This window comes from Pseudomonas sp. PDM21 (assembly GCF_014852505.2).
Lineage (GTDB): Bacteria > Pseudomonadota > Gammaproteobacteria > Pseudomonadales > Pseudomonadaceae > Pseudomonas.
This window is the reverse complement of the sequence record NZ_CM181223.1, coordinates 5094525-5149246: the sequence shown is the minus strand read 5'-3', so window position 1 is coordinate 5149246 and position 54722 is coordinate 5094525. Positions and strand designations below refer to the sequence as shown.

General features: G+C 65.3%; 53 protein-coding genes (2 of these 53 cut by a window edge). 30 read left to right on the top strand and 23 right to left on the bottom strand.

The window, feature by feature from the left end:
- Window positions 1-650: the 5' portion of a M15 family metallopeptidase gene (locus IB275_RS23755; protein ID WP_192291533.1), read on the bottom strand. 106 nt of this gene lie to the left of the window's left edge; 650 of the gene's 756 nt are visible here — the first part of the coding sequence; the start codon lies at window positions 648-650; the stop codon falls past the left edge of the window.
- A 6-nt stretch (window positions 651-656) separates the two neighbouring features.
- Complete coding sequence (gene xseA / locus IB275_RS23750; RefSeq protein ID WP_192291531.1) at window positions 657-2036, bottom strand: exodeoxyribonuclease VII large subunit; 1380 nt, start codon at window positions 2034-2036, stop codon at window positions 657-659.
- Window positions 2037-2184: 148 nt separating this feature from the next.
- Between xseA and guaB the strand changes: the two genes are divergently transcribed.
- The 4 genes from guaB (at window position 2185) to tadA (ending at window position 7466) form a co-directional block, all read left to right on the top strand.
- Entirely contained in the window at window positions 2185-3654 is a 1470-nt protein-coding gene (gene guaB, locus IB275_RS23745) for an IMP dehydrogenase (RefSeq protein WP_081515933.1), read from the top strand.
- A gap of 82 nt (window positions 3655-3736) precedes the next feature.
- Window positions 3737-5314 (top strand): glutamine-hydrolyzing GMP synthase, encoded by a 1578-nt coding sequence (gene guaA / locus IB275_RS23740; protein WP_192291529.1) that lies wholly within the window; start codon window positions 3737-3739, stop codon window positions 5312-5314.
- Window positions 5315-5556: 242 nt separating this feature from the next.
- Window positions 5557-6960, top strand: a complete 1404-nt coding sequence (locus IB275_RS23735; protein WP_192291527.1) for a multicopper oxidase family protein — start codon at window positions 5557-5559, stop codon at window positions 6958-6960.
- Window positions 6948-7466: a tRNA adenosine(34) deaminase TadA gene (gene tadA / locus IB275_RS23730; protein ID WP_225601580.1), complete on the top strand. Its 519-nt coding sequence runs from the start codon at window positions 6948-6950 to the stop codon at window positions 7464-7466. Before IB275_RS23735 ends, tadA begins: the two co-directional genes overlap by 13 nt.
- A gap of 85 nt (window positions 7467-7551) precedes the next feature.
- Here the strand turns inward: tadA and mltF are convergent, their stop codons facing one another.
- Entirely contained in the window at window positions 7552-9030 is a 1479-nt protein-coding gene (gene mltF / locus IB275_RS23725) for a membrane-bound lytic murein transglycosylase MltF (protein WP_138215416.1), read from the bottom strand.
- A gap of 290 nt (window positions 9031-9320) precedes the next feature.
- Between mltF and purL the strand changes: the two genes are divergently transcribed.
- The 3 genes from purL (at window position 9321) to IB275_RS23710 (ending at window position 14059) form a co-directional block, all read left to right on the top strand.
- Entirely contained in the window at window positions 9321-13217 is a 3897-nt protein-coding gene (gene purL / locus IB275_RS23720) for a phosphoribosylformylglycinamidine synthase (protein WP_192291525.1), read from the top strand.
- Window positions 13218-13297: 80 nt separating this feature from the next.
- Window positions 13298-13558 carry a CDGSH iron-sulfur domain-containing protein gene (locus IB275_RS23715; RefSeq protein ID WP_192291522.1) on the top strand — a complete coding sequence of 87 codons (261 nt, stop codon included), beginning with the start codon at window positions 13298-13300 and terminating at the stop codon, window positions 13556-13558.
- A gap of 183 nt (window positions 13559-13741) precedes the next feature.
- Window positions 13742-14059 carry a YqfO family protein gene (locus tag IB275_RS23710; RefSeq protein ID WP_045210478.1) on the top strand — a complete coding sequence of 106 codons (318 nt, stop codon included), beginning with the start codon at window positions 13742-13744 and terminating at the stop codon, window positions 14057-14059.
- 49 nt (window positions 14060-14108) lie between these two features.
- Here IB275_RS23710 and IB275_RS23705 read toward each other — a convergent pair whose 3' ends face one another.
- Both IB275_RS23705 and IB275_RS23700 read right to left on the bottom strand, forming a co-directional pair.
- Complete coding sequence (locus IB275_RS23705; protein WP_081515923.1) at window positions 14109-14609, bottom strand: L,D-transpeptidase family protein; 501 nt, start codon at window positions 14607-14609, stop codon at window positions 14109-14111.
- Between the two features lie 53 nt (window positions 14610-14662).
- Window positions 14663-15214: an NUDIX hydrolase gene (locus tag IB275_RS23700; RefSeq protein ID WP_192291520.1), complete on the bottom strand. Its 552-nt coding sequence runs from the start codon at window positions 15212-15214 to the stop codon at window positions 14663-14665.
- Between the two features lie 135 nt (window positions 15215-15349).
- Between IB275_RS23700 and IB275_RS23695 the strand changes: the two genes are divergently transcribed.
- Genes IB275_RS23695 through IB275_RS23675 form a run of 5 tightly spaced genes read left to right on the top strand, consistent with a single transcriptional unit; the run spans window position 15350 to window position 18670 of the window.
- Window positions 15350-15946: a CoA pyrophosphatase gene (locus tag IB275_RS23695; protein ID WP_017522246.1), complete on the top strand. Its 597-nt coding sequence runs from the start codon at window positions 15350-15352 to the stop codon at window positions 15944-15946.
- 41 nt (window positions 15947-15987) lie between these two features.
- On the top strand, window positions 15988-16515 hold the full coding sequence (locus tag IB275_RS23690; protein ID WP_192291518.1) for a gamma carbonic anhydrase family protein: 528 nt from the start codon (window positions 15988-15990) through the stop codon (window positions 16513-16515).
- Window positions 16508-16696 carry a DUF1289 domain-containing protein gene (locus IB275_RS23685; RefSeq protein WP_192291516.1) on the top strand — a complete coding sequence of 63 codons (189 nt, stop codon included), beginning with the start codon at window positions 16508-16510 and terminating at the stop codon, window positions 16694-16696. The genes IB275_RS23690 and IB275_RS23685 overlap by 8 nt, the downstream gene beginning before the upstream one ends.
- A 58-nt stretch (window positions 16697-16754) precedes the next feature.
- Window positions 16755-17936, top strand: a complete 1182-nt coding sequence (gene purT / locus IB275_RS23680; protein WP_192291515.1) for a formate-dependent phosphoribosylglycinamide formyltransferase — start codon at window positions 16755-16757, stop codon at window positions 17934-17936.
- Entirely contained in the window at window positions 17933-18670 is a 738-nt protein-coding gene (locus tag IB275_RS23675; RefSeq protein WP_192291513.1) for an SGNH/GDSL hydrolase family protein, read from the top strand. The genes purT and IB275_RS23675 overlap by 4 nt, the downstream gene beginning before the upstream one ends.
- 33 nt (window positions 18671-18703) lie before the next feature.
- Here the strand turns inward: IB275_RS23675 and IB275_RS23670 are convergent, their stop codons facing one another.
- The 3 genes from IB275_RS23670 to IB275_RS23660 all read right to left on the bottom strand — a co-directional run bounded on the left by IB275_RS23670 (window position 18704) and on the right by IB275_RS23660 (window position 22440).
- Window positions 18704-20017 (bottom strand): MFS transporter, encoded by a 1314-nt coding sequence (locus tag IB275_RS23670; protein WP_192291511.1) that lies wholly within the window; start codon window positions 20015-20017, stop codon window positions 18704-18706.
- Window positions 20018-20301: 284 nt separating this feature from the next.
- On the bottom strand, window positions 20302-21597 hold the full coding sequence (locus IB275_RS23665) for an HlyC/CorC family transporter (RefSeq protein WP_081515916.1): 1296 nt from the start codon (window positions 21595-21597) through the stop codon (window positions 20302-20304).
- 42 nt (window positions 21598-21639) lie between these two features.
- The gene (locus IB275_RS23660; protein ID WP_192291509.1) at window positions 21640-22440 is read right to left on the bottom strand and encodes a cytochrome C assembly family protein; all 801 of its coding nucleotides are present in this window, start codon (window positions 22438-22440) and stop codon (window positions 21640-21642) included.
- Between the two features lie 221 nt (window positions 22441-22661).
- On the opposite strand from IB275_RS23660, the gene ffh reads away from it, so the two are divergent.
- The 6 genes from ffh to IB275_RS23630 all read left to right on the top strand — a co-directional run bounded on the left by ffh (window position 22662) and on the right by IB275_RS23630 (window position 26684).
- On the top strand, window positions 22662-24035 hold the full coding sequence (ffh, locus tag IB275_RS23655; protein WP_081515914.1) for a signal recognition particle protein: 1374 nt from the start codon (window positions 22662-22664) through the stop codon (window positions 24033-24035).
- 144 nt (window positions 24036-24179) lie between these two features.
- Complete coding sequence (rpsP, locus tag IB275_RS23650; protein WP_192291507.1) at window positions 24180-24428, top strand: 30S ribosomal protein S16; 249 nt, start codon at window positions 24180-24182, stop codon at window positions 24426-24428.
- A 5-nt stretch (window positions 24429-24433) separates the two neighbouring features.
- The gene (gene rimM, locus IB275_RS23645; protein ID WP_192291505.1) at window positions 24434-24970 is read left to right on the top strand and encodes a ribosome maturation factor RimM; all 537 of its coding nucleotides are present in this window, start codon (window positions 24434-24436) and stop codon (window positions 24968-24970) included.
- A 3-nt stretch (window positions 24971-24973) separates the two neighbouring features.
- Complete coding sequence (trmD, locus tag IB275_RS23640; protein WP_024766884.1) at window positions 24974-25717, top strand: tRNA (guanosine(37)-N1)-methyltransferase TrmD; 744 nt, start codon at window positions 24974-24976, stop codon at window positions 25715-25717.
- 43 nt (window positions 25718-25760) lie between these two features.
- The gene (gene rplS / locus IB275_RS23635; RefSeq protein WP_017522234.1) at window positions 25761-26111 is read left to right on the top strand and encodes a 50S ribosomal protein L19; all 351 of its coding nucleotides are present in this window, start codon (window positions 25761-25763) and stop codon (window positions 26109-26111) included.
- A gap of 159 nt (window positions 26112-26270) precedes the next feature.
- A complete protein-coding gene (locus tag IB275_RS23630; RefSeq protein ID WP_192291503.1) occupies window positions 26271-26684 on the top strand; it encodes an acyl-CoA thioesterase in 414 nt (137 codons plus the stop codon).
- 47 nt (window positions 26685-26731) lie between these two features.
- Here the strand turns inward: IB275_RS23630 and IB275_RS23625 are convergent, their stop codons facing one another.
- Window positions 26732-27409, bottom strand: a complete 678-nt coding sequence (locus tag IB275_RS23625; RefSeq protein WP_081515911.1) for a cyclic di-GMP-binding domain-containing protein, MshE-related — start codon at window positions 27407-27409, stop codon at window positions 26732-26734.
- 98 nt (window positions 27410-27507) lie between these two features.
- Window positions 27508-29352, bottom strand: a complete 1845-nt coding sequence (locus IB275_RS23620; protein WP_081515910.1) for a cation:proton antiporter — start codon at window positions 29350-29352, stop codon at window positions 27508-27510.
- An 89-nt stretch (window positions 29353-29441) separates the two neighbouring features.
- On the opposite strand from IB275_RS23620, the gene xerD reads away from it, so the two are divergent.
- The 5 genes from xerD to IB275_RS23595 all read left to right on the top strand — a co-directional run bounded on the left by xerD (window position 29442) and on the right by IB275_RS23595 (window position 34695).
- Window positions 29442-30338 (top strand): site-specific tyrosine recombinase XerD, encoded by an 897-nt coding sequence (gene xerD / locus IB275_RS23615; RefSeq protein WP_192291501.1) that lies wholly within the window; start codon window positions 29442-29444, stop codon window positions 30336-30338.
- A 226-nt stretch (window positions 30339-30564) separates the two neighbouring features.
- Window positions 30565-31293: a thioredoxin fold domain-containing protein gene (locus IB275_RS23610; protein ID WP_081515907.1), complete on the top strand. Its 729-nt coding sequence runs from the start codon at window positions 30565-30567 to the stop codon at window positions 31291-31293.
- Between the two features lie 174 nt (window positions 31294-31467).
- A complete protein-coding gene (locus tag IB275_RS23605; RefSeq protein ID WP_192291499.1) occupies window positions 31468-32772 on the top strand; it encodes a homoserine dehydrogenase in 1305 nt (434 codons plus the stop codon).
- Between the two features lie 51 nt (window positions 32773-32823).
- Complete coding sequence (gene thrC, locus IB275_RS23600) at window positions 32824-34233, top strand: threonine synthase (protein WP_138525064.1); 1410 nt, start codon at window positions 32824-32826, stop codon at window positions 34231-34233.
- 180 nt (window positions 34234-34413) lie between these two features.
- Window positions 34414-34695, top strand: coding sequence for a DUF3509 domain-containing protein (locus IB275_RS23595; RefSeq protein WP_192291497.1), 282 nt, complete (start codon window positions 34414-34416; stop codon window positions 34693-34695).
- Between the two features lie 52 nt (window positions 34696-34747).
- On the opposite strand, the gene IB275_RS23590 is transcribed toward IB275_RS23595, so the two are convergent.
- The 6 genes from IB275_RS23590 to IB275_RS23565 form a co-directional block, all read right to left on the bottom strand.
- Window positions 34748-35080, bottom strand: a complete 333-nt coding sequence (locus IB275_RS23590; protein WP_192291495.1) for a hypothetical protein — start codon at window positions 35078-35080, stop codon at window positions 34748-34750.
- Window positions 35081-35268: 188 nt separating this feature from the next.
- On the bottom strand, window positions 35269-35970 hold the full coding sequence (locus IB275_RS23585; RefSeq protein ID WP_045210454.1) for an ABC transporter ATP-binding protein: 702 nt from the start codon (window positions 35968-35970) through the stop codon (window positions 35269-35271).
- Between the two features lie 3 nt (window positions 35971-35973).
- Window positions 35974-36741, bottom strand: a complete 768-nt coding sequence (gene livG, locus IB275_RS23580; protein WP_081515899.1) for a high-affinity branched-chain amino acid ABC transporter ATP-binding protein LivG — start codon at window positions 36739-36741, stop codon at window positions 35974-35976.
- Window positions 36738-37994, bottom strand: coding sequence for a high-affinity branched-chain amino acid ABC transporter permease LivM (locus IB275_RS23575; RefSeq protein ID WP_192291493.1), 1257 nt, complete (start codon window positions 37992-37994; stop codon window positions 36738-36740). Before IB275_RS23575 ends, livG begins: the two co-directional genes overlap by 4 nt.
- Entirely contained in the window at window positions 37991-38914 is a 924-nt protein-coding gene (gene livH, locus IB275_RS23570) for a high-affinity branched-chain amino acid ABC transporter permease LivH (protein WP_138215390.1), read from the bottom strand. Before livH ends, IB275_RS23575 begins: the two co-directional genes overlap by 4 nt.
- Window positions 38915-39031: 117 nt before the next feature.
- Entirely contained in the window at window positions 39032-40153 is a 1122-nt protein-coding gene (locus IB275_RS23565; RefSeq protein WP_081515893.1) for a branched-chain amino acid ABC transporter substrate-binding protein, read from the bottom strand.
- Between the two features lie 308 nt (window positions 40154-40461).
- Between IB275_RS23565 and IB275_RS23560 the strand changes: the two genes are divergently transcribed.
- Window positions 40462-40779 carry a DUF2288 domain-containing protein gene (locus IB275_RS23560; protein ID WP_192291491.1) on the top strand — a complete coding sequence of 106 codons (318 nt, stop codon included), beginning with the start codon at window positions 40462-40464 and terminating at the stop codon, window positions 40777-40779.
- 66 nt (window positions 40780-40845) lie between these two features.
- Window positions 40846-41211: a DUF5064 family protein gene (locus IB275_RS23555; protein ID WP_138215389.1), complete on the top strand. Its 366-nt coding sequence runs from the start codon at window positions 40846-40848 to the stop codon at window positions 41209-41211.
- A gap of 67 nt (window positions 41212-41278) precedes the next feature.
- Here IB275_RS23555 and phnE read toward each other — a convergent pair whose 3' ends face one another.
- Genes phnE through IB275_RS23535 form a run of 4 tightly spaced genes read right to left on the bottom strand, consistent with a single transcriptional unit; the run spans window position 41279 to window position 44542 of the window.
- The gene (gene phnE / locus IB275_RS23550; protein ID WP_081515888.1) at window positions 41279-42049 is read right to left on the bottom strand and encodes a phosphonate ABC transporter, permease protein PhnE; all 771 of its coding nucleotides are present in this window, start codon (window positions 42047-42049) and stop codon (window positions 41279-41281) included.
- On the bottom strand, window positions 42046-42888 hold the full coding sequence (locus IB275_RS23545; RefSeq protein WP_151188062.1) for a PhnE/PtxC family ABC transporter permease: 843 nt from the start codon (window positions 42886-42888) through the stop codon (window positions 42046-42048). Before IB275_RS23545 ends, phnE begins: the two co-directional genes overlap by 4 nt.
- Window positions 42882-43688, bottom strand: a complete 807-nt coding sequence (locus IB275_RS23540; RefSeq protein ID WP_081515884.1) for a phosphonate ABC transporter ATP-binding protein — start codon at window positions 43686-43688, stop codon at window positions 42882-42884. The genes IB275_RS23545 and IB275_RS23540 overlap by 7 nt, the downstream gene beginning before the upstream one ends.
- Window positions 43685-44542: a putative selenate ABC transporter substrate-binding protein gene (locus IB275_RS23535; RefSeq protein ID WP_081515883.1), complete on the bottom strand. Its 858-nt coding sequence runs from the start codon at window positions 44540-44542 to the stop codon at window positions 43685-43687. Before IB275_RS23535 ends, IB275_RS23540 begins: the two co-directional genes overlap by 4 nt.
- 156 nt (window positions 44543-44698) lie before the next feature.
- On the opposite strand from IB275_RS23535, the gene IB275_RS23530 reads away from it, so the two are divergent.
- Together IB275_RS23530 and IB275_RS23525 are read left to right on the top strand one after the other, a co-directional pair.
- Window positions 44699-45598 carry an NAD(P)-dependent oxidoreductase gene (locus IB275_RS23530; RefSeq protein WP_192291488.1) on the top strand — a complete coding sequence of 300 codons (900 nt, stop codon included), beginning with the start codon at window positions 44699-44701 and terminating at the stop codon, window positions 45596-45598.
- Complete coding sequence (locus IB275_RS23525; protein ID WP_192291486.1) at window positions 45595-46386, top strand: hydroxypyruvate isomerase family protein; 792 nt, start codon at window positions 45595-45597, stop codon at window positions 46384-46386. Before IB275_RS23530 ends, IB275_RS23525 begins: the two co-directional genes overlap by 4 nt.
- 16 nt (window positions 46387-46402) lie before the next feature.
- On the opposite strand, the gene IB275_RS23520 is transcribed toward IB275_RS23525, so the two are convergent.
- Window positions 46403-48565: a putative bifunctional diguanylate cyclase/phosphodiesterase gene (locus IB275_RS23520; RefSeq protein ID WP_192291484.1), complete on the bottom strand. Its 2163-nt coding sequence runs from the start codon at window positions 48563-48565 to the stop codon at window positions 46403-46405.
- 291 nt (window positions 48566-48856) lie between these two features.
- Between IB275_RS23520 and IB275_RS23515 the strand changes: the two genes are divergently transcribed.
- Entirely contained in the window at window positions 48857-50515 is a 1659-nt protein-coding gene (locus tag IB275_RS23515) for a phosphoethanolamine transferase (RefSeq protein ID WP_192291482.1), read from the top strand.
- Window positions 50516-50595: 80 nt separating this feature from the next.
- Here the strand turns inward: IB275_RS23515 and uspN are convergent, their stop codons facing one another.
- Entirely contained in the window at window positions 50596-51048 is a 453-nt protein-coding gene (gene uspN / locus IB275_RS23510; protein WP_081515874.1) for a universal stress protein UspN, read from the bottom strand.
- Window positions 51049-51264: 216 nt separating this feature from the next.
- A complete protein-coding gene (gene rapA / locus IB275_RS23505; protein WP_192291480.1) occupies window positions 51265-54117 on the bottom strand; it encodes an RNA polymerase-associated protein RapA in 2853 nt (950 codons plus the stop codon).
- Window positions 54118-54343: 226 nt separating this feature from the next.
- Here rapA and IB275_RS23500 point away from each other — a divergent pair, with 226 nt between their 5' ends.
- A complete protein-coding gene (locus IB275_RS23500; RefSeq protein ID WP_081515872.1) occupies window positions 54344-54649 on the top strand; it encodes an aspartate-semialdehyde dehydrogenase in 306 nt (101 codons plus the stop codon).
- A gap of 48 nt (window positions 54650-54697) precedes the next feature.
- A protein-coding gene (locus tag IB275_RS23495; protein WP_192291478.1) for an alpha-ketoglutarate-dependent dioxygenase AlkB family protein crosses the window boundary here: on the top strand, window positions 54698-54722 show its start. It continues 575 nt past the right edge of the window; 25 of the gene's 600 nt are visible here — the first part of the coding sequence; the start codon lies at window positions 54698-54700; its stop codon lies off the right edge, out of view.

Here is a 54722-nt window from a genome sequence, read left to right as displayed (position 1 = left end):
TGGTCGCCGTAGTCGTAGTGCCACCACTCGCTGGAGAGGTTGCTGAAACCCGCCGCCAGCATGGCGTTGAACAGCATCCGGCGGTTGTCGCGGACATGGCGCTGGGCTCCGTCAGGCTGGGCAATCTCCTCGTAATGGCGGGTGTAGGAGCGCGGCGTCGCCTCGTCGAACAGGCTGCCCATGTCCAGCCAGCGGCCTTCGCTGTCGCACAGGGTCAGGTCGATGGCGCCGCCGGTGAGGTGCGGACTGGGCGACTCGGCGCGGGTGCTGGGCGGCGCGACGAATTCACGGGTGCGCCGGGTCAGCTCGCGCGGATCGGCGTCCGGCTCGTGCTGGCGGAGGATGTCGTAGAGCGTGTCGTACAGGTGCTGCTGCACGGCGAAGGGCCGCCAGGCATCGAGGATCACCAGGCGGATGCCATCGGGCAGCAGGCTCGCGGCGTGCAGCAGGCGCTCGAAGACTTCGGTACGCGCATAGCATTCCGGCTGCGCGTTCGGCACGCCGAGGCGGTGATACGCCGGCCACACCGCGAAGCCGGTGGCGATGCCCAGCGCCTGCAGCGGCTGTTCGCATTCGACGATGGGCACGCGGAAGGCCTCGGCCCAGTCAGGATCGGGCTGCGGCAGGATCGGCGCGAGCAGGTCGGTCATCGGCCGTCAGTCCAGCAGGGAAAGGGTCACGGGCGCCTGGTGGTTGTCCTCCACCCGCACTTCCAGTTCGCCGTCGCCCAGCTTGGCCTTGAGGCGCTGGCCGTTCTTCGTCTGCGCGGCGCTGCGGATGGCCTGGCCCTTGTCGTCCAGCAGGATGCTGTAGCCACGGCCGAGTGTCGCCAGCGGGCTGACGATGTGCAGCGTCTGCATCAGGCTGTCCAGGCGCTGGCGCTGTTCGCGCAGGATGGCGTTGGTGGCGCGCGGCAGGCGGGCGCTGAGGTTGTCCAGGCGCTGGCGCAGCAGGGCCAGGTTGCGGCCGGGGTGCTGCGCGGCGAGACGGGTGTCCAGCCGTACGACGCGCTCGTGGCGAATCTGCAACTGGCGCTCGAAGGCGCGGCGCAGGCGCATGTCCAGGTCATCCAGGCGCTGGGATTGCTGGCGCAGGCGTTCGCCGGGGTGGCGCAGGCGCCGGGCGGTGCCTTCCAGGCGCAGGCGCTCGCGAGTCAGACGGTCCTGGATGCGCAGGATCAGCCGGCGGCGCAGGCTGTCCAGGCGCTGCTGCAGGTCGCCGCTGTGGGGCGCCAGCAACTCGGCGGCGGCGGAGGGCGTGGGCGCGCGCACGTCGGCGACGAAATCGCTGATGGAGACGTCGGTCTCATGGCCCACGGCGCTGACAATGGGCGTCACGCAGGCGGCGATGGCGCGGGCCACCGGTTCCTCGTTGAAGCACCAGAGGTCTTCCAGCGAGCCGCCGCCACGGGCCAGGATCAGCGCATCGAAGCCCTGTGCGTCGGCCAGCTTGAGTGCGCGGACGATCTGCCCGATGGCCTCGCGGCCCTGCACGGCGGTCGGGATCAGGGTCAGCTCGATCTGCGGCGCGCGGCGGCGGAATACGCTGATGATGTCGCGGATCACCGCGCCGGTGGGCGAGCTGACGATGCCGATGCGCCGTGGGTGCGCGGGCAGTTCCTGCTTGCGCTCGGCGGCGAACAGGCCCTCGGTGGCGAGCTTTTCCTTCAGCGCCTCGAAGGCCAGGCGCAGCGCACCATCACCGGCCGGCTCGACGGTATCGGCGATCAGCTGGTAGTCGCCACGCCCCTCGAACAGCGAAACCTTGCCGCGCACCCGCACCGCGAGACCGTCGCGCAGGGCCTGGCGCACGCGCAGGGCGTTCTGCCGGAACAGCGCGCAGCGCACCTGGGCGTTGCTGTCCTTGAGGGTGAAATACATATGGCCGGACGCCGGGCGGGCGAGGTTGGAGATTTCTCCCTCGACCCAGACCTGCGGGAACACGTCCTCCAGCAGGTGGCGGGCGCGCTGGTTGAGCTGGCTGACGGTCAGAACCTCGCGGTCGAGGCCCAGCCGTTGGAAGGGATCTTTCTGCATGGCGAAGGATGATAAGCGGGCCTGCGGACAGGGGCCAGCGCGCGAGGTTCATAAAGGCTTCATTCAGATCGTCCGGTTGCGTTGAGCCCGACCCCCTGACTGAGATATAATGCCGCGCTTCCATTTTTCCCGATCGGGAGCCCCCGCCATGCTGCGCATCAGCCAAGAAGCCCTCACTTTCGACGACGTCCTCCTGATTCCAGGTTATTCGGAAGTCCTGCCCAAGGACGTGAGTCTCAAGACTCGCCTGACCCGTGGCATCGAACTGAACATCCCGCTGGTGTCCGCCGCGATGGATACCGTGACCGAAGCCCGCCTGGCCATCGCCATGGCACAGGAAGGCGGCATCGGCATCATCCACAAGAACATGAGCATCGAGCAGCAGGCCGCCGAGGTCCGCAAGGTCAAGAAGCACGAGACCGCCATCGTTCGTGATCCGGTCACCGTGACCCCGTCGACCAAGATCATCGAGCTGCTGCAGATCGCCCGCGAGTACGGCTTCTCCGGCTTCCCGGTGGTGGAAGAGGGTGAGCTGGTCGGTATCGTCACCGGTCGCGACCTGCGCGTGAAGCCGAACGTCGGCGACAGCGTTTCCGCGATCATGACCCCGAAGGAAAAACTGGTCACCGCCCGTGAAGGCACTGCCCTGGAAGAGATCAAGGCTGCTCTCTACGAGAACCGCATCGAGAAGATGCTGGTGGTCGACGAGAAGTTCCGCCTGACCGGTCTGGTGACCTTCCGTGACATCGAGAAGGCCAAGACCTACCCGCTGGCTTCCAAGGACGACGAAGGTCGTCTGCGCGTCGGCGCGGCTGTCGGCACCGGTGCCGACACCGGCGAGCGGGTTTCCGCCCTGGTTGCCGCCGGCGTTGACGTCGTTGTCGTCGACACCGCCCACGGCCACTCCAAAGGCGTGATCGACCGCGTGCGCTGGGTGAAGGAAACCTTCCCGCAGGTACAGGTCATCGGCGGCAACATCGCTACCGGCGAAGCCGCCAAGGCACTGGCTGACGCCGGCGCCGACGCCGTGAAAGTCGGTATCGGCCCGGGCTCCATCTGCACCACCCGTATCGTCGCTGGCGTCGGTGTACCGCAGATCTCCGCCATCGCCAACGTCGCCGCTGCCCTGGAAGGCACCGGAGTTCCGCTGATCGCCGACGGCGGCATCCGCTTCTCCGGCGACCTGGCCAAGGCCATGGTGGCTGGCGCCTACTGCGTGATGATGGGTTCGATGTTCGCCGGTACCGAAGAGGCTCCGGGCGAGATCGAGCTGTTCCAGGGCCGTTCCTACAAGTCCTACCGTGGCATGGGCTCGCTGGGCGCCATGGCCGGCTCCACCGGTTCCTCCGACCGCTACTTCCAGGACGCCTCCGCTGGCGCCGAGAAGCTGGTACCCGAAGGCATCGAAGGCCGCGTGCCCTATAAGGGCCAACTGACCGCCATCGTCCACCAGCTGATGGGTGGCCTGCGTGCCGCCATGGGCTATACCGGCAGCGCCGATATCCAGGACATGCGCACCAAGCCGCAGTTCGTCCGCATCACCGGCGCCGGCATGGCCGAGTCCCACGTTCACGATGTGCAGATCACCAAGGAAGCCCCGAACTACCGCGTAGGTTGAGGGTTCTTCGGTAAATGAGTCGGACACGGGGCTGGTTGATACAGCCCCGTGTCGTTTAAGAATTTCGCTACGAGAGATGGCCATGGCCCAAGACATTCACGCTCACCGGATCCTGATCCTCGACTTCGGCTCCCAGTACACCCAGCTGATCGCCCGCCGCGTCCGCGAGATCGGCGTGTACTGCGAAATCCATCCGTTCGACATGAGCGACGACGACGTTCGCGCCTTCGCCCCTCGCGGTGTCATCCTGGCCGGCGGCCCGGAATCGGTGCACGAAGCCAACAGCCCGCGCGCGCCGCAGGCCGTGTTCGACCTGAAGGTGCCGCTGTTCGGCATCTGCTACGGCATGCAGACCATGGCCGAGCAGATGGGCGGCAAGGTACTGGGCTCTGACCTGCGCGAGTTCGGCTACGCCCGCGTCGACGTGGTCGCCAAGGCCCGCCTGCTGGACGGCATCGAAGATTGCGTCAGCGAAGACGGCGTATTCGGCCTCGACGTGTGGATGAGCCACGGCGACAAGGTCACCGAAATCCCGGCCGGCTTCCACATCCTCGCCAGCACCCCGAGCTGCCCGATCGCCGCCATGGCCGACGATGCCCGCGGCTACTATGGCGTGCAGTTCCACCCGGAAGTGACCCACACCAAGCAGGGCGGTCGCATCCTCTCCCGCTTCGTGCTGGACATCTGCGGCTGCGAAGCCCTGTGGACCCCGTCCAACATCGTCAACGACGCCATCGCCACCGTTCGCGCCCAGGTCGGCAACTCCAAGGTGCTGCTCGGCCTGTCCGGCGGTGTCGACTCCTCGGTGGTCGCGGCCCTGCTGCACAAGGCCATCGGCGACCAGCTGACCTGCGTCTTCGTCGACAACGGCCTGCTGCGCCTGCACGAAGGTGACCAGGTGATGGCCATGTTCGCCGAGAACATGGGCGTCAAGGTGATCCGCGCCAACGCCGAAGAGCTGTTCCTCGGCCGCCTGACCGGCGTCAGCGATCCTGAGCAGAAGCGCAAGATCATCGGCGGCAGCTTCATCGAAGTCTTCGATCAGGAAGCCACCAAGCTGCAGGACGTGAAGTTCCTCGCCCAGGGCACCATCTACCCCGACGTGATCGAGTCGGCCGGCGCCAAGACCGGCAAGGCCCACGTGATCAAGTCGCACCACAACGTCGGCGGCCTGCCCGAAGACATGCAGTTCGAACTGGTCGAGCCGCTGCGCGAGCTGTTCAAGGACGAAGTCCGCAAGATCGGCCTGGAGCTGGGCCTGCCCTACGACATGGTCTATCGCCACCCGTTCCCGGGCCCGGGTCTGGGCGTGCGCATCCTCGGCGAAGTGAAGAAGGAATACGCCGACCTGCTGCGTCGCGCGGACCACATCTTCATCGAAGAGCTGCGCAACTTTGACTGGTACCACAAGACCAGCCAGGCCTTCGTGGTGTTCCAGCCGGTGAAATCCGTCGGCGTGGTCGGTGATGGCCGTCGCTACGCCTGGGTCGTGGCCCTGCGCGCGGTAGAAACCATCGACTTCATGACCGCTCGCTGGGCGCACCTGCCGTACGAGCTGCTGGAGAAGGTCTCGAACCGCATCATCAACGAGATCGAAGGCATCTCCCGCGTCACCTACGACGTGTCGAGCAAGCCGCCAGCCACCATCGAGTGGGAATGATCGGAGACGTTTAACGTTTCCTTAACGGAGAAGGCGGCAATCTCGCCGCTTTCTTCGGCAGGCGAGGGCGGGAATGCCCGCCCTTGACCTGGCGCATGAGAGGTGTTTGCCTCTTCATGCACAGTTCCTTCTGCTGTTTCTCCGTGCAGCCGGCCGCAAGAGCCTGGCGCCAGGCGCGAAACGCGCCAACCTCCGTGAAAGCCGATGGGGTCGCAAGTCCCTTGTTTGAGGAGTCTGGACCCATGTCGTTTACCCGTAGACAAGTACTCGGCGGCATCGCCGGCCTGGCCGTGCTCGGCCTGGGCGCTGGCGGCGCGCGCATCTGGCTGGCGCGCCCGGAAGTCGCCGCCGAGCACGATTACGAACTGATCGCCGCCCCGCTTGACCTGGAGCTGGTGCCCGGCCACAAGACCCCCGGCCTTGGCTATGGCGGCCAGGCTCCCGGCGTGGAGATCCGCGCGCGCCAGGGTGACTGGCTGCGCGTGCGCTTCACCAACAAGCTGAACGAGCCGACCACCATCCACTGGCACGGCATTCGCCTGCCCATCGAGATGGATGGCGTACCCTACATCTCCCAGCCGCCGGTGCAGCCGGGCGAGAGCTTCGTCTACCAGTTCAAGACGCCGGACGCCGGCAGCTACTGGTACCACCCGCACCTGATGAGCAGCGAGCAGCTTGGCCGCGGCCTGGTCGGGCCGCTGATCATCGACGAGCGTGAGCCGAGTGAGTTCACCAGCGAGAAGATCCTCAACCTGAAGACCTGGCACGTGGACGAAGAGGGCAACTTCACCGCCTTCAGCGTTCCCCGTGAGGCCGCGCGCGAGGGCACTCGTGGACGCCTGTCGACCATCAATGGCGAGCGCACGCCGGTGATCGAACTGCCGGCCGGTGAGATCGTCCGGGTGCGTATCCTGAACGTCGACAACACCGTGACCTACCGTCTCAACCTGCCGGACGCCGAGGCGAAGATCTACGCCATCGACGGCCATCCGGTGGAGCCGCGCGACTTCGGCAAGGGCCCCAACGACCAGTACTGGATCGGTCCGGGCATGCGCCTGGAGCTGGGTATCCGTGGTCCGGCGGAAGGCACCGAACTGTCGCTGCGCAACGGCCCGGTGCGCCTGGCGACCATCCGTGGTGTCGCGAATCCCAAGGCGCCGACCGCCAGGTGGCCGGCACCGCTGCCGCGCAACCCGGTGGCCGAACCGGACCTGAAGAACGCGGAGACCATCAACTTCAAGTTCGAGTGGGTCGGTGCCATGTCCGACTACTCCAAGGGCCAGTCGGCGCCTTCGCTGTGGCAGATCAACGGCGTGGCCTGGCAGGGTGGCGAGGAGCACAAGCACAACTCGCCGCCGCTGGCGAAGCTCAAGGAAGGCAACAGCTATATCTTCGTGCTGCGCAACATGACCCAGTACCAGCACCCGATCCACCTGCACGGCATGGCCTTCAAGGTGCTGGATTCCGATCGTCGGGAGATCATCCCGTATTTCACCGATACCTACCTGCTGGGCAAGAATGAGACGGCACGCGTGGCGCTGGTGGCGGATAACCCCGGCCTGTGGATGTTCCACTGCCACGTGATCGATCACATGGAGACCGGGCTGATGGGAACCATCGCGGTGGGCGAGGCATGGTGCGGCTGACCAACAGCAAGGGGCACCCGACGGTGAAGGGGCTGGCGCCGGTCATCGACCGTAGCCGGGACATCCCCTTCATGCGCGAGGCCATGGTGCTGGCCGAGCAGGGCGCGGCCCTGGGCGAAGTGCCGGTGGGCGCCGTGCTGGTGCTGGATGGGCAGGTCATCGGGCGTGGCTTCAACCAGCCGATCACCTCCCATGATCCCAGCGCCCACGCCGAGATGGTCGCCATCCGCGAAGCCGCCGCCGCCGCGCAAAACTACCGCCTGCCCGGCAGTACCCTCTACGTGACCCTCGAACCCTGCAGCATGTGCGCCGGCCTGCTGGTGCACTCGCGCATTCAGCGCGTGGTGTTCGGCGCCACCGAGCCAAAGTCCGGCGTGGTGGTCAGCCGAGGCAACTTCTTCGAACAGGACTTCCTCAACCACCGGGTGCTGGTGGAAGGAGGGGTACTGGGGGAGGAGTGCAGCGCGATGTTGTCGGCCTTCTTCAAAGCGCGGCGCAAGGGCTGAGTTCTTCTGCCGTTGCAGAGGGGAGTGGGCGCCCGGTCCTTGCTGGCGAACTAGGCCGCGCCCTGCCTATCGCGGACGGTGGACCTCAGAGCTTCTGATCCCGCCCGTCGTCATCGTCGTTGGGCTTGGTCTTGTTCACGCCCGGCAGGTGCAGGCCGCTTTCGGCGAGCTGGCCGCCTTCCATCTGCGGCTGGGTCACCCAGGTGAGAATGTCGTAGTAACGGCGCACGTTCTGCACGAAGTGCACGGTCTCGCCGCCTCGCGCATAGCCGTAGCGCGTCTTGCGGTAGTACTGCTTCTGCGCCAGGCGCGGCAGCATCTTCTTTACGTCGAGCCACTTGTTCGGGTTCAGGCCTTCCTGCTCGGCCATCTTGCGCGCGTCGTCCAGGTGGGCGCCGCCGATGTTGTAGGCCGCCAGGGCGAACCACATGCGGTCCGGGTCCTTGATGCTGTCGGGCAGCTCGTCCTTGATCTGCACGTAGTACTTGCTACCGCCCTGGATGCTCTGCTTCGGGTCGAGGCGGTTGGCCACGCCCATGGCCTGGGCGGTGCGGTTGGTCAGCATCATCAGGCCGCGCACGCCGGTCTTGGAGGTCGCGTCGGGCTGCCACATGGATTCCTGGTAGCCGATGGCGGCCAGCAGGCGCCAGTCGGCCTCGAGCTTGGTGCCGCTCTGGCGGAAGTGTGGTTCGTACTTGGGCAGACGCTGCTGCAGGTGCTGGGCGAAGGTGTAGGCACCGACGTAACCCAGGACGTCCACGTGGCCGTAGTAACGGTCCTTCAGACGTTGCAGCAGGCCGTCCTGCTTGGCCTTGTCGAGGAAGGCGTTGACCTTCTCGATCAGGCTGTTGTCATCGCCGGCGGGCAGCGCCCAGGCCAGGCCCTTGGCATCGCCGAGGTCGAAGGCGACGCGCACGTTGGGGAAGTACACCTGGTTCATCGCCAGTTCGTTGGAATCCACCAGCGTCAGGTCGATCTCGCCGACGTCCACCATGCGCAGCAGGTCGACCATCTCGTCGGCGTCGGATTCGCGGTATTCCAGCTTGGGGTACTGCTTCTTCAGTTCGGCCAGCTGCGAGGCATGGCTGCTGCCTTTCAACACGACGATGCGCTTGCCCACCAGGTCGTCGGGGCGGGTAGGGCGCTGCGCGCCGTTGCGGTAGACGACCTGTGGGGTGACGTCGAGGTAGGAGTGCGAGTAGCGCACCTGGGTATCGCGCTCGCCACCCGGCGTCAGGCCGGCGGCAGCCAGGTTCGGTCCGCCGTCGCGGCCGATGCGGTCATAGAGGTCGTCGATGTTGTCGGCGGTTTCGATCTGCAGCTGCACACCCAGGCTGTCGGCGAAGCGCTTGGCCAGCTCGTACTCGAAGCCGGTATCGCCGTTGCGGTCCTGGAAGTAGGTGGCCGGACTGTTGCGGGTGATCACGCGCAGCACGCCGTCCTTCTGCACGCGCTCGAGGGCCGTCGGGGCTTTCGCCTCGCTACAGCCGGAAAGCAGCAGAAAGATACAGGTCGCCAAGATCCAGGCGGTGCAGCGCACACGGGACACAGTCAGGGCAAGCATCAGGGCAGTATACGCAAAGGCCGTTGTGCGCCATATCTCGACAGCTCGAAGCTTCTCTGCTAGCTGGGGCACCGTTCGTCGGCATTTTTCCTGCTGAAGGCCGCAGGGCCGGGATTTTTCCTAGGCCGCTCGAAGGCCTTCGAAGATGAATGGCGATTTCCGCCGGAGCCGCGGCAAGGAAGGTACTTGAAAGCTGCCGCCGGGCTGCGCTTTACGGTAGAATGCACGGCCTCTGTGGGCCGGCGCGTCCGGCCCCACACACTTCCCCGTCTCCAGAGGCTGTTCCGACAATGCTGATCCTGCGCGGTGCTCCCGCCCTTTCCGCTTTCCGCCACGGCAAACTGCTCGACCTGCTGACCCAGCATGTGCCCGCCGTCACCGGGCTGTATGCCGAGTTTGCGCACTTCGCCGAGGTCACCGGAGCCCTCAACGCCGAGGAAGAACAAGTCCTGGCGCGCCTGCTGAAATACGGTCCGAGCGTTCCCGTGCAGGAGCCCGCCGGCCGCCTGTTCCTGGTTCTCCCGCGCTTCGGCACCATCTCGCCCTGGTCGAGCAAGGCCTCTGACATCGCCCGCAACTGCGGCCTGGCGAAGATCGAGCGCCTCGAGCGCGGCATCGCCTACTATGTCACCGGCGAGCTGAGCGAGGCCGACGCGCAAGCCGTCGCCGCCCGCCTGCACGACCGCATGACCCAGCTGGTCCTGAACCAGCTCGAAGATGCTTCGGCCCTGTTCAGCCACGCCCAGCCCAAGCCGCTGACCGTGGTCGACATCCTCGCCGGCGGTCGCGCGGCGCTGGAGAAGGCCAACCTTGAGCTGGGCCTGGCCCTGGCCGAAGACGAGATCGACTACCTGGTGAAGAGCTTCGTCGAGATGGGCCGCAACCCACACGACGTCGAGCTGATGATGTTCGCCCAGGCCAACTCCGAACACTGCCGCCACAAGATCTTCAACGCCAGTTGGGACATCGACGGCCAGGCTCAGGACAAGAGCCTGTTCGGCATGATCAAGAACACCTATGAAATGCACCGCGAAGGCGTGCTGTCCGCTTACAAGGACAATGCCGCGGTCATGAAGGGCTACGTCGCCGGCCGCTTCTACCCGAACGCCGAGACTCGCCAGTACGGCGCCAGCGAAGAGCCGGTGCACATCCTGATGAAGGTGGAGACCCACAACCACCCGACCGCCATCGCTCCCTTCCCCGGCGCCTCCACCGGCTCCGGCGGCGAGATCCGCGACGAAGGCGCGACCGGTCGTGGCGCCAAGCCGAAGGCCGGCCTGGTCGGCTTCACCGTCTCCAACCTGAACATCCCCGGTTTCGAGCAGCCCTGGGAAGTGCCCTACGGCAAGCCCGAGCGCATCGTCACCCCGCTGGACATCATGATCGAAGGCCCGCTCGGCGGCGCCGCGTTCAACAACGAATTCGGCCGCCCGAACCTGGCTGGCTACTTCCGCACCTTCGAGCAGGCCATCGCTACCCCGCGTGGTGAGGAAGTCCGCGGTTACCACAAGCCGATCATGATCGCCGGCGGCCTGGGCAACATCCGCGAAGACCACGTGCAGAAAGGCGAGATCTCGGTCGGCGCCAAGCTGATCGTGCTCGGCGGCCCGGCCATGCTGATCGGCCTGGGCGGCGGCGCCGCTTCTTCCATGGCCACCGGCGCTTCCGCCGCTGACCTGGACTTCGCCTCGGTGCAGCGCGAGAACCCGGAAATGGAACGCCGCTGCCAGGAGGTCATCGACCGCTGCTGGCAGATGGGCGAGAACAACCCGATCAAGTTCATCCACGACGTGGGCGCGGGCGGCATCTCCAACGCCCTGCCGGAACTGATCAACGACGGTGGCCGCGGCGGCCGCTTCGAACTGCGCAACGTGCCCAATGACGAGCCGGGCATGAGCCCGCTGGAAATCTGGTGCAACGAGTCACAGGAACGCTACGTGATGTCGGTGGACGCCGCCGACTTCGAGACCTTCAAGGCCATCTGCGAACGCGAGCGCTGCCCGTTCGCCGTGGTCGGTGAAGCCACCGAAGAGCTGCAGCTGACCGTCGCCGACAGCCACTTCGGCAACAAGCCGGTGAACATGCCGCTCGAAGTGCTGCTCGGCAAGCCGCCGCGCATGCACCGTTCGGTCACCCGCGAAGCCGAACTGGGCGATGACTTCGCCGCTGCCGGCCTGGACCTCACCGAGTCCACCGAGCGCGTGCTGCGCCACCCGGCCGTGGCCAGCAAGAACTTCCTGATCACCATCGGCGACCGCACCATCACCGGCCTGGTTGCCCGCGACCAGCTGGTCGGCCCGTGGCAGGTCCCGGTGGCCGATTGCGCCGTCACCGCCACCAGCTTCGACGTCTACACCGGTGAAGCCATGGCCATGGGCGAGCGTACTCCGCTGGCCGTGATCGACGCGCCGGCTTCCGGCCGCATGGCGATCGGCGAGACCATCACCAACCTCGCCGCCGCGAGCATCGACAAGATTTCCGAGATCAAGCTCTCCGCCAACTGGATGGCCGCTGCCGGCCACCCGGGCGAGGACGCGCGCCTGTACGACACCGTCAAGGCTGTCGGCATGGAGCTGTGCCCGGCGCTGGGCATCACCATCCCGGTGGGCAAGGACTCCATGTCCATGAAGACCCGCTGGCAGGATGGCGACGCCGAGAAGAGCGTCACCTCGCCGATGTCGCTGATCATCTCCGGCTTCGCTCCGGTCAACGACGTGCGCAAGACCCTGACCCCGCAGCTGCGCCTGGACAAGGGCGAGAGCGACCTGATCGTCATCGACCTCGGCCGCGGCAAGAACCGCATGGGCGGCTCGATCCTCGCCCAGGTCAACGGCCAGATCGGCCGCGCCGCTCCGGACGTCGATGACGCCGAAGACCTGAAAGCCTTCTTCGCCGTGATCCAGGGCCTGAACGCCGACGGCCACCTGCTGGCCTACCACGACCGTTCCGACGGCGGCCTGATGGCCACCGTGGTGGAAATGGCCTTCGCCGGTCATTGCGGCCTGGACCTGAACCTCGACGCGCTGGCTGACAGCCGTGACGAGCTGACCGCCGCCCTGTTCAACGAAGAGCTGGGCGCGGTGATTCAGGTGCGCTCCGCCGCCACCCCGGAAGTGCTGGCACAGTTCAGCGCCGCCGGCCTGGAAGACTGCGTCGCGGTCATCGGCCAGCCGGCCAGTGGCGCCGACATCGAGCTGTCCTTCAATGGCGAGCGCGTCTTCAATGCCCAGCGCCGCAACCTGCAGCGCATCTGGAGCGAAACCAGCTACCGCATCCAGCGCATGCGTGACAACGCCGACTGCGCCGACCAGGAATTCGACGGCCTGCTGGAAGAAGACAATCCCGGCCTGTCGGTGAAACTGAGCTTCGACGTCAACGACAACATCGCTGCGCCCTACATCAAGAAAGGCGTGCGTCCGCAGATCGCCATCCTGCGCGAGCAGGGCGTCAACGGTCAGGTGGAAATGGCCGCGGCCTTCGACCGCGCCGGCTTCGCCGCCGTCGACGTGCACATGAGCGACATCCTCTCCGGTCGCGTCAGCCTGGAGCAGTTCAAGGGCCTGGTGGCCTGCGGCGGCTTCTCCTACGGCGACGTACTGGGCGCCGGCGAAGGCTGGGCCAAGTCGATCCTGTTCAACGCCCGTGCCCGCGATGGCTTCCAGGCCTTCTTCGAGCGCAAGGACAGCTTCGCCCTCGGTGTGTGCAACGGTTGCCAGATGATGTCCAACCTGCACGAGCTGATCCCCGGCACCGAGTTCTGGCCGCACTTCGTGCGCAACCGCTCCGAGCAGTTCGAAGCGCGCGTGGCGATGGTCCAGGTGCAGGAGTCGCAGTCGATCTTCCTGCAGGGCATGGCCGGTTCGCGACTGCCGATCGCCATCGCCCACGGCGAAGGCCATGCGGAGTTCGAGAGCGAGGAAGCGCTGCTGGAGTCCGATCTGTCCGGCACCGTGGCCCTGCGTTTCGTCGACAACCTGGGCAAGGTCACCGAGAGCTACCCGGCCAACCCGAACGGCTCGCCGCGTGGCATCACCGGCCTGACCAGCCGCGACGGCCGCGTCACCATCATGATGCCGCACCCGGAGCGTGTGTTCCGCGCGGTGCAGAACTCCTGGCGTCCGGACGAGTGGGAAGAGGACGGCGGCTGGATGCGTATGTTCCGCAACGCCCGCGTCTGGGTCGGCTGAGTCCGGTCTGATGCGACACGGGAAAGGGGAAAGCTTCGGCTTTCCCCTTTTTCTTTGTCCGGCCATTGAGGAGGGGCGCGTTGGCTGACGACGAGAGGCTTCCTGAGGTTCGCGCAGTCACGCCGGGACAGGTCCTGCGCCTGTGCCGTTGCGGGCAGTGCGCCAGCCTGCCGGATGCCGCGGCGAGTTGTACCGACTCGCTGCAACTGACGGTCGGGCGGGAGCGACATCTGCTGCTGTGCTGTTGCGGGCTGTCGGCGAAGTTGCCGTTCTGCGACGGCTCCCACGCTCCTGCGGCGCCAGGTCTGAAAGAGCGCTGGCGGCGCTTCACCGGTCGGTGAGCTCGAAGTCCGTCACAGATTTCGTACAAAGTCGTTCCCAGGCGAACAAGCCCGGAACCGGACGGTCGAACTTCCACGATGACCTGCAAGTCATAAGAGGCAAAGTGCCACTATTTGTGGCAGGATTTGTCACCCGTGGCGCTCTTTGTCACGGCTGTGTCCCTGTTTCGATCGGAGCCTCCGATGTACAAACTGTGTTTCTACGTTCCGGAAAGCCATCTGGAACCGGTCAAGAAAGCGGTGTTCGCCGCCGGTGCAGGACGCATCGGTGCCTATGACAGCTGTTGCTGGCAGGCGCTCGGACAGGGACAGTTTCGCCCCTTGCAGGGCAGCAACCCCTATATCGGCCAGGCCGGCAGCGTCGAGCAGGTCGCCGAATGGAAGGTGGAGATGGTGGTGGCCGATGAGTTGATCCATGACTCGGTCAAGGCCCTCAAGCAGGCCCACCCGTACGAGACGCCGGCCTTCGAGGTCTGGCGGCTGTCGGACATGGTCTTCTGAGCAGGCATGAAAAAGGCGCCCTCGGGCGCCTTTTTTCTTTCCGAACCGCTTACGGGCGGATCTCGATCAGCGTGCCGTCCTTGACCAGGCTCCAGACCTCGCGCATGTCGGCGTTGGTCATGGCGATGCAGCCATTGGTCCAGTCCAGGGTCGAGAAGTACCACTCCGGGTAGTCGTCATCCATCGGCGTGCCATGGATCATGATCATGCCGCCGGGCGACAGGCTCTTTTCCCGTGCCTTGGCCACGTCGCGGGCGTTGGGGTAGGAGATGTGCATGGAGAGGTTGTACTTGTCGCTGGTCTTGCGCCAGTCGACCCAGTAGAAGCCTTCCGGCGTGCGGTTGTCGCCTTCGGCCAGCTTCGGGCCCTGTGGGCGCTTGCCCAGGGACACGCGATAGCTCTTGAGAACCTTGCCGTTGCTGATGAGGTTCAGTTTGCGCTCGGACTTGAGCACGAGAATCTTGTCGATACGACCGTCGAGCGTGGGCATCGCGTTGGCATGCGAGAACGCTGCGAAGGTCAGACAAAGTACGGCAATCAACCAGCGCATCGAGTGGTGTTCCCCGGTAGTTCCTAAAGCCTTAGAGGCGGTATATGAGCTTATTAGTTCTTTTTCTGTGCAAGCATTGGGAGAATCCCTTCATTGCGTATCGGGAAGCTCTGAACGATCCGATCCGTCAGGAAATATTCTAAGGTACGGCCCACGGTGGGGAAAGCCAGCTCGTCCCACGGAATGTCGGATTCTTCGAAGAGTTGTACCTCCAGGCTTTCCTCGCCGGCGAAGAAGTCCAGGTCAGCCAGTTCCGCGCGGAAGAAGATATAAACCTGGCTGATATGCGGTAGATCAAAGACCGTATAAAGCTGCAGGTCGTGGACGCGGGCATTGGCCTCTTCGAGGGTCTCGCGGGCGGCGGCCTGTTCCAGGGTCTCGCCGTTCTCCATAAAGCCCGCCGGCAGTGTCCAGAAGCCCTGGCGCGGCTGGATGGCGCGGCGGCAGAGGAGAATTTTCCCCTCCCAGACCGGCAGGCAGCCGGCGACGATGCGTGGGTTCTGGTAATGCACGGTCTGGCACTGGTCGCAGACGAAGCGCGGGCGGTTGTCGCCGCTGGGGATGCGCAGGCTCACGCTGGCGCCGCACTGGCTGCAGAATTTCATGCCGCTTCCTTGTTATTGAATGGAACAATCTTGCGCGTTGCGCGGTGCGCCCAGCAAGGGGCGGGGGTTGGGCAGGGGCGTCTTTCGTGCCATGATCCTTCAATTAGAAGAATCGGCCCCCGCAGGATGTTCGGCATGCTGGACCAGCTGCGCCAACGCATACAGACGCACACGCCAAGCGACCTTGAAACGGACCACAGCTTCCCGGAAGCAGCGGTCCTGCTACCCATCACTCCCCAGGAAGAGCTCGTGCTCACCCTGCGCGCGACCGGGCTTTCAACCCATAGCGGCGAAGTCGCCTTCCCCGGTGGGCGCCGTGACCCGGAGGACGTGGACCTGATCCACACCGCCCTGCGCGAGGCTCAGGAGGAGATCGCCCTGCCACCGGGACTGGTGGAGGTCGTCGGACCGTTGAGCACCCTGGTGTCGCGGCACGGTATCCTGGTCAAGCCATTCGTCGGCTTCGTCCCCGATTTCGTGGAGTACCGCCCCAACGACGGCGAGATCGACGCCGTGTTCAAGGTGCCGCTGGAGTTCTTCCGCGGCGACCCGCGGGAAACCACCCACCGCATCGATTACTTCGGCCGCAGCTGGTACGTCCCGAGCTATCTGTTCGAGGGCTACAAGATCTGGGGCCTGTCCGCGATCATGCTGGTCGAGTTGCTGAACCTGCTGTACGACGCTCGCATCGACCTGCACCAGCCGCCGTCGAAGTTCATCAAGTTGAGCTGAGACCCGATAACAAAGAGCGGCCCCCGCCTGAGGAGAAACCCATGAAGTACCGCCTGGGCTCGTCCCGAGTCGAAACCCATCCGGAAAGCTGGATCGCCCCCAATGCCACGGTAGTCGGCAAGGTGCGCCTCGACGCCGGCGCCAGCGTGTGGTTCAACGCCGTGCTGCGCGGCGACAACGAGCTGATCCATATCGGCGAGCACAGCAACGTGCAGGACGGCACCGTCATGCACACCGACATGGGCTTCCCGCTGACCCTGGGCAAGGGCGTGACCATCGGCCACAACGCCATGCTGCACGGCTGCACGGTGGGCGATTACAGCCTCATCGGCATCAACGCGGTGATCCTCAACGGCGCGAAGATCGGCAAGTACTGCATCATCGGCGCCAACGCGCTGATTCCCGAGGGCAAGGAAATCCCCGACGGCTCTCTGGTCATGGGTTCCCCCGGCAAGGTGGTGCGAGAGCTGACCGAGCCGCAGAAGAAGATGCTCGAAGCCAGCGCCGCCCATTATGTCCACAACGCCCAGCGCTACGCCCGCGATCTGGCCGAGCAGGAAGATGACTGAAGAACGTCCCGTCGCTTCGCCCTGTGTGCACGTCTGCGCGCTGGACGATGCCGATATCTGTCTGGGCTGCCAGCGCAGCGCCGCCGAAATCACCCGCTGGGGCCTGATGGACAATGCCGAGCGCCGTGAGGTGCTCCTGCGTTGCGACCAGCGCGCCCGCGAGCAGGGGGTGCTGGTCTAGCGCCTGCACGCCTGAGAGCTACCCCGTTTCGAACTTTCCCTTCCTGAGGTTTCCCGCAATGCCCCGTATTGGAACTCCCCTGTCGCCGAGCGCGACCCGCGTACTGCTCTGTGGCTCCGGCGAGCTGGGCAAGGAAGTGGCGATCGAGCTGCAGCGCCTGGGCTGCGAAGTGATTGCCGTCGACCGCTACGAGAATGCGCCGGCCATGCAGGTCGCGCATCGCAGCCACGTGATCAGCATGCTCGACGGTGTCGCCCTGCGCGCGGTGATCGAGCAGGAGAAACCGCACTACATTGTGCCGGAGATCGAAGCCATCGCCACCGCGACCCTGGTCGAGCTGGAGAGCGAAGGCTACACCGTCATCCCCACCGCCCGTGCTGCCCAGCTGACCATGAACCGTGAGGGCATCCGGCGCCTGGCCGCTGAAGAGCTGGGCCTGCCGACCTCGCCGTACCACTTCGCCGACACCTACGAGGACTACGCCGCTGGTGTCGCCGCCGTGGGCTATCCGTGCGTGGTGAAGCCGATCATGAGCTCCTCGGGCAAGGGTCAGAGCGTGCTCAAGTCCGACGCCGACCTGAAGACCGCCTGGGATTACGCCCAGGAAGGTGGCCGCGCCGGCAAGGGCCGCGTCATAGTCGAAGGCTTCATCGACTTCGACTATGAAATCACCCTGCTGACCGTGCGCCACATCGGCGGCACCACCTTCTGCGCGCCCATCGGCCACCGTCAGGTGAAGGGCGACTACCACGAGTCCTGGCAGCCCCAGGCGATGAGCCCGAAGGCGCTGGCCGAGTCCGAGCGCGTGGCCAGGGCGGTCACCGAAGCCCTCGGCGGTCGCGGCCTGTTCGGCGTGGAGCTGTTCGTGAAGGGCGATGAAGTGTGGTTCAGCGAAGTCTCCCCGCGCCCTCACGACACCGGCCTGGTCACCCTGATTTCCCAGGACCTCTCCGAGTTCGCCCTGCACGCCCGCGCCATCCTCGGCCTGCCGATCCCGGTGATCCGCCAGCTGGGTGACTCCGCCTCGGCGGTGATCCTGGTAGAAGGCAAGTCGCAGCAGGTGTCCTTCGGCAATCTCGGCGCCGCGCTGAGCGAACCGGACACCGCGCTGCGCCTGTTCGGCAAGCCGGAAGTGGACGGCCAGCGACGCATGGGTGTCGCCCTGGCGCGCGACGAGTCGATCGACGCCGCTCGCGCCAAGGCCACCCGTTCGGCCCAGGCGGTCAAAGTCGAGCTGTGAGCCGCTGGGCGGGGCTGATGTGGTGGGCAGCGGCGTTGCCGCTGCTGCCGCTGGCCCTGCCCTTGGCCGTGCGCACCCGGCGCACGGCCTTGCGCCTGGCACCCGCCGCCGGCGCCTGCGAAGGCATCGCAGGGACGGAATTTGCCGGCGACCCCTTTCGTCTGTTGTTGTTGGGCGAGTCCACCGTCGCCGGTGTCGGCGCTTCCTGCCTGGATTTCGCCTTGGCCGGCCGGCTGGCTTTGGCACTTTCAGATCGTCTCCAGCGCCCCGTCGCCTGGCATGCGGTGGGGGAGAACGGCATCACCGTCGGTGAGGCCTGCGAACGCCTGCTGCCGCTGGCCGGAGAGGCCTACGACCTTGTGGCGCTGGTCTTCGGCGTCAACGACACCACGCACTTCAGCTCCAGCCAGCGTTGGCTGGGCTCCCTCGGGCAGTTGATCGAGCACTTCCGTGGCCGTGGCGCACGGGTGGTGTGCACGGCGGTGCCTCCGTTGCAGCACTTCACGGCCTTGCCCTGGTTATTGCGACAATTGCTGGGTTGGCGCGCGATGCTGCTGGATCGCCAGCTCAGTGCCCTGGCGCTGGCGCAGGGGGCGGGCTATTGCGGGGTGAGCCTGGAGATGCAGCCGCAGTTCCTCGCCATCGATGGCTATCACCCGTCGGCGCTGGGCTACCAGGTCTGGGGCGAGCATCTGGCGCAGTGGCTGGTTGCCCAGCCCAGCCCTGACCTGTAGGAGCAAGCTCGCTCCTACAGAAGAGATCGGGCCTCAGCGAATGTCGTTCAGATCTGCCTCGCGGGTCTCGCGCAGGCACAGCACGGCCAGCAGGCTGAGTGCGGCCGCGACCGACACGTAACCGCCCACCCAGCTCAATCCACCCATGCCCACCAGTTTCTGCGCGATGTACGGCGCTACCGAGGCACCGAGGATGCCGCCCAGGTTGTAGGCCGCCGAAGCGCCGGTGTAGCGCACGTGGGTGGGGAAGAGTTCCGGTAGGAGTGCGCCCATGGGGGCGAAGGTCACGCCCATGAGGAACAGTTCCAGCGACAGGAATACCGCCACTTCCACCGAGGAGCCCTGGCTCAGCAGCGGCTCCATGGCGAAGCCCGAGGCGATGGCGGCGAGGGTGCCGACGATCAGTACCGGCTTGCGCCCGAAGCGGTCGCTCAGCCAGGCCGAGACCGGTGTGGCGGCGGCCATGAAGAGCACGGCAATGCACAGCAGGCCGAGGAAGTCCTCGCGGCTGTAGCCCAGGGTGCTGACGCCGTAGCTCAGCGAGAACACCGTGGAGATATAGAAGAGTGCGTAGCACACCACCATCGCCAGGGCGCCCAGCAGGGTCGGTCGCCAGTGTTTGCTCAGCAGTTCGGCGATCGGCAGGCTGGAGCGCTCGTGGCGTTCCATGGCCTTGGCGAACACTGGCGTTTCTACCAGCTTCAGGCGCACGTACAGGCCGACCAAGACCAGCACGGCACTGAGCACGAACGGGATGCGCCAGCCCCAGGCGCGGAACTGCTCTTCGCTGAGGAACATGGCCAGGCAGAGGAACAGGCCGTTGGCGGCGAGGAAGCCAATCGACGGGCCCATCTGTGGGAACATGCCGAACCAGGCGCGACGGCCCTTGGGCGCGTTCTCCGTGGCCAGCAGCGCAGCACCGCCCCATTCACCACCCAGCCCGAGGCCCTGGCCGAAGCGAAGCACGCAGAGCAGGATCGGCGCCCAGGCGCCAATGCTGTCGTAGCCCGGCAGCAGGCCGATCAGGGTGGTGGAGATGCCCATCAGCAGCAATGAGGCCACCAGGGTCGATTTGCGCCCGATGCGGTCGCCGAAATGGCCGAACAGCGCCGAGCCCAGCGGGCGGGCAAGGAAGGCGATGCCGAAGGTGATGAAGGCGCTGAGCGCCTGGGCGGTACCGGAGGTCTGCGGGAAGAACACCGGGCCGATCACCAGCGCGGCGGCGGTAGCGTAGACGTAGAAGTCGTAGAACTCGATGGCGGTGCCGATGAAGCTGGCCACCGCGACGCGGGTGGTGGAGTTGGTCTGTTCGGCCGGCTGTGCGGCTTCGAGGGTGGCGCTGGTCATACGGGGAATATCCCTGACAGTCACGGCTGGCGACGACTCTCTGATCGTGTCCAGCGTCATAGGAGGCATCGCCATGGCGCGAGTGCGAGCGCGGCCCGGGATCGGGGCAGGGTGGGCGCGGCTCGCGGCGGGTCAGGGCGAGTCCGGCTGCTTCGCAAGGCAACGACGCGGGTCGAGGCTCGGCGGGGCGTGCGATTGACTGGCCGGCGCGGCGTCGCGGGTAACGACGGGCACAGGCGGGAGGCTGGGTAAGCCGTCCGGATTATAGGGGCGGGCGGGGCGGCTCAGGCAAGCTCGTCGGTGTAGGGCGCTTCCCTGGGCGGCGCGCCGGGCAGCCAGGCGCGCACACTTTTCACCCGGTTTTCGCCGGACTGGAGGATTTCCAGGCGGTAGCGGCCGATCTTCAGGCATACCGCGCAGTCGGGAATCTGTTCCAGCGCTTCGGTGACCAGGCCGTTGAGGGTCTTGGGGCCGTCGCTGGGCAGTTGCCAGCCCAGGGCTCGGTTGACGTCGCGCAAGTTGGCCGAGCCGTCGATGACGTAGGTGCCGTCGGCCTGGGGATGGATGTCCGGGTTGCGCAGGGTGTTCTGGTTGCTGAACTCGCCGACGATTTCTTCGAGGATGTCTTCCAGGGTGATGATGCCGATCACCTCGCCGTACTCGTCGACGACGATGCCGATGCGCCGCTTCTGCTTCTGGAAGTTGATCAGCTGGGTCGACAGCGGCGTGCTCTCGGGCACGAAGTAGGGCTCCAGGCACGCGGCCTTGAGGCTTTCCTTGGTCAACTGGTTATGGGTCAGCAGGCGGGCGATCTGGCGCATGTGCACCACGCCCTCGACCTGGTTGATGTCGTTGCGGAACACCGGCAGGCGGGTGTGAGTGGTGTTGCGCAGCTGGCCGATGATGGTTTCCAGCTCATCGTCCAGGTCGATGCCCTGAACTTCGTTGCGCGGCACCATCAGGTCGTTCACCGTGATCTTTTCCAGGTCGAGGATGCTCAGCAGCATGTCCTGGCGGTTGTTGGTGAGCTTCTCGCTGGAGTCGGTGACCACGCTGCGCAGCTCGTCATTGCTCAGCGGCTTGTTGCCACGCTGGGTCGGGTCGAGGCCGCCCAGGCGCAGCAGAAGGTTGCTGATGCCGGTCATCAGCCAGAGCAGCGGGCTGAACAGCTTCTGCATCCAGATCAGCGGCAGGCTGGCAGGGAAGGCGACGCGCTCGGGGCGCAGGGCGGCGTAGGTCTTGGGGGTGATTTCGCCGAAGATCAGCAGGATCAGCGTCAGTGCCACGGTGGCGATGGCCACGCCGGCCTCGCCCCACAGGCGCAGGGCCAGCAGGGTCGCCAGGGACGAAGCGATGATGTTGACGAAGTTGTTGCCGATCAGGATGGTGCCCAGCAGCCGGTCGGTGCGCAGCAGCAGCCAGCTGGTGCGCCGTGCGCCGCGGTTGCCCTTCTTGGACAGGTGGCGCAGGCGGTAGCGGTCGAGGCTGAGCATGCCGGTCTCGACGCTGGAGAAGAACGCCGAGCAGAGGATCAGGAAGACCAGCAGGCCGATCAGGTAGCCGGGGTGGATCTCTTCCATGCGCGCAGGTCCTTCAGCGGCGCTCGGGCGCCGCCGTTAGCGTCAGATGTGCAGGATGAATTCCTTGACCAGCTTGCTGCCGAAGTAGGCCAGCATCAGCAGGCAGAAACCCGCGAGGGTCCAGCGGATCGCCTTGTGGCCGCGCCAGCCGAGCTGGTGGCGGCCCCACAGCAGTACGCCGAATACCACCCAGGCGAAGCAGGAGAGGATGGTCTTGTGCGCCAGATGCTGGGCGAACAGGTTGTCGACGAACAGCCAGCCGGAGATCAGCGACAGCGAGAGCAGCGACCAGCCGCCCCAGAGGAAGCCGAAGAGCAGGCTTTCCATGGTCTGCAGCGGCGGGAAGTTGCGGATCAGGCCCGACGGGTGCTTGTGCTTGAGCTGATGGTCCTGCACCAGCAGGAGCAGCGCCTGGACCACGGCGATGGTCAGCAGGCCATAGGCCAGGATCGACAGCAGGATGTGGGCGAGGATGCCGGGCTGCTCGTTGATCGGCTCGATGGTGCCGTGGGGCATCAGCACGGCCAGCAGGGTGGTCAGCGCGCCGAGCGGATAAAGGAAGATCAGCAGGTTGTGCACCGGGATGCGCAGGCACGCCAGCAGGGTCAGGGCGGTAACCGCGGCGGAGATCAGGCTGGCGGCGTTGAAGAAGTCCAGCGCCAGGCCCGCGGGCGTCAGCAGCTCCTGGCTCAGGCTGTACGCCTGGCAGAGCAGGGCGACCAGGCCCAGCAGGAGGAGCAGCGGTTTCTGCGGCGGGGTGCGGCGGGCCAGGCTTGCGCCCTGGTAGGCGGTGGTGCCGATATAAAGGACGGCGGCGATCAGGCTGGGCAGCAGAGGTTGCATAAGTCCTTGGAACAGTCCTTCGACGGGGGACCCGAAAGGTGCTGAGTTTGGCACAGATCGCCCGCGCCTAGAAAGCCGCTGAGAACAGTTCGCTACTGGCCTGCGAAGCGGTCCGTCACATCGGGATCATCGGCGGTGTTGGCGTTGGCCGCACTTGGTTATAATCGGCGGCTTGCTGACAAGCCAAACCCTGGTCCGACCGGGCCTGATTAGGAACGCGCATGTTCGAAAACCTTACAGATCGCCTCTCGCAAACGCTGCGCCACGTCACCGGCAAGGCCAAGCTGACCGAGGACAACATCAAGGACACGCTCCGCGAAGTGCGGATGGCCCTGCTGGAAGCCGACGTGGCCCTGCCGGTGGTCAAGGACTTCGTCGCCAAGATCAAGGATCGCGCGGTCGGCACCGAAGTTTCCAAGAGCCTGACCCCGGGCCAGGCCTTCGTGAAGATCGTCCAGGCCGAACTGGTCGAGCTGATGGGCGCGGCCAACGAGGACCTCGACCTCGCAGCAGCCCCGCCGGCGGTCATCCTGATGGCCGGCCTGCAGGGCGCGGGCAAGACCACCACCGCCGGCAAGCTGGCGCGCTTCCTGAAAGAGCGCAAGAAAAAGTCCGTGCTGCTGGTGTCCGCCGACGTCTACCGTCCGGCGGCGATCAAACAGCTGGAAACCCTGGCCAACGACCTGGACGTGACCTTCTTCCCGTCCGACACCAGCCAGAAGCCGGTCGCCATCGCCGAAGCGGCGATCCGCGAAGCCAAGCTGAAGTTCATCGACGTGGTGATCGTCGACACCGCCGGCCGTCTGCACATCGACGCCGACATGATGGACGAGATCAAGCAGGTCCACGCGGCGATCAAGCCGGTGGAAACCCTGTTCGTGGTCGACGCCATGACCGGCCAGGACGCAGCCAATACCGCCAAGGCCTTCAATGATGCGCTGCCGCTGACCGGCGTGGTGCTGACCAAGGTCGACGGCGACGCCCGTGGTGGTGCCGCGCTGTCCGTGCGCGCCATCACCGGCAAGCCGATCAAGTTCCTCGGCATGGGCGAGAAGAGCGAGGCGCTCGATCCGTTCCACCCCGATCGCGTGGCCTCGCGCATCCTCGGCATGGGTGACGTGCTCAGCCTGATCGAGCAGGCCGAGCAGAGCATGGACCGCGAGAAGGCCGAGAAGCTCGCGAAGAAGATCAAGAAGGGCAAGGGCTTCGACCTGGAAGACTTCCGCGATCAGCTGCAACAGATGAAGAACATGGGCGGCCTGGGCAGCCTCATGGACAAGCTGCCGATGCTCGGCGGCGTCAACCTGTCGCAGATGGGCAACGCGCAGAACGCGGCGGAGAAGCAGTTCAAGCAGATGGAGGCGATCATCAACTCCATGACTCCTGCCGAGCGCCGTGATCCGGAAGTGATCAGCGGCTCGCGCAAGCGCCGCATCGCCATGGGTTCGGGTACCCAGGTGCAGGACGTTGGTCGCCTCATCAAGCAGCACAAGCAGATGCAGAAGATGATGAAGAAGGTCACCGCCAAGGGCGGCATGGCCAAGATGATGCGCGGCATGGGGAGCATGTTCCCCGGCGGCATGCCCAAGATGTGAGGCCAGACGGCTCGCCGCCTGGCGGACCGGACGCGCTGCGGCTTGCGGCGCGTGGCTTTAGCTCATAGAATATGCGGCCTTTCGGGCTATGTGCCCGAGGGCTGCATTTCTTTTTTGCAAGCAAACCATAGGAACAACGTACGCATGGTAACCATTCGTCTGGCTCGTGGCGGCTCCAAGAAGCGCCCGTTCTATCACCTGACCGTGACCAACAGCCGCAACGCTCGTGACGGCCGTTTCGTCGAGCGCGTCGGCTTCTTCAACCCTGTCGCCACTGGCGCCGAAGTCAAGTTCTCGGTCAACCAGGAGCGTCTGAACTACTGGCTGAGCCAAGGCGCTCAACCGTCTGAGCGTGTTGCTCAGCTGATCAAGGAAGCCGCCAAGGCTGCCTGAGATCGATGAACACGAATACTGCTCCCGCCGAGGAGATGGTTGTTCTCGGCAAGATCGTATCGGTGCACGGTATTCGTGGTGAGGTGAAGGTGTATTCCTTTACCGATCCGTTGGACAACCTGCTGGACTATCGCCGCTGGACGCTCAAGCGTGGCAACGAGGTTCGACAGGCTGAGCTGGTTCAAGGTCGCGTGCAGGGCAATGTCCTGGTCGCGAAGCTGAAGGGACTGGAAGATCGCGAGATCGCCCGCACCTTCGCTGAATTCGAAATCCTGGTCCCGCGCAGCGAGCTGCCGGTGCTGGACGATGGCGAGTTCTACTGGAGCCAGTTGGAAGGTCTCAAGGTGATCGACCAGAACGGGCAACTGTTCGGGATTCTCGACCACATGCTGGAGACCGGCGCCAACGATGTGATGGTAGTCAAGCCCTGCGCAGGCAGCCTGGACGACCGTGAACGCCTGCTTCCGTATACGGATCAGTGCGTGCAATCGGTAGACCTGGAAGCCGGCGAGATGCGGGTGGACTGGGACGCGGACTTCTAGCCCATGTGGATAGGGGTTATCAGCATCTTTCCCGAGATGTTTCGCGCCATCAGCGACTATGGCATCACGAGTCGCGCGGTCAAGCAGGAGCTGATTCAGCTTCAGTGCTTCAACCCGCGAAGCAACACCGAGGACCGTCACCAGACGGTGGACGACAGGCCTTTCGGCGGTGGTCCCGGCATGGTGATGAAAATCAAGCCGCTCGAAGGCGCGCTGGGCGATGCCCGGCAAGCCGCAGGCGGACCGGTGAAGGTGATCTACCTCTCGCCGCAAGGTCGCAAGCTCACGCAGGCGGCCGTGAAAGAACTGGCGAACGAGGAACGACTGATCCTGATCGCCGGGCGTTACGAAGGCATCGACGAGCGTTTCATTGAAGAGCATGTCGATGAGGAATGGTCAGTTGGCGATTACGTCCTGTCCGGGGGTGAGCTTCCGGCCATGGTGCTGATTGACGCGGTCACGCGGTTGTTGCCCGGTGCACTGGGCCACGTGGACTCCGCCGAGGAGGACTCCTTCACGGATGGCCTGCTCGACTGTCCGCACTACACCCGACCCGAGGTGTACGCAGACAAACGTGTTCCTGAGGTGCTGCTCAGCGGCAACCACGAACACATCCGGCGCTGGCGTTTGCAGCAGTCCTTAGGCAGGACCTGGGAACGACGTGCCGATCTTCTGGATTGCCGCTCGCTTTCTGGAGAAGAGAAAAAGCTGCTGGAGGAATACATCCGCCAGCGGAACGATAGTTAACGTATCGATGGCCCGCGCCGTGCGCAGGTCTTAGGAGCACGAAATGACCAACAAGATCATTCAGCAGATCGAAGCTGAACAGATGAGCAAAGAGATTCCGGCGTTCGCCCCCGGCGACACCGTGATCGTCCAGGTTAAAGTGAAGGAAGGCGACCGTCAGCGTCTGCAGGCCTTCGAAGGCGTTGTCATCGGCAAGCGTAACCGCGGCCTGAACAGTGCTTTCACCGTTCGCAAGATCTCCAACGGCGTAGGCGTTGAGCGTACCTTCCAGACCTACAGCCCGCTGGTTGACAGCATCTCCGTCAAGCGTCGCGGCGACGTGCGCAAGGCCAAGCTGTACTACCTCCGCGAACTGTCCGGCAAGGCAGCTCGTATCAAGGAAAAACTGGCCTAATTCGCCGGTTGGTCCCGAAAAAAGCAGCCCACGGGCTGCTTTTTTCTTGCCCGTGATTTTTCGCTCTTGAATTGGATGTCCCATCTGCCCCGGCAGCGCATTAGAAACACAACATCCGCAGCACCGGCAGCCACCCTTATTGCATCAGGTAGCAGTGGCATGAGCCCCAGAGACCAGGAAATCCTCCGTCGTACGGAGCTTTCCGAAACCCGCGTGACCAAGGCGATCTTCCCGCCCACCACCAACCATCACAACACCCTGTTCGGCGGCACCGCGCTGGCCTGGATGGACGAAGTCTCGTTCATCGCCGCGACGCGCTTCTGCCGTTTGCCGCTGGTGACCGTGTCCACCGACCGCATCGACTTCAAGCACCCGATCCCCGCCGGCTCCATCGTCGAGCTGATCGGCCGGGTAGTGAAGGTCGGCAACACCAGCCTCAAGGTCGAGGTGGAAGTGTTCGTCGAGAGCATGTCCGCCGACGGCCGCGAGAAGGCCATCCACGGGCTGTTCAGCTTCGTCGCTATCGACGACGAGAAGCGCCCGGTACCGGTCCTGCCCGGTTTCGAGGCCTGAAACGCAAGAAGGCGCCCGCGGGCGCCTTCTTGCGTGATGGCTCGCCTTCAGTGACGCAGGCTGATCTTCAGCGAAGCCTGGGACAGGTCGATGTTCTGCAGGCTCAGGCTGCCCATGCTCTGGGTCTTGGGTGCGCCGGCGACGCGGATGTTGTCGAAGCGTACCTCGCCGATGGAGCTGGGCAGGCGTACGTTGATCGAGCCATCCGGGTTCAGGGACGAGGAAGCGTGCGCGGTGTCGTACTGCACGTCATGCAGCGAGGTCTCGGCATCGAGGCTGTCGACCACCGGCATCACGAGGCGCGACAGCTGCTTGATGGCGCCGACGCCATCGCCGCTCTCGGCACTGACCAGCAGGCTCTGCAGGGTGTCGTCGAAACCCTGGGCGCTGACGTCGCTCATCTCGCGGTCGCTCAGCGGCTTGAGGCCCTTGGGCGCTTCGTGGCGGGTGATGCTCGTCGGTGCCTGGCGCTGCACGTCGGCGCTGGCCAGCTGGAACGGGCTGAGCAGGGCGGCGACCAATGTCGCCGCCAGGCGCAGGTTGTTCTGCTTCTTCAGCGCGCGGCCGAGCTGGCGCTCGCTGATCCAGCCCTGCTGGATCAGGGTTTCGCCCAGGCGCAGTCCGTTGGTGAGCTGGAGCTGGATGGCCTTATCCAGCTGATGGGAGGTGATCAGGCCCTTGGTGACAAGGATCTGACCGAGGCGGGAGTTCTGTTGGCTAGGCATGGCATGGGCTTCGTGGGGCGCTATGATGGCGTGGTGCAATCATTGTCTTTCGGACACATTCTGTCACCAGCCTAAAGATAGGCTGACATGGCCGGTCGTCAGGTTGTCAGAGCCTGCACGGTGTCGTTCTTACTCACGGCGGTCTCCGCCTCTTCTTCGATCAGCGCGATCACCGTCCAGCCGCTGGCAGGGGCAAGCGGTTGCTCGGGGCTGGCTATGTGCAGCCGGCCACTGGGGTCACGGGCGAACAGCAGCAGGGCACGCTGGCCATGCTGCGCCTGGTATTCGTCCCAGCCGAAGTTGTCGCTGAGCAGTGTCGAGCGGACTTCCGCACCGCGGGCGATCAGCCCGGCCATCTGCGGGTAGGTGACGAGACTCTGGCCCAGCGGATGACCGCGATGGCGGTCGCTGACCCGGTGCTTCTCGCTGCGACGGCTGTCCTGGCTGGAGGGCAGGATGAAGCGGTGGCGCGGACTGAATTCGTGGCGGAAGCTCATGCACATCAGGGCGTTCAGTTCGGCGTTGGGCGACAGTGCCAGCAGATGGCCCAGGCCGATCAGGTCGAGATGGGCCTCCGCGTGCTGCGAGGCGGGGTTGCCGAAGTAGGTCGGCAGGTGCTCCATGCGTGCCGCGCGGGTGTTCTCCCAGCTGGAGTCGGTGAGCAGTACCTTCACCCCGGCATTCTGCAGCCCGGTGCCGACGGCGCGGGCCACGGGGTTGGCGCCGATGATGAGGAACCCGGTGGGCACCGGCTCGGCCACCTTCAACAGGCGCGCCAGGGGGCGGGCGGTCGCGCTTTGCAGGATCACCGTGCCGATGATCACCAGGAAAGTCAGCGGCACCAGCACGCCGGCCTGGGCGTGGCCGGCTTCCTGCAGGCGAATCGCGAAGATCGCCGAGACGGCCGCTGCGACGATGCCGCGCGGAGCTATCCAGCTGAGCAGTGCGCGCTCGCGCCAGTTGAGTGATGAGCCTGCGGTGGAAACCAGTACGTTCAGCGGTCGGGCGACGAACTGGATCAGCGCCAGTACCAGCAGGGCGATCGGACCCAGCCCCAGCAGTGCCGAGAGGTCCAGTCGCGCGGCGAGCAGCACGAAGAGGCCAGAGATCAGCAGCACGCTGAGGTTTTCCTTGAAGTGCAGGATCTGGCGAACGTCGACGCCCTTCATGTTGGCCAGGCGCAGGCCCATGACGGTCACCGCCAGCAGCCCGGATTCGGACATCAGCGTGTTGGAGAGCACGAACAGGCCCAGCACCACGGACAGCGACGCCAGGTTGTGCAGGTAGTCCGGCAGCCAGTGGCGGCGCAGCGCCACGCCCAGGGTCTGGCCGCCCAGCAGGCCGGCGACGATGCCGGTGCCGATCACGCTGAAGAAGGTCAGCAGGCTGTCGGTCCAGCCCGAGCCACTGTCGCTGGCGGCGATGAAGGTGTAGACCACCACCGCGAGCAGGGCGCCGATGGGGTCGATGACGATGCCTTCCCAGCGCAGGATGTTGGCGATGGTGGCGTTGGGGCGCACCACGCGCAGCATGGGGACGATCACCGTCGGGCCTGTGACCAGGGTGAGGGTGCCGAACAGCAGCGCCATCTCCCAGGTGAAGTCCAGCAGATAGTGGGTCGCCAGGGCGATCACGCCCCAGGTGAGCAGGGCGCCGACGGTGACCATGCGTCGCACCACCGTGCCGATTTCCTTCCACTCGTCCAGGTGCAGGGTCAGGCTGCCTTCGAACAGCACGAGGGCGACCGCCAGCGACACCAGCGGAAACAGCAGTGGGCCGAACAGCATCTCCGGCGATAGCAGGTGAAGGACTGGCCCCACCAGGATGCCGGTCAGCAGCAGGAACAGGATCGCCGGCAGGCGAAGTCGCCAGGCCAGCCACTGGCTGGCGAGGGAGGCGGCGCCGATGCCGGCGAGGGCGTAGTAGGTGCTGTGTTCATCCATGGAGCGGCGACATCCTGCGCAAGAGTGGTGAGGGTGATGGAGTCTATGAAAGACTACTCGCGCCGTAATTTCCTTAGCTCTGGCCTGAAATGACCCCGGTTCCCCATATTCTGATCGACCGCTTCCTCGATGCCCTCTGGTTGGAGAAGGGCCTGTCCGACAACACCCGCAGTGCCTATGGCAGTGACCTTGCGCTGTTCAATGGCTGGCTCGACGAGCGCAGCGTTGCGCTGGAGTCGGCCGGTCGCGATGTGATTCTCGATCACTTGGCCTGGCGCCTGGGTGAGGGCTACAAGGCACGTTCCACGGCCCGTTTCCTGTCCGGGTTGCGCGGTTTCTACCGTTATTGCCTGCGCGAGAACCTGATTGCCGAGGACCCGACCCTGCTGGTGGAGTTGCCGCAGTTGGGCAAGCCGCTGCCCAAGTCGCTGTCGGAATCGGACGTCGAAGCCCTGCTGGCGGCGCCGGAGACCGACGACCCGCTCGGCCTGCGCGACCGCACCATGCTCGAGGTCCTGTACGCCTGCGGGCTGCGCGTGAGCGAGCTGGTCGGGTTGACCCTGGAGCAGGTGAATCTGCGTCAGGGTGTGGTGCGCGTGCTCGGCAAGGGCAGCAAGGAGCGCCTGGTGCCGCTGGGCGAGGAGGCGATCCGCTGGATCGAGCGCTACGTGCGCGAGGCCCGCGGTGATCTGCTGGCTGGCCGGCCGAGCGATGTGCTGTTCCCCAGCCTGCGCGGCGAGCAGATGACCCGACAGACCTTCTGGCACCGCATCAAGCTTCACGCAAAGGTCGCCGGCATCGGCAAGAGCCTGTCGCCTCACACCCTGCGCCACGCCTTCGCCACCCATCTGCTCAACCACGGCGCCGACCTGCGCGTGGTGCAGATGCTGCTGGGGCACAGCGACCTCTCCACCACGCAGATCTACACGCACATTGCCCGTGCCCGTCTGCAGGACCTGCATGCCCAGCACCACCCGCGTGGGTGAGTGGGGTGCTGGCAGCGCATGCGTTGCCCCGCGAACGCCCGGCTACGGATGGCCGGGCTGGGGCTGAACCTGGGCAGGCTGTACCGACAGGGACGTCTACACCTTGTTCGATCTTTGCGGCCCAGGCCTTAACCTCTACTCCCGCCGAAGCTTCCGGCTACAGCCTTTGGCTCGGTCTTGCCGGTCCGGTGTGATAGTCTTCGCCGACTGACATCAGGAGCTTTCCATGCGTTTGTCCCGACTTCTGACTGCCGCGGCTTTTGGCCTCGTCAGCACCCTCGCTCTGGCGGCCGAGCCGGACCAGGCGATCCGCACCACCCTGCAGTCCCTGCAGCCTGACCTGCCCATCGAGAACATCTCCAAGGGCCCCCTGGAAGGCATCTACCAGGTGCAGCTCAAGGGCGGTCGCATTCTCTATGCCAGCGCCGACGGCCAGTTCGTCGTACAGGGCAACATCTACCAGGTGAAGGACGGCAAGCCGACCAACCTGACCGAGAAGGCCGAGAGCGCCGGTGTGGCCAAGACCATCAACGCCATCGCCGCCAAGGACATGGTGGTGTTCCCGGCCAAGGGCGAAACCAAGGCGCACATCACCGTCTTCACCGACACCACCTGCCCGTACTGCCAGAAGCTGCACGCCGAAGTGCCGGAACTGCAGAAGCGCGGCATCGAAGTGCGCTACCTGGCCTTCCCGCGCCAGGGCCCGAACTCGCCGGGTGACGCCCAGCTCCAGGCCGTGTGGTGCTCCAAGGACCGCCAGGCGGCCATGAGCGACATGTTCCACGAGAAGGAAGTGAAGGCCGCCAAGTGCGAAAACCCGGTGGACGCGCAGTTCGCTCTGGGTCAGATGGTCGGTGTGCAGGGAACCCCGGCGATCATCCTCGCCGATGGCACCCTGCTGCCGGGCTACCAGCCGGCCGGCCAGATCGCCAAGCTGGCTCTGGAAGCCAAGTAAGGCGCGGCTTGCGCACTGATTGACTAATGCGGAACCGCTTCGTAATGTTCGGTTCCTTTTGACTAGGGAACAGGCAGTCCGCCTGTTCTGACATGGTGCCTGCTCCCATGCCCGCCTCGTTGCGGGCATCGGCGTCTCAGGCGCCCCGATGCTGTAATCATGGGGAGTTTCAGCGTGAAACCGGTGAAAGTGGGAATCTGTGGGTTGGGGACCGTCGGTGGCGGTACCTTCAATGTACTCAAACGCAACGCCGAGGAGATTGCCCGCCGTGCCGGGCGTGGTATCGAGGTTGCGCAGATTGCCGCCCGTCGCCCCAATCCGAAGTGTGAAACCGGCAGTACCCCCATTACTGCCGACATCTTCGACGTGGCGAACAACCCGGAAATCGACGTGGTCATCGAGCTGATCGGTGGCTACACCCTGGCTCACGAGCTGGTGCTCAAGGCCATCGAGAACGGCAAGCACGTGGTCACCGCCAACAAGGCGCTGATCGCCGTGCACGGCAACGAAATATTCGCCAAGGCCCGCGAGAAGGGCGTCATCGTCGCCTTCGAGGCCGCGGTGGCCGGCGGCATCCCGGTGATCAAGGCGATCCGCGAGGGGCTGGCCGCCAACCGCATCAACTGGCTGGCCGGCATCATCAACGGCACCGGCAACTTCATCCTCACCGAAATGCGTGAGAAGGGCCGCGCCTTTACCGACGTGCTCAAGGAAGCCCAGGCGCTGGGCTACGCCGAAGCCGACCCGACCTTCGACGTCGAAGGCATCGACGCCGCGCACAAGCTGACCATCCTGGCGTCCATCGCTTTCGGTATTCCGCTGCAGTTCGACAAGGCCTACACCGAAGGCATCACCCAGCTGACCACCGCCGACGTGAACTACGCCGAGGCCCTGGGCTATCGCATCAAGCACCTGGGCGTCGCCCGCCGTACCGACAAGGGCATCGAGCTGCGCGTACACCCGACCCTGATCCCGGCCGACCGCCTGATCGCCAACGTGAACGGCGTGATGAACGCTGTCATGGTCAATGGCGACGCTGCTGGCTCCACGCTGTTCTACGGCGCTGGCGCCGGCATGGAGCCCACCGCTTCTTCGGTGGTCGCCGACCTGGTGGACGTGGTTCGCGCCATGACCGCCGACCCGGAGAACCGCGTGCCGCACCTGGCCTTCCAGCCGGACTCGCTCTCCGACCACCCGATCCTGCCGATCGATGCCTGCGAAAGCGCCTACTACCTGCGCATCCAGGCCAAGGACCATCCGGGCGTACTGGCCCAGGTGGCGACCATCCTCTCCGAGCGCGGCATCAACATCGAATCGATCATGCAGATGGAAGTCGAAGAGCATGACGGTCTGGTGCCGATGATCCTGGTTACCCACCGCGTGCTCGAGTCCCGCATCATCGAAGCCATCGCCGCGCTGGAAGCGCTGGATGACGTCGTCGGCAATGTCGTACGCATCCGCGTCGAACAACTGAACTGAATCGAACGCGGCGGCGCCTGTGCGCCGCCGCCAACCCGAAGGTTTCACACCATGCGTTACATCAGTACCCGCGGCCAGGCGCCCGCGCTGAACTTCGAAGACGTCCTGCTCGCCGGCCTCGCCAGCGATGGCGGCCTCTACGTGCCGGAAAACCTGCCGCGCTTCACCGTGGAAGAGATTGCCTCCTGGGCCGGCCTGCCGTACCACGAACTGGCCTTCCGCGTGATGCGCCCGTTCGTTGCCGGCAGCATCTCCGACGCCGACTTCAAGAAGATCCTCGAAGAGACCTACGGTGTCTTCGCCCACAACGCCGTGGCGCCGCTGCGTCAGCTCAACGGCAACGAGTGGGTGCTGGAGCTGTTCCACGGCCCGACCCTGGCCTTCAAGGACTTCGCCCTGCAACTGCTGGGCCGCCTGCTCGACCATGTGCTGACCAAGCGCGGAGAGCGCGTGGTGATCATGGGCGCCACCTCCGGCGACACCGGCTCGGCCGCCATCGAAGGCTGCAAGGCCTGCGAGAACGTCGACATCTTCATCATGCACCCGCACAACCGTGTGTCCGAGGTGCAGCGCCGTCAGATGACCACCATCCTCGGCGAGAACATCCACAACATCGCCATCGAAGGCAACTTCGACGACTGCCAGGAGATGGTCAAGGCCAGCTTCGCCGACCAGGGCTTCCTGAAAGGCACCCGTCTGGTGGCGGTGAACTCGATCAACTGGGCACGGATCATGGCCCAGATCGTCTACTACTTCCACGCCGCCCTGCAGCTCGGCGCGCCAGCCCGCTCCGTGGCCTTCTCGGTGCCCACCGGCAACTTCGGCGACATCTTCGCCGGCTACCTGGCGCGCAACATGGGCCTGCCGGTCAGCCAACTGATCGTCGCGACCAACCGCAACGACATCCTGCACCGTTTCATGTCCGGCAACCGCTACGACAAGGACACCCTGCACGCGTCGCTGTCGCCGTCCATGGACATCATGGTCTCGTCCAATTTCGAGCGCCTGCTGTTCGACCTGCACGGTCGCAACGGCAAGGCAGTCGCCGAGCTGATGGACAACTTCAAGGCCACCGGCAAGCTGGCCGTCGAGGATGACCGCTGGACCGAAGCGCGCCGCCTGTTCGATTCGCTGGCGGTGAGCGACGAGGAAACCTGCGAGACCATCGCCCAGGTCTTCGCCGAGTCGGGCGAGCTGCTGGACCCGCACACCGCTATCGGCGTACGTGCTGCCCGCGAGTGCCGCCGCAGCCTGTCCGTGCCCATGGTCACCCTGGGTACCGCGCATCCGGTCAAGTTCCCGGAAGCTGTGGAAAAGGCCGGTATCGAGGCCGTTCCGGCACTGCCGGCGCACCTGACCGACCTGTTCCAGCGTGAAGAACGCTGCACCGTGCTGCCGAACGAACTGGCCAAGGTCCAGGCCTTCGTCAGCGCCCACGGCAACCGCGGCAAACCGCTCTAAAGCGCGGATCGCCGTTCGAAGAAGCCCGCCTCCTGGCGGGCTTTTTCATGCCTGCGATCTGGTTCGGCCAGGGCCATGAAACATGCCGTCATGACCAACGGTACTGAGAGCGGCGAACTTTATCGCCGATCGTGCGGTCTTTTTCTGCGTGTTTTTCATTTCGCAACAAGGAGATACGACATGGACCGGCTGAGCGCCCTGCTGACCGAGACCTTCGCTCCCTACGCTCCCTCCCTGGGCCCGGCACGCCCCGATGGCGGCCGTATTCTGACCCTCACCAACGACGATGGAGACGTAATTCTGCGGCGTGTCATCGAAGGCCAGCACCTGTCCGACCATGAGCAGAGCGAAGAGGCGGTGCAGACCATCCGGCGCGACCTGCTGATCTCCGAAGGCCGCATGGAGGACGATGTCGTTTCCCAATTGCGCCAGCGTGCGCAGGTGCTGAGCTACGGCACCTGATCGACCTTGCAACGAAAACGCCGCCCCAGGGGCGGCGTTTTCGTTTCCGTGCCTACAGCTTGCCGAGGTACTTCAGGCGTGAGCGGATGCCGCCTGTGGTTCGGCCATGTTCGCGGGCGATGGCTGCGACGGTCTCCCCGGCCTCGAATCGCTCCAGCAAAGCGGCTTCCTCCGCTGTTTGCCAGGGTTTGCCGGCCTGCTGGGGCAGGGCACGGGGCTTCGGGGCGGGCACCTCCAGCGCGTGGATGGCGTGGAACAGGGCACGGATCACTTCCGGTGCCTGGCACGGGTCGTCGATGGCCAGGGGCGCGTCGTGGCGCGGGTCGATGCCCTGGGCGAGCTTGCGCAACACGGCGAGGGTGTCGGCGAGATGGTCGGCGTTCATGGCGGCTCTCCTTGTTGAATCCGCAGATGCTTGGTGAGCCCTGAACGATTGTCTGTCGGATGCAGCGGGAGATGCGGCAGAAATGGCGGAGCCGCTGTAGGAGCAAGCTCGCTCCTACAAGAACGGTGCGGACCGCTCGCCAATAAAAAACGGCCCCGAAGGGCCGTTTCTCATCGCAGCGGGAAGGATCAGCCGCCGAGGTACGCGTCACGCACCTTGGGGTTCACCAGCAGGTTGGCACCGGTGTCCTGCATGACGATGCGACCGTTCTCCAGTACATAGCCGCGGTCGGCGAGCTTGAGCGCCTGGTTGGCGTTCTGCTCGACGAGGAACACGGTCACGCCTTCCTGGCGCAGCTGTTCGACGATGTCGAAGATCTGCTGGATGATGATCGGCGCCAGGCCCAGCGACGGCTCGTCGAGCAGCAGCAGCTTGGGCTTGCTCATCAGCGCGCGGCCGATGGCGAGCATCTGCTGTTCGCCGCCGGACATGGTGCCGCCGCGCTGGTTGAAGCGTTCCTTCAGGCGCGGGAAGAGCCCCAGGACCTTGTCCATCTGCTCCTGGTAGTCACCCTTGCTGGTGAAGAAGCCGCCCATGGCGAGGTTCTCTTCCACGGTCAGGCGGGCGAACACGCGACGGCCTTCGGGCACGACGGCGATGCTCTTGCGCATGATCACAGAGGATTCCTTGCCGACCAGCTCTTCGCCCATGTAGGTGATGCTGCCGGAGGAGGCGCGCGGCGAACCGCACAGGGTCATCAGCAAGGTCGACTTGCCGGCGCCATTGGCGCCGATCAGGGTGACGATCTCACCCTGCTGGACTTCCATGCTGACGTCGTGCAGCGCCTGGATCTTGCCGTAGAAGGTGGAAACCTTGTCGAACTTCAGCATGACTCAGGACTCCCCCAGATAGGCTTTGATCACATCCGGGTTGCCGCGGATTTCCTCCGGGGTGCCGTCCGCAAGCGGGGTGCCCTGGTTGATCACGTAGATGTGGTCGGAAATGCTCATCACCAGCTTCATGTCGTGCTCGATGAGCAGGACGGTGACGCCGTGCTCGGAGCGCAGCATGGCGATCAGCGCCTTGAGGTCCTCGGTTTCCCGCGGGTTCAGGCCGGCCGCCGGCTCGTCCAGCATCAGCAGCTGCGGACGGGTCATCATGCAGCGGGCGATCTCCAGGCGGCGCTGCTGGCCGTAGGCGAGGGTGCCCGCCGGGCGGTTGGCGATGTCCTTGAGGTTGACGATTTCCAGCCAGTGCGAGGCGTAGTCCAGGGCCTCGGCTTCCGCGCGACGGAAGGCCGGGGTCTTGAGAAGGCCGGCGAGGAAGTTGGTGTTGATGTGCCGGTGTTGCGCCACCAGCAGGTTCTCCACCGCGGTCATCTCCTTGAACAGACGCACGTTCTGGAAGGTCCGCACCACGCCCTTGTGGGCGATCTTGTGGCCCGGCAGGCCCTGGATGGGCTCGCCGCGCAGCAGGATTTCGCCGCCGGTGGGCGCGTAGAAGCCGGTCAGGCAGTTGAACACGGTGGTCTTGCCGGCGCCGTTGGGGCCGATCATCGAGATCACCTGTTTTTCCTGGACCTTCAGGGCCACGTTGTTGACGGCTAGCAGCCCGCCGAAGCGCATGGTGAGGCCGGCTACTTCAAGAATCGGTCGGCTCATTTTCGCAACTCCAGGTGCGGGCGCTGCATGGGCAGGAGCCCCTGCGGACGCCAGATCATCATCAGCACCATGAGGGCGCCGAACATCAGCATGCGGTACTCGCTGAACTCACGCATCAGTTCGGGCAGCAGGATCATCACCACGGCGGCCAGTATGACGCCGAGTTGGGAACCCATGCCACCCAGCACCACGATGGCGAGGATGATGGCCGATTCGATGAAGGTGAACGACTCCGGCGTGACCAGGCCCTGGCGCGCGGCGAAGAAGCTGCCGGCGAAACCGGCGAAGCAGGCGCCGAGGGTGAAGGCGGAGAGCTTGATCAGCGTCGGGTTCAGCCCCAGCGCGCGGCAGGCGATCTCGTCTTCGCGCAGGGCTTCCCAGGCTCGGCCCAGGGGCATGCGCAGCAGTCGGTTGATCACGAACAGCACCAGCAGCACCAGCAGCAGCGCGACCAGGTAGAGGAATACGACCTTGTAGTTCGAGTTGTAGGCGATGCCGAAGAACTCGTGGAAGGTCTGCATCCCCTCGGGGGCGCGGCGCTCGAAAGTGAGGCCGAACAGCGTCGGCTTCTCGATGTTGCTGATGCCGTTGGGGCCGCCGGTGAGCCAGGTCATGTTGCGCAGCAGGATGCGGATGATCTCGCCGAAGCCCAGGGTCACGATCGCGAGGTAGTCACCGCGCAACCTCAACACCGGGAAGCCGAGGATGAAGCCGAAGAACGCGGCCATCAGGCCGGCGATCGGCAGGCACACCCAGAAGCCCAGGCCGTAGTAGTGCGACAGCAGCGCGTAGCTGTAGGCGCCCACGGCGTAGAAGCCGACGTAGCCGAGGTCGAGCAGGCCGGCCAGGCCCACGACGATGTTCAGGCCCAGGCCCAGCAGCACGTAGATCAGGATCAGGGTGGCGATGTCCACCGCGCCGCGCGAGCCGAAGAACGGCCAGGCGAGGGCGACGAGAATCAGCACCATGATGATCTTGCGTTGCACGGAGGCGTGGGTCAGACGTTCGGCCAGCCTGGTGTGCGGGTGCGACAGCGCCTGTTTCACGCTGCCGCCGAAGGCGAAGCGATCACGCACCAGTTGCCAGACGAACATCAGCACGGCGCAGGCGGCGATGGTCCACAGGCGGGTGGGGCTGACGTTCTCCAACTGCAGGCCGATGCCGATCACGCTGAGCTTGATGCCCAGCACCGGATAGGCGACGGCCATCACCAGCAGGGCGCTGAAGAAGGCGGTCTTGAGTTTCTGGCTCATACCTTTTCCACCTCCGGGCGACCGAGAAGGCCAGTGGGGCGGAAGAGCAGCACGAGCACCAACAGGGTGAACGCCACCACGTCCTTGTACTGGTCACCGAACACGTCGGCGCCAAAGGCTTCGGCAACGCCCAGCACCAGCCCGCCGAGCATGGCGCCCGGAATGCTGCCGATGCCACCCAGCACCGCGGCGGTGAACGCCTTGATGCCGGCGAGGAAGCCGATATGCGGGTTGATCACGCCATACTGCAGGCCCAGCAGCACCGCGGCCACGGCGGCCAGGGTGGCGCCGATGACGAAGGTCAGGGCGATGATGTTGTTGGTGTTGATGCCCAGCAGGTTGGCCATCTTCAGGTCCTCCGCGCAGGCGCGGCAGGCGCGGCCCAGGCGGGAGCGGGAAATGAACATGGACAGGCCGTACATGGTCAGCAGGGTGACGATGAAGATCAGCACCTGCATGTACGAGATGGTGACGCCGCTCATCTCGTCCGGGCCGATGATGAAGTTGCCCGGCAGCAGGTTGGGGATTGCCTTGTCCTTGGAATCCTGGGCCAGCAGAACCTCGTTCTGCAGGAAGATCGACATGCCGATCGCGGAGATCAGCGGAATCAGCCGGTTGCTTCCACGCAGGGGCCTATAGGCGATCCGTTCGATGGTGTAGCCGTAGGCGCTGGTGACGATGATCGCCGCGGCGAAGGTGCAGATGATAACGACAGGGAGACTAACGATCCCCATCATGGCCAGCCCCGTGATCACGATGAAGGCTACGTACGAGCCAATCATGTACACCTCGCCATGGGCGAAGTTGATCATGCCGATGATGCCGTAGACCATGGTGTAGCCGATGGCGATCAGGGCATAGGTGCTGCCGACGGTGAGGCCGTTGATCAGCTGTTGCAGGTAGTGATAGAGCTCAGGCATTACCTAACTCCTCGGGCGTCGCGTGAAGCGGCGCTTGTGGCGCGACGGACCCCCGGAATACTCGGATAAACAAAGCCCACTGCTGTGGGCAGTGGGCTTTGTGTGGCGGCGGGTGGCTTACTTGGCTTCGGTCTTGGTGCCGTCCTTGTGCCACTGGTAGACCACGAAGTTGAAGTTCTTCAGGTCGCCCTTCTCGTCGAAGCCCAGGTCACCGGTCGGAGTCGCGAAGGTGTTGGCGCGCAGCGCGGCTGCCACCTTGTCGGTGTCTTCGCTGCCGGCTTTCTTGATGCCTTCGGCGATGACCTGGACAGCGGCGTAGGCCGGGAACACGAACGGACCGCTCGGGTCTTCGTTCTTGGCCTTGAAGGCGTCAACCAGAGCCTGGTTCTTCGGATCCTGGTCGAAGGACTTCGGCAGGGTCACGTAGAGGCCTTCGGAAGCCGGGCCGGCGATGGCGGAGATCTCTTTGTTACCCACGCCTTCCGGGCCCATGAAGCCGACTTTCAGACCTTTCTCGGAAGCCTGGCGCAGGATCAGGCCCAGCTCCGGGTGGTAGCCGCCGTAGTAGACGAAGTCGACCTTGGCCTGCTTGAGCTTGGCGATCATCGCGGAGAAGTCCTTGTCGCCGGCGTTGATACCTTCGAACAGGGCGACCTTGATGCCAGCGTCTTCCAGGGTCTTCTTCACGGCAGTGGCGATGCCTTCGCCGTACTGCTGCTTGTCGTGGATCACGGCCACGGTCTTGGGCTTGATGTGCTCGGCGATGAACTTACCGGCAGTCGGGCCCTGCAGGCTGTCCAGACCGATGGTGCGGAAGATCAGCTTGTAGCCACGGGAAGTGATATCCGGGCTGGTGGAGGCGGCGGTGATCATCATCACGCCTTCGTCTTCGTAGATGTCCGAAGCCGGTTGAGTGGAGCTGGAGCACAGGTGGCCAACGACGAACTTGACGCCATCGTTGACGATCTTGTTGGCAACGGCCACGGCTTGTTTCGGATCGCAAGCGTCGTCGTAGACCACGCCTTCGAGTTGCTTGCCGTCGACGCCGCCGGCCTTGTTGATCTGCTCAATGGCCATCTTCGCGCCAATGAACTGCATCTCCCCATACTGGGCGACTGCGCCGGTCACCGGGCCGGCCAGAGCAATCTTGATGGTGTCGGCGGCCATGGAGAAGCTGGCAACGCCGGCGAGGGCCATGGCGGTGAACAGCTGGGAAAGACGCTGAGTACCCTTTTTCATAATGCTCCACTCTTCTTGTGTTTTCGTTTTTGTAGTCCTGGTCGCCAGCGGCTCACCGGACCGGGATTGCCCCGGACAGACCCACCGGCAACTGTACCGGTACAGTGTAGAGTGCCGCCGGACCGCTTGAAAAGCGGGTGGCGGGCAGCCGATTGTGGGCATGTCGCAAGATTGAAACAAACGTACAGAAAAACGGCGCTGTATGACTTTTCCTTGTGGGTTTCCGTCTCCAGCGAAAACGCCGTCCGAACCTTGCCTGGCGCGGTCCCGGCGCTATCATGGCGCCGTTCGTATACCAGGTGAGATTCATGACTGAACAAGCTAGCACCCTCTATGCCAAGTTGCTTGGCGAAACCGCGAAGATTTCCTGGCAGGAGCTCGCGCCCTTCTTCGCCCGCGGCAACCTGCTCAAGGTCGCGGCTTGCGCCGATCTGGTGGAGGTCGCGATGGGCGTTGCCGAGGACGACCGGACCAAGGTTGCCGGCTGGCTGGCCAGTGGTGATCTGAGCAAGGTCGACGAAAAGCTGGCGCAGGATTTCCACGATCGTGACCCGGAACTCTGGGCGGTGGTGATCGCGCCCTGGGTGCTGGTTCAAGAAAGAGTTCGAAAAGAGTCCGTGCACTGACACAGGGCGATTTCCAATTCGAAAAGGCCGGCTAGACTGTCGGGATTCCATAGAAGGAGATTCGCCATGTTCGAACCGGGCCATCTGCATCTCCAGTCCCTGCCGGGGCTGGGGGCGCAGGAGATCGACGCTCACATCAACTATGAAGTCCGCAAGGATGTGGAAAAAGGCACCATCGTCCACTTCACCATGAAGGGCGAGATCGACGGTAATTCCTTTACCGAAGAGTGGGACATGCCCAAGGAGCAGGCCTTCAACTTTGCCAGCGATGCCACCCGCATTGCGCAGAAGCACGGCCTGCACCCGCGCTTTGGCTCGATGGTGCGCAACCACAAGGAGTACGACGCGATGTTCGAGGACATCCGCCAGAAACTCGGCACCAACCCTGGCGACCCGATCGACCTCGACAAGGTGATCCACGGCGACTCGTAAGCGACGCATTCCGTAAAAAGCCCGGCCATGAGCCGGGCTTTTTATTGCGCGTCATCTGCCGCAGGACTCAGTGGCTCACCCAGCGCTGCCGCGCCCAGGCGCTGAGGCTGTCGACGCACAGCACCAGCAGCAGCATGGCGATGATCACTGTGGCCGCCTGGGCCTGCTGGAACAGGCTGAGGCTGAAATACAGCATCTGCCCCAGGCCGCCTGCACCGACGAAGCCGAGCACGCTGGCCATGCGGATGTTGTTCTCCCAGCGATAGAGCATGTACGCCACCAACTGCGGCCAGACCGCCGGAAGGGTGCCGTAGGCGAAGGCGGCGACGCGTCCGCCGCCGGCCAGGCGCACGGCTTCCGCCGGGGCGGTCGGGGTATTTTCCAGCGCCTCGGCGAACAGCCGGCCGAGCACGCCGCCGGTGTGCAGTGCCAGCGCGAGCGTGCCGGCGTTCGGGCCGAGCCCGGCGGCCAGCACCATCAGCGCGCCCCAGACCAGCTCCGGCACCGCGCGCAGGGCATTCAGGAACAGCCGCGAAAGACTTTGGGCGATACGCCCGAAACGCCCGGCCGCCGGTAGCGCGAGCAACATGCCCAGCAGCGCCGCAAGCAGGGTGCCGATGGCGGACATCGCCAGGGTTTCCAGGGCGCCGCGACCGACTGCCGTGAGGTGCGTGGCGCTCAGGTCCGGCGCGAGGAAGTCGCGGCCGTAGTCGAGCATCTGGCCGAGGCCGCGCGCGTCGAACAGTCCGCCGGTGTCCATTTCCAGGTAGGCAAAGGACGCGCCGATGGCGAGCAGGATCAGCAGCAGCCAGCCCAGGCTGCGCAGCAGGCCGGTCATTCGAGCCTCCCGCGCAGGAAGCGGCTGAGCAGGTCGGCGCCCAGCACCAGCACCAGGAAGGTCAGCAGGATGCTTGCCACCTCGCCCCCGGCGAACATGCGCAGCGACAGGTCGATCTGCTGGCCGAGGCCGCCGGCGCCGACGAAGCCCATCACCACCGAGGCGCGGATCGCGCACTCCCAGCGGTAGACGGTGTAGGAGATGAGTTCCGGCGCGGCCGAGGGCAGTACGCCGTAGGCGAAGGCCTGCAGCCGCGAACTGCCACCCAGCAGCAGGGCGCGGGTCGGGCGCGGGTCCACCGATTCGAAGATTTCCGCGTAGACCTTGCCGAGCATGCCGCCATAGGTGATGGCGATGGCCAGCACGCCGGCGGTGGGGCCCAGACCCACGGCGCGGACGAACAGCAGCGCCCAGACGATTTCCGGCACGCTGCGCAGCACGATGAGCAACCCGCGCACCGGCCAGCGCAGCGCCCGCGCCCACCAGGCCGGCAGGCCGCCGCGGGGCAGGGCGGATATTGACAGCGCGCGCGTCGCCAGCAACGCGGCAGGGAATGCGATCAGCCAGGCCAGCGCCATGCCGGCGGTGGCGATGGCCAGGGTTTCCAGGGTGGCGCGGCCGAGCAGGGCGAGGAATTCCTCGTCGTGGGCCGGCGGCCAGAAACCGCCGAGGAAGTTGGCCATGGTCCGCGCGTTGTCGCCACTGAACAGGCCGCCGATATCCAGCTCGGACAGGCGCAGGCCCGGCCACAGCAAGGCCAGGGCGAGCAGGGTGAGCAGCAGGCGCGGCAGCGCCGCCGGGTCGCGCGGCGGGCTCTTGGAAAGCGCGGGGTTCAGCATCGCGGAATCTGTACCACCAGCGGTTTGCCCACCGGCGAGGAAGCGTCCTGCTGGCCGAGCTGCTCGTTGGCGTAGAGGGCGCGCAGGTCCTCGGGAGTGACGTTCTCCGCCGCCTTGTCGAAGGCGATGCGACCGTCGCGCACGCCGACTATGCGCGGGAAATGCTCCAGTGCCAGGTCCACCGCGTGCAGGCTGGCGAGCAGTGTCACGCCACGGTTCTGCGCTTCACGGGTGAGTACGCCGAGGGTATGGCCGGCGAGCACCGGGTCCATGGCAGAGACGGGTTCATCGGCCAGCAGCACTTCGGCCTGCTGGTACAGCGCGCGGGCGATGCCGACGCGTTGCAACTGGCCGCCGGAGAGCTGGTCGCAGCGCTCGAAGAGCTTGTCGCCAAGGTCCAGGCGCTGCAATTCGCTGCGGGCGCCAGCGCTGTCGACGGGGTAGAGCAGGCTGGCCAGGCTTTTCCACAGCGGCCACTGGCCTAGGCGGCCGGCGAGCACGGCGGTGACCACCCGCTGGCGCGGTGGCAGCGGCGGAGCCTGGTGCACCAGGGCAATGCGCGAGCGCAGGCGCTGGCGCGCAGGACCACTCAGCGCCCAGGGCTGGGTGCCGAGCAGGTCGAAATTGCCGGAAGCGGGTTTCAGTGCGGTGGCGAGGATGCGCAGCAGCGTGGTCTTGCCGGCACCCGACGGGCCGATGATCGCCACCCGTTCACCGGCAGCGACGCTGAGGTCGATACCGGCGAGCGAGCGCTGGCCGTTGGCGTGGATGTGCTCCACGCCGGTCAGTTTCAGGGTCACTTCAGCAGGCCGGCGGCGCGCGCCGATTCCTCGATGCCCTTGTAGTTGTCAGGCTGGGTCTCGATGAAGCGGCTGGCCGCCTGCAGGTCGAGGATTTCCTTGTCGCGCGGCTTGCTCGGGTCAAGGGCGAGGAAGGCCTTCCTGATCTTCTCGGCCAGGGCCGGGTCGAGGTTGCCGCGCACGGTCCAGTTGTAGTCGTAGTAGGTCGGGGTGGTGGCGAAGACCTTCACCTTGTTGGTGTCGACCTTGCCGCTGTCCACCAGCTTCTGCCAGACGGAGGCGTTCAGCACGCCGGCGTCGACCTTGCCGGCCTGGACCCAGGCGACGGTGGCGTCGTGGGCGCCGGAATAGGCCACGCGGGAGAAGAACTGCTCGGGCACCACGCCGTCCTTCTGCATGAAGTAGCGCGGCATCAGGCTGCCGGAAGTGGACGACACGGAACCGAAGGCGAAGGTCTTGCCCTTGAGGTCCTGGATCGATTTCACGTTCGGGTCGGCAGTGATGAATTTGCTGGTGAACTGCTGGTCCTGCTCGCGCTGTACCAGCGGGATGGCGTTGCCGGTCTTCAGGCGCGCCTGGACGAAGGTGAAGCCGCCCAGCCAGGCCATGTCGAGGCGATCCGAAGCCAGGGCTTCGACCACGCCGGCATAGTCGGACACCGGGATGAACTTCACCGGCATGCCCAGTTGCTCTTCCAGATAGGCACCCAGCGGCTTGAACTTGCGCAGCAGTTCGGTGGGGGCTTCATCGGGAATGGCCGAGACTTTCAGTTCTTTCGGCGTGTCGGCGTGGGCGAAAACGGCGGACAGGGACAGGGCAAAACCGGCGGCGAGCGCCAGGGAGCGTTTCAGCATGGGGAGAGTTCTCCGGTTCAATGGCGGAAAAAACTCCGGGAGTATAGTGGCGGCGCATCTGTTTGGCAGCTGGCACGTCGTCCGCCGGGTCAACTTCGCGCCTGTTAGAATGCCGCCTCCCCGTGCCCGTCCTGCTGTCGAACTGGAGATCACCCCATGTCGTCCCCTTTGCCATCCCTCGCCTTTGCCGGTCTCGGCCTGATGGGGCTCCCCATGACGCGCCGCCTGCTCGCCGCGGGCTATCCGCTGGCCGTGTGGAACCGCTCCGCCGGCAAGCGTCAGCTGCTGGCCACCGAAGGCGCTACGGCCGTGGAAACACCCGCGCAGCTGTGTGCCAACGCCGAGGTGGTGATGCTCTGCCTGGCCGATACCGCCGCCGTGCGCGAAGTGGTGTTCGGCGCCGGCGGCATTGTCGAGAGCGCCCGCGCCGGCCAGGTGCTGGTGGACTTCTCCAGTCTCGAACCGGCCGCCACCCGCGAGATGGCCGCTGAGCTGGAAGCGCGCACCGGCATGCGCTGGGTCGATGCGCCGGTTTCCGGCGGCACGCCAGGCGCCGAGGCCGGCACCCTGGCGATCATGGCCGGCGGTCGCGTCGAGGATGTCGAGCGCGTGCGGCCGATCCTCGCCCACCTCGGCCAGCGCCTGACGCGCATGGGGGATGTAGGCGCCGGGCAGGTGACTAAGGTGTGCAACCAGATGATCGTCGCCTGCAATGCCCTGGTGATCGCCGAAGTGGTGGCGCTGGCGGAGCAGTCCGGCGTCGATGCCAGCCTGATCGCCCCAGCACTGGCCGGCGGTTTCGCCGATTCCAAGCCCCTGCAGATCCTTGCCCCGCAGATGGCCGAGAGCCGCTTCGAACCGGTGAAATGGCACGTGCGCACATTGCTCAAGGACCTGGATACCGCCGTCAGGCTTTCCCGCGAGGAAGGCTCGGCCACGCCCATGAGCGGCCTTGCCGCGCAGCTGATGCGCCTGCATGGCAGTCAGGGCAATCTCGAACGCGACCCGGCTACCCTGGTCGAGCAATACCGTCAGCCAAAGGAATTCCCCGCATGAAACTCTGCGCCAACCTGTCCCTGCTGTTCACCGAAGTCCCGCTGCTGCAGCGTATCGACGCCGCTGCCAAGGCCGGTTTCGAGGGCGTGGAGATCCAGTTTCCCTACGACGTCCCTGCACAGGACCTGAAAGCTGCACTGGACGAAGCCGGCCTGCCGCTGGTGCTGATCAACCTGCCGGCTGGTGACTTGATGCAGGGAGGTCCCGGCATCGCCGCCGTGCCGGAACGTGCGGCGGAGTTCGAAGCGGCGCTGGCCAAGGCGCTGGACTATGCGCGCATCGTCAAGCCGCAGCACATCAACGTGCTGGCCGGCCGGCTGGTCGAGGGGCAGGAGCGCGAGGTCGCGCTGCAGACCCTCGCCGAGCGCCTGCGCACCACCTGCGATGCCTTCGCCGGCAGCGGCACCGACGTGCTGATGGAAGCCATCAACTGCCACGACATGAAGGACTTCCTGCTCAACACCCCCGAGCACCTGCAGGACATGCTCGAACGCGTGGCGCGGGAAAACCTGCGCGCGCAGCTGGACCTCTACCACATGGCGCGCATGGGCCTGGAACTGGTCGATTGCATCTACGCGCTGATGGGGCAGATCGGCCACGTGCAGTTCGCCGACTACCCCGAGCGCGGCGAGCCGGGCTCGGGCGAGATGGAGTTCGCAGTACCGCTGCAGGTACTCGACGATGTCGGCTACGACGGCTGGCTGGGCGCCGAGTACCGCCCCACCGGCACCACCGCCGACTCCCTGCGCTGGCTGCCGCGCTGGCGCGCCGGCAAGTTCGACTTCTGAGCCTGGATCACGGGCCTCAGGCCTGGCTGCGCAGCAGCGCCGAGTCGCTGTCTTCGCGGTAGGCGTCGAGGAACTCCACCAGTGCGGAGAGGGGCAAGGGCCGGCTGAACAGGTAGCCCTGGGCGAGCTCGCAATGGTTGTCGCGCAGGAACGCCAGTTGTTGCGCGTGCTCCACGCCCTCGGCGATCACCTTAAGGTGCAGCTTCTGCGCCATGGCGATGATGGCCTGGGCGATCTCGCTGTCACGCCGTGATTGCGGCACGTCGCGGATGAAGGAACGGTCCACCTTCAGCGCATCCAGCGGCAGCTGGCGCAGGTAGGACAGTGACGAATAGCCGGTGCCGAAGTCGTCGATGGACAGGCTCACGCCCAGATCGCGCAGGCGATTGAGCAGCGGGATGGCCTGGCTGATGTTTGACATCACGGCGTTCTCGGTGACTTCCATCTCCAGATAATGCGCGGCGAGGCCGGTGTCGGCGAGGGTCTGCTGGACCTCATCGACCAGCCCCTCGCGGCCCAGGTTGCTGGCGCAGCAGTTCACCGCCACCCGCAGGTCCTTGTAGCCCAGGTCGTGCAGGCGGCGCAGGTCCTCGCAGGCGCGGCGCAGCACCCAGGCATCCAGCGCGCCGATCAGCCCGTTGGCAGTCGCCAGCCCGATGAAGCGATCCGGTGCCAGCAGGCCGTGGGTCGGGTGCTTCCAGCGCACCAGGGCTTCGAGCTGCTCCACTTCGCCGTGGTCGATGCGCAGGATGGGTTGGTAGTAGAGCACCAGTTCGTCGTCCCACAGTGCCTTGCGCAATTCCTCTTCCAGCTGAAGTTCCTGGGTCGCCTTGGTTTTCAGGTGCGGACTGAAGAAATGCGTGGCATTGCGGCCGTTGCCCTTGGACTGGTACAGCGCTAGGTCGGCGTGCTTGAGCAGTTCCTCGGGCTGCTCGCTGTCGTTGGGGAAGAGGCTGATACCGACGCTCATGGTCATCACCAGGCTGCGCCCGGCAATGCTGATCGGCTCCTTCATGCGTTGCATCAGACGCTGGGCGAGGATGCGCGCTTCGTGATCTTCGCCAAGGTCCGCGAGGATGCAGAACTCGTCGCCACCAAAGCGCGCCAGCAGGTCTGTGCTGCGCAGCGCGCTGCGGATGCGCTCGGAGACGATGCACAGCAGTTCATCGCCAGCGGCGTGGCCGAGGGAGTCGTTGACCCGCTTGAAGTGGTCCAGGTCCAGCAGGATGACTGCCATCCCCTGGGCCTTCTGCCGGTTGCGTTGCAGGCGGGCCTCGAACTCGTCATTGAGTGCATTGCGGTTATGCAGGCCGGTGAGGCCGTCGAAGCGCGCCAGTTTCTGCAGGGAGGCGTTGGCACTGTCCAACTGGTTGAGCAGTGCGTTGACCCGGCTCAGCTCGCTCACCTTGCTTTCCAGGCTGTCCTCGATCCAGGCCGCCCAGAGTCCGGCCAGCACCACGGCCAGCGCCAGCAGGCCGACCATCAGTCCGAGCTGGATGGCGTTGTTGCGCCCCAGGTCTGCTACCGGCGCTACCCAGCTGGGCAGGGTCAGGGTCAGTGCGGCCATGCCGGTGAAGTGCATGCTGGAGATGGCTCCGCCCAGCAGCAGGCTGGCGAGTATCTGGTAGATCCACTGGCGGCCTGCCGGCTGGCGATTGAGCACCGGCGCCAGTACCAGCGCGACGAAGGCCACCAGCACGGCCATCAGCACCGAGAGGGTGACCAGCAGCGGATCGTAGTGCTGCATCGGTGGTGACTCGATGGCGGCCATGCCGGTGTAGTGCATGCCGGCGATGCTGGCGCCGATGCAGCAGGCGGCCAGCAGATACTGCAGCGGGCTCAGCCCTGCGTGGGCGAGCAGGCGCATGGCAATTACGCAGATGGCGATGGCGATGAGCAGCGAAAGCAGCGTCAGGCCGCCGGAGAAATGCAGTGGCACCGAAGCGTGGAAGGCCAGCATGGAAACGAAGTGCATCGACCAGATGCCGCTGCCCAGACAGATGCCGCCGACCCATTGCCAGCGGTGTGCGTGTTGCGGAGCCCGGACCATCCTCGCCGTGATGTTCAACGCGACGAAGCTGGCGACGCAGGCAATCAGGATGGCCAGCAGGACCAGTCCGGGGTTGTGAGAACACTCCAGCAGCACAGCATCGGGTACGGCGTCCTGGTGCCAGTCCATGGGCGGGATGCTCCGGATGTCGGGGAGGAGGCAGATTGATATCACTTTGCTTCAAGTCTAGGAAGCCAGGATGACGCTGCAAGGAACTCGTTGAATTTTCGGTGTAATGCCGGAAGGTGCGCGACGTACGGTAGTACCAGGTGGTCTGCCTGTCCCGGATTCGACCACTGGCCGAAAGCTTGTAGCCAACTTGACACTTTTTTGACTAACTGCCCGCTAGAGTTGCGCCGCCGGCCGGCAGGGTCGGCCATCCCATTTCCTATCCGACTATCGATGTAAGGAGTGCGCTCGATGTCCGAGGGCAAGCGCCGCCTCTTCCCCCAGGTCAGTTCCGCGCGGCTGGTCCTGCTGTTCTCGCTGGCACTGGTGCTGTTCTACAACTTCGCCACCTGGCGGGCGCTGAACAGCCTGGTGCCCATGGAAGGCCTCTGGGGCGTGGCGTTCTTCGCCTCGTTCGGCTTCTTCCTGTGGGCGGCCTTCACCCTGCTGCTGACCCTGGTGTCTTTCCGCCCGCTGCTCAAGCCGGCATTGACCCTGGTGGCGCTGGTGTCGGCGGCCGCGGCGTACTTCATGAACTCCTACGGTGTCGTGATCGATACCGTGATGGTGCAGAACGTGGTCGAGACCAACCCCGGCGAAGCCGCTGCGTTGTTCAGTGCACGCATGTTCGGTTACCTGCTGGTGCTCGGCGTGCTCCCGGCGGCGATCATCTGGTTGACGCCGGTGCGCTACAGCCCGTTCTTCCGTGGCCTGCTGAACAAGGTGCTGGTGATCTTCGGCTGCCTGGTGGTGGTCGCCGTCTGCGTGGGGACGTTCTATTCCACCTACGCCCCGGTGTTCCGCCAGGAAGAGAAGCTGACCCACTTCATCAACCCGACCAACTACATCTACGCGGTGAGCAAGTTCACCAAGCAGCGCCTGGGCATCAAGGAAAACCTGGTGGTGCAGCCCATCGGCGAGGACGCAGTGATGCCGCGCAAGGTGAGTGCCGATGGCCGCAAGTCGCTGATGATCTTCGTAGTCGGTGAAACCGCCCGCGCGGACCACTTTTCCCTCAACGGCTACGCCCGCGACACCAACCCGGAACTGAAGAAACTCGACATCCTCAACTTCACCAACGTCAGCTCCTGCGGCACTTCTACCGCGGTGTCGGTGCCCTGCATGTTCTCCAGGTTCCCCCGCGAGGACTACAGCGACAAGAAGGGCAAGACCAACCAGGGCCTGCTGGACATCCTCCAGCGCGTCGGCGTGTCGGTGCTCTGGCTGGACAACAACAGCGACTGCAAGGGCACCTGCCTGCGCGTGCCCAATCGCGATATTCCGAAGGACCAGCCCGGCCCGTTCTGCGACGGCAAGAACTGCCTGGACGAAGCCCTGCTGCAGAACCTGCAGGCCTACATCGACGGCCTGAAGGACAACGCCATCATCGTCCTGCACGCCGACGGCAGCCACGGCCCGGAATACTACGAGCGCTATCCCAAGTCGCTGGAGCGCTTCACCCCGGTGTGCCGCACCAACCAGCTGGGCAGTTGCAGCAGCGAGGAGCTGGTGAACGTCTACGACAACACCATCCTCTACACCGACTTCTTCCTGTCCAGGGTGGTCGAGTTGCTCAAGCAGAACCAGGAGCGCTTCGACACCTCGATGGTCTATGTGTCGGACCACGGCGAGTCGCTGGGCGAGAATGGCGTCTACCTGCATGCCGCGCCCTATGCCATCGCCCCGAAGGCGCAGACCCACGTGCCCATGGTGATGTGGTTCGGCAGCGGTGCGCTGGGTGGCATGGGCGTGGATCGCGGTTGCCTGGAGAAGAAGGCCGACGGTGCCGAGCTGAGCCACGACAACCTGTTCCACTCGGTGCTCGGTCTCTACGGCGTGCACACCAGCCTGTACCAGCCGGACCTGGATATCTTCCACTCCTGCAAGCGCGACATGACTGCCGCGCAATGACTTGAGGGCCGGCCTGAACGGCGGCCATGAAAAAGGCCCTGGGGCGAGAACCGCAGGGCCTTTTGTCTTTGCGTGGGCTGTTACTTCTCGCGAACCAGCAGCACCGGGCGGTTGCTGACGCGCAGCAGGCCTTCGGCCACGCTGCCCAGCATCAGTCGGCGCACGCCACGGCGGCCGTGGGTGCCCATGACGATGATGTCGGCCTTGGAAGCTTCGGCCTCGACCTCGATGCGCTCGGCGATCTCTTCGCTGGCGCGTTCCTGGCAGACCCGCTCGAAGCTGGTTTTCACCGGGAACTCGGCGACCTTGTCCTTCGCCTTGGCGAGGATGTCATCGGCAGCCTTCAGCGCGGCTTCGCGCAGCGGCTCCGGGTTGTAGTACACGGCGTAGTCGGGCAGATGGCGCAGCGGGCTGTCGACGATGGTGATGACCCGCAGCTCGCCGCCGCTCAGCTGGGCCAGCTTGGCCGCTTCGACCAGGGCACGGTCGGAAACCGGGCTGCCGTCCACCGCTACCAGAATGCGCTCGTACATGATGTGTTCCCTCAATGAGTGGCTTGGTAAGGAAACTCTATCCCCCCATGGGTGAGATTCCCTTGCGCAGCGTCAATGGTAGTCGGTGTGTCCGATCGTGCCGGGAATAGAGCGGCGTAACGGGGTGTTTCGAAGTCGGCCGGCGCGCCGGCCAGGCATGAAAAAAGCCGCCACCGGTTGCCCGGTGGCGGCTTCTTCATGGCGCGATGGCGGGGATCAGCCTGCGACCAGTACGCGGATCGCTTCCAGGCGCAGGGAGGCCTTGTCCAGCAGCGCCAGGCTGTCGTCGCGCTGCTTGCGCAGGGCGTCCAGCTCGCTGTCGCGGACGCTGGGGTTGACGGCCTTGAGCGCGGTCAGGCGCGCCAGTTCCTCGTCCAGGGTCGCGGTCAGCTGCTGGCGGGCCGCTTCGACGCGCTCGGCATGGCGCGGGGTGATCTTGGTCTCGGCCTGGGCGAACTGCTTGGCGAGCACGTCACGCTGCGCCTGCACGAACTTGTTGGCGCTGGCGCGCGGCACGCTTTCCAGCTGGTCGTTCAGGGTCTCGAAGGACACACGCGAGGACAGGTCGTTGCCGTTGGCGTCCATCAGGCAGCGCAGCGCCACCGGCGGCAGGAAGCGGCCCAGCTGCAGCTTGCGCGGCGCCACGGCTTCGCTGACGAACAGGAGTTCCAGCAGCACGGTGCCGGGCTTGAGCGCCTTGTTCTTGATCAGCGCCACCGAGGTGTTGCCCAGCGAGCCGGACAGCACCAGGTCCATGCCGCCCTGCACCATGGGGTGCTCCCAGGTGAGGAACTGCATGTCTTCGCGGGCCAGGGCCTGGGCGCGGTCGTAGGTGACGGTCACGCCTTCGTCGTCGCCCAGTGGGAAGCTGGCGTCGAGCATCTTCTCGCTCGGGCGCAGGATCAGCGCGTTCTCGGAGTGGTCCTCGCTGTCGATGCCGTAGGTGTCGAACAGGCGCTCCATGTAGATCGGCAGGGCGAACTGGTCGTCCTGCTCCTCGATTTCTTCCACCAGCGCCTCGCCCTCGCCAGCGCCGCCGGAGTTCAGCTCCAGCAGGCGGTCGCGGCCGTTGTGCATTTCGGCTTCCAACGCTTCGCGGGCGGCGGTGCCTTCGGCCAGCAGGGCCTCGAAGGCGTCGTCGTCGCCGCCGTCCAGCAGTTCCACCAGACGCGGGCCGAAGCGATGCTGCAGGGCGTTGCCGGTGGGGCAGGTATTGAGGAAGGCGTTGAGTGCCTGGTGGTACCACTGGAACAGGCGTTCCTGCGGACTGTTCTCCAGGTGCGGCACGTGGATCTGGATGGTGTGCTTCTGGCCGATCCGGTCGAGGCGGCCGATGCGCTGCTCCAGCTGGTCCGGGTGGGCCGGCAGGTCGAACAGCACCAGGTGATGGGCGAACTGGAAGTTGCGGCCTTCGCTGCCGATTTCCGAACAGATCAGCACCTGAGCGCCGAATTCTTCATCGGCGAAGTAGGCGGCGGAGCGGTCGCGCTCGAGGATGCTCATGCCCTCGTGGAACGCGCTGGCCGGGATGCCGGACTTCACGCGCAGCGCGTCGCCCAGGTCCAGGGCGGTCTCGGCGTGGGCGCAGATCACCAGCACCTTGTACTGCTTGAGCATCTTCAGGGTGTCGATCAGCCAGTCGACGCGCGGGTCGAAGCGCCACCAGCGGGCGTTCTCGTCGCCGTCCTCGGCCTGGGCCTGGAAGCTGACTTCCGGGTAGAGGTCCGGGTGCTCGCCCAGCGGCAGTTCCATGTACTCGATCGGGTTGGTCAGCACGTAGGGATGCAGCTGGCGCTCCGGGAAGCCCTGCACGGCGGCGCGGGTGTTGCGGAACAGCACGCGGCCGGTGCCGTGGCGGTCGAGCAGCTCGCGTACCAGGCGGGCGCGGGCGTCTTCATTGCCGGCCTCGACGCTGGCCAGCAGCTCGTCGCCCGCGCTGCCGAGGAAGCCGTGGATGGCCTGGCGAGCGGCGGGGGAGAGGCTGCCCTGGTCCACCAGCTCCTGCACCGCTTCGGCGACCGGGCGGTACTGGGTGCTTTCGGTGCGGAAGGCTTCCAGGTCGTGGAAACGGTCCGGGTCGAGCAGGCGCAGACGGGCGAAGTGGCTGTCCAGGCCGAGCTGTTCCGGGGTCGCAGTGAGCAGCAGCACGCCGGGGATGACCTGGGACAGTTGCTCGACCAGCTGGTATTCGGGGCTGGCCTGTTCCGGATGCCACACGAGGTGGTGGGCTTCGTCGACCACCAGCAGGTCCCACTCGGCGGCGAACAGCGCGTCCTGGGCCTTCTCGTCCTCGCGCAGCCACTCCAGTGCCACCAGGGCCAGCTGGGTGTCTTCGAAGGGGTTGCTGGCATCGCTCTCGACGAAACGCTCGCGGTCGAACAGCGCGACTTCCAGGTTGAAGCGCCGACGCATTTCCACCAGCCACTGGTGCTGCAGGTTTTCCGGCACCAGGATCAGCACGCGGCTGGCGCGGCCGGAGAGCAGCTGGCGATGGATCACCAGGCCCGCTTCGATGGTCTTGCCCAGGCCCACTTCGTCGGCCAGCAGGACGCGCGGCGCCATGCGGTCGGCGACTTCACGGGCGATGTGCAGCTGGTGCGCGATGGGTTGCGCGCGGGCGCCACCCAAGCCCCAGAGGGAGGACTGCAGCAGACGGGTACGGTGTTCCAGGGTGTGGTAGCGCAGGCCGAACCAGGACATCGGGTCGATCTGCCCGGCGAACAGGCGGTCGCTGGCCAGGCGGAACTGGATGAAGTTCGACAGCTGGGTTTCCGGGACGGTGTGCTGCTCGTTCTGCGCGGTGATGCCGTGGTAGATCAGCAGGCCGTCGATCTCGTCCACTTCGCGGACGGTCATCTTCCAGCCTTCGAAATGGGTGATCTGATCGCCCGGGGCGAAGCGCACACGGGTCAGCGGCGCATTGCGCTCGGCGTACTGGCGGGTATCACCGGTGGCGGGATAGAGCACCGTGAGCATGCGGCCGTCCAGCGCCAGGATGGTCCCCAGGCCGAGTTCCGCTTCACTGTCGCTGATCCAGCGTTGACCGGGTTGATACTGCGCCATGGACACCTCCCAAAAAAAGCCGGCTATGGTACCGGAACGCGCAGCGTTCAGCGATGGCCGTCGGCACCTCCGGTCGCCCGAATCATCGGCAAGAGCAGTTGGAGGCGCGCACTCATCACGAATCGTGGAAAGTGTAGCGAGGCGCACTCAAGTCTGTGGCGCTCCGGCCGATAGCCTGACCAGAGGACTTGTCAGCGCACTTCTCCACAGGGCTTGCCCCCAGGAACCATCGATGCTGCCGCCCATTCCCCATAGTCTGGCACCCGTCACTGCCCAGCAGGACGTGCCCAAGCCGCGACCGGATGTCGCTCCGGTGACGCCGCCTGCACCCAGCGCGGGTAATGCCGGCGTGGAGCTGGAGCGTCGCCCTGACGAGCAGGCGCTGCGCGAGGAATACCAGCGCCGGCGCAAGCGTCGCCAGCTCGCTGACGGTACACCCGAGGGCGAGGCGCTGGAGGAACTGGAGGAAGTCGAGGAACTGGGCGAAGACGTGCAGGCCGCCCAGCGCAAGGGGCTGTGGATCGATGTCGAGGTCTGACGCGGCGGGGGAGTAGACTGGCCCCATTGCTGAGTACCTGAGCTTTCCATGCTGTTCGACGACGCCCCGATCC

Excerpts from the sequence above, each read along its gene's own strand:
- IB275_RS23665 (WP_081515916.1), bottom strand. The coding sequence starts at position 21,597 with ATGGAAGAGATCCACCCCGGCTACCTGATCGGCCTGCTGGTCTTCCTG.
- purT (WP_192291515.1), top strand. The coding sequence starts at position 16,755 with ATGCCCCGTATTGGAACTCCCCTGTCGCCGAGCGCGACCCGCGTACTG.
- IB275_RS23735 (WP_192291527.1), top strand. The coding sequence starts at position 5,557 with ATGTCGTTTACCCGTAGACAAGTACTCGGCGGCATCGCCGGCCTGGCC.
- IB275_RS23545 (WP_151188062.1), bottom strand. The coding sequence starts at position 42,888 with ATGCTGAACCCCGCGCTTTCCAAGAGCCCGCCGCGCGACCCGGCGGCG.
- IB275_RS23585 (WP_045210454.1), bottom strand. The coding sequence starts at position 35,970 with ATGCTGAAGTTCGACAAGGTTTCCACCTTCTACGGCAAGATCCAGGCG.
- uspN (WP_081515874.1), bottom strand. The coding sequence starts at position 51,048 with ATGTACGAGCGCATTCTGGTAGCGGTGGACGGCAGCCCGGTTTCCGAC.
- IB275_RS23530 (WP_192291488.1), top strand. The coding sequence starts at position 44,699 with ATGTCGTCCCCTTTGCCATCCCTCGCCTTTGCCGGTCTCGGCCTGATG.
- IB275_RS23625 (WP_081515911.1), bottom strand. The coding sequence starts at position 27,409 with ATGCCTAGCCAACAGAACTCCCGCCTCGGTCAGATCCTTGTCACCAAG.
- IB275_RS23700 (WP_192291520.1), bottom strand. The coding sequence starts at position 15,214 with ATGAAATTCTGCAGCCAGTGCGGCGCCAGCGTGAGCCTGCGCATCCCC.
- livH (WP_138215390.1), bottom strand. The coding sequence starts at position 38,914 with ATGCCTGAGCTCTATCACTACCTGCAACAGCTGATCAACGGCCTCACC.
- IB275_RS23520 (WP_192291484.1), bottom strand. The coding sequence starts at position 48,565 with ATGGACTGGCACCAGGACGCCGTACCCGATGCTGTGCTGCTGGAGTGT.
- xerD (WP_192291501.1), top strand. The coding sequence starts at position 29,442 with ATGACCCCGGTTCCCCATATTCTGATCGACCGCTTCCTCGATGCCCTC.
- IB275_RS23705 (WP_081515923.1), bottom strand. The coding sequence starts at position 14,609 with ATGCGCTGGTTGATTGCCGTACTTTGTCTGACCTTCGCAGCGTTCTCG.
- rpsP (WP_192291507.1), top strand. The coding sequence starts at position 24,180 with ATGGTAACCATTCGTCTGGCTCGTGGCGGCTCCAAGAAGCGCCCGTTC.
- guaB (WP_081515933.1), top strand. The coding sequence starts at position 2,185 with ATGCTGCGCATCAGCCAAGAAGCCCTCACTTTCGACGACGTCCTCCTG.
- IB275_RS23575 (WP_192291493.1), bottom strand. The coding sequence starts at position 37,994 with ATGAGCCAGAAACTCAAGACCGCCTTCTTCAGCGCCCTGCTGGTGATG.
- rimM (WP_192291505.1), top strand. The coding sequence starts at position 24,434 with ATGAACACGAATACTGCTCCCGCCGAGGAGATGGTTGTTCTCGGCAAG.
- tadA (WP_225601580.1), top strand. The coding sequence starts at position 6,948 with ATGGTGCGGCTGACCAACAGCAAGGGGCACCCGACGGTGAAGGGGCTG.
- IB275_RS23610 (WP_081515907.1), top strand. The coding sequence starts at position 30,565 with ATGCGTTTGTCCCGACTTCTGACTGCCGCGGCTTTTGGCCTCGTCAGC.
- ffh (WP_081515914.1), top strand. The coding sequence starts at position 22,662 with ATGTTCGAAAACCTTACAGATCGCCTCTCGCAAACGCTGCGCCACGTC.
- IB275_RS23710 (WP_045210478.1), top strand. The coding sequence starts at position 13,742 with ATGTACAAACTGTGTTTCTACGTTCCGGAAAGCCATCTGGAACCGGTC.
- livG (WP_081515899.1), bottom strand. The coding sequence starts at position 36,741 with ATGAGCCGACCGATTCTTGAAGTAGCCGGCCTCACCATGCGCTTCGGC.
- IB275_RS23500 (WP_081515872.1), top strand. The coding sequence starts at position 54,344 with ATGCTGCCGCCCATTCCCCATAGTCTGGCACCCGTCACTGCCCAGCAG.
- phnE (WP_081515888.1), bottom strand. The coding sequence starts at position 42,049 with ATGACCGGCCTGCTGCGCAGCCTGGGCTGGCTGCTGCTGATCCTGCTC.
- IB275_RS23620 (WP_081515910.1), bottom strand. The coding sequence starts at position 29,352 with ATGGATGAACACAGCACCTACTACGCCCTCGCCGGCATCGGCGCCGCC.
- rplS (WP_017522234.1), top strand. The coding sequence starts at position 25,761 with ATGACCAACAAGATCATTCAGCAGATCGAAGCTGAACAGATGAGCAAA.
- IB275_RS23630 (WP_192291503.1), top strand. The coding sequence starts at position 26,271 with ATGAGCCCCAGAGACCAGGAAATCCTCCGTCGTACGGAGCTTTCCGAA.
- IB275_RS23560 (WP_192291491.1), top strand. The coding sequence starts at position 40,462 with ATGACTGAACAAGCTAGCACCCTCTATGCCAAGTTGCTTGGCGAAACC.
- trmD (WP_024766884.1), top strand. The coding sequence starts at position 24,974 with ATGTGGATAGGGGTTATCAGCATCTTTCCCGAGATGTTTCGCGCCATC.
- IB275_RS23595 (WP_192291497.1), top strand. The coding sequence starts at position 34,414 with ATGGACCGGCTGAGCGCCCTGCTGACCGAGACCTTCGCTCCCTACGCT.
- IB275_RS23515 (WP_192291482.1), top strand. The coding sequence starts at position 48,857 with ATGTCCGAGGGCAAGCGCCGCCTCTTCCCCCAGGTCAGTTCCGCGCGG.
- IB275_RS23535 (WP_081515883.1), bottom strand. The coding sequence starts at position 44,542 with ATGCTGAAACGCTCCCTGGCGCTCGCCGCCGGTTTTGCCCTGTCCCTG.
- xseA (WP_192291531.1), bottom strand. The coding sequence starts at position 2,036 with ATGCAGAAAGATCCCTTCCAACGGCTGGGCCTCGACCGCGAGGTTCTG.
- thrC (WP_138525064.1), top strand. The coding sequence starts at position 32,824 with ATGCGTTACATCAGTACCCGCGGCCAGGCGCCCGCGCTGAACTTCGAA.
- IB275_RS23685 (WP_192291516.1), top strand. The coding sequence starts at position 16,508 with ATGACTGAAGAACGTCCCGTCGCTTCGCCCTGTGTGCACGTCTGCGCG.
- IB275_RS23695 (WP_017522246.1), top strand. The coding sequence starts at position 15,350 with ATGCTGGACCAGCTGCGCCAACGCATACAGACGCACACGCCAAGCGAC.
- purL (WP_192291525.1), top strand. The coding sequence starts at position 9,321 with ATGCTGATCCTGCGCGGTGCTCCCGCCCTTTCCGCTTTCCGCCACGGC.
- mltF (WP_138215416.1), bottom strand. The coding sequence starts at position 9,030 with ATGCTTGCCCTGACTGTGTCCCGTGTGCGCTGCACCGCCTGGATCTTG.
- IB275_RS23590 (WP_192291495.1), bottom strand. The coding sequence starts at position 35,080 with ATGAACGCCGACCATCTCGCCGACACCCTCGCCGTGTTGCGCAAGCTC.
- IB275_RS23690 (WP_192291518.1), top strand. The coding sequence starts at position 15,988 with ATGAAGTACCGCCTGGGCTCGTCCCGAGTCGAAACCCATCCGGAAAGC.
- IB275_RS23525 (WP_192291486.1), top strand. The coding sequence starts at position 45,595 with ATGAAACTCTGCGCCAACCTGTCCCTGCTGTTCACCGAAGTCCCGCTG.
- IB275_RS23660 (WP_192291509.1), bottom strand. The coding sequence starts at position 22,440 with ATGCAACCTCTGCTGCCCAGCCTGATCGCCGCCGTCCTTTATATCGGC.
- guaA (WP_192291529.1), top strand. The coding sequence starts at position 3,737 with ATGGCCCAAGACATTCACGCTCACCGGATCCTGATCCTCGACTTCGGC.
- IB275_RS23565 (WP_081515893.1), bottom strand. The coding sequence starts at position 40,153 with ATGAAAAAGGGTACTCAGCGTCTTTCCCAGCTGTTCACCGCCATGGCC.
- IB275_RS23670 (WP_192291511.1), bottom strand. The coding sequence starts at position 20,017 with ATGACCAGCGCCACCCTCGAAGCCGCACAGCCGGCCGAACAGACCAAC.
- IB275_RS23555 (WP_138215389.1), top strand. The coding sequence starts at position 40,846 with ATGTTCGAACCGGGCCATCTGCATCTCCAGTCCCTGCCGGGGCTGGGG.